Genomic DNA, 57,137 nt, shown 5'->3' on the forward strand with positions numbered 1-57,137 from the left:
CACGGAAGGCGTGGCCGCCAAAATTGAACACACCGGTATCGTTGATCACCGCGCCAGCAGAGCGGTAATTGCCTTCCAGTGCGCCCAGCGCCATGAACGGCTTGAAGGTCGAGCCTGGCGGATAGGTGCCACGTAACGCGCGGTTGTTCAGTGGTTTGTCCGGATCGGTATTGAGGTCATTCCAGCTTTGCGGATCAATCCCGTCCACAAACAAATTAGGATCAAACCCGGGCTTGGACACGAATGCCAGTACGCCGCCGTTTTGCGGGTCGATCGCCACCAGCGCGCCCTTGCGGTCACCAAAGGCATCTTCGGCAATTTGCTGAAGCTTGATGTCCACCGATAACACGAGGTTCTTGCCCGGTGTCGGTGGTGTGCGCTTGAGCGTGCGAATGGCGCGGCCGCCGGCGTCGATCTCGACTTCTTCAAAACCAGTTACGCCATGCAGGTCGCTCTCGTAGCTCTGTTCAACGCCCACCTTGCCGATGTGATCGGTGCCGCGGTAGTTGGGCAAGTCGCCGGAGTCATCCAGATCTTGCAGGTCTTTATCGTTGATCCGGCCGATATAGCCGATCAGGTGTGAGGCCACCTTGCCCAGCGGGTATTGGCGGAACAACCGGGCTTTGACTTCAACGCCAGGGAACTGGTAACTGTTGGCGGCAAAGCGCGCCACTTCTTCATCCGTCAGGCGGGTCTTGATCGGTAGCGACTCAAAATCCTTGGTGTCTTCCATCAGCTTTTTAAAGCGACGGCGATCCTTGGCTGTGATGTCGATGATGGTTGCCAGCCGGTTGATACAGTCTTCCAGCGGCCCAGCCTTGGACGGTGTGATTTCCAGCGTGTACGCAGAAAAATTGTGTGCCAGCACCACGCCATTGCGGTCATAAATGACACCACGCGGCGGTACGATGGGCACGAGGGAAATGCGGTTTTGCTCTGCCAGCGTCTGGTAGCGGCCGTGTTGGGCCACCTGTAACCAGGAAAAACGCGCGATCAGAATGCCAAACAGAACCAGGACAAACAGCGCCGCAGCGGCGAGGCGGAGCTGGAACGCATAGCGCTCCGCCAGCTGGTTCTTGATCTCGCTACGATTCATATTTCGATTCAGACTTCGGTTTGCGCTGGTACATCAGCAACAAATTGGAAAGCGGCGTCCAGATCAGCGCAGACAGGAAGCAGCCGGCAAAATAACCCCAACCCACAAACGGGCTGCCCAGCGCCAGCCGGATCAACACCATCAAGAGCTGGGAAAGCAGCAAAAAGCCCAGCGCCACAAACGCCTGCTGCCAGAACGGGAACACGTTGAGCTGACGCTGGCGGGCCAGCGTCAGGTAGGCAATCACGCTATAGGCAAACGCATGTTGCCCCAGCACGTTGCCATCTCCCACATCCATCAGAATGCCCAGCACAAACGCCCAGCCCACACCCACGCGGCGCGGCTGGTTCAGTGTCCAGTACACGATGAAGAGGGCGACAAAGTCAGGTGTGAAGTTGGCCAGCCCAACTTGCCATGGCAAGAGGTTGACCACCAGCGCCAACATGAAGGTAAAGAAAATGAGCGTACCGCGAACTGGCCGCAACAACTGGCTGGATACCGGCATTAGCGTCCCCGTTTCTTTTTGTTGGTTTCTGGCGCGGTTTGCGGCTCGGCCGGGTAGGGCGCCAACGGTCGCGGCGGCTCCAGCACCAGCAAGAAGCGGTGCTGATCCACCTGTGCGACCGGGGCACACACAATGTGGGCGAACGCGCTGCTGGAGGAGCGATCAACCCGTTGTACCCTGGCGACGGGCAAGCCAGCGGGGTAAATGCCATCGATGCCAGAGGTCACCAGGACGTCGCCATTCTGGATATCCACATTAGGTGCCATATTGCGCACTTCCAGCGGTTGATTGCGACCCATGCCATAGACCACGGCACGCAACTGATTACGCTGAACCATGACCGGCACCATTTGATCCCGATCGCTGATCAAGCGCACTTCAGACGTCAGGGGCTGTACGCGGATGACCTGACCGATGACACCGATGGTGTCGATCACGGCCTGTCCTGGCAGGATGCCTGCGGCCTGGCCGCGGTCAACGATCAGCTTGGCGGTGAATGGATCGCGCCCGTTGTACAGCACTTCAACCAGTTGGGATGGATTGCCAAAAGACGACTGGCGTTCAGTCAGTTGCCGCAGATGTGCGTTTTCGGCTTCCAGCGCATGCATCTTCATGGCCTGGGCCTGGGCGACCAACTGGGCATCGTTCAGCTTGCGGTTTTCAGCCAGCAGATCGGCCTGACGGGAGAGGAAATTGCTGGCATTGCGAGCAGCCTCAAAAGGCGTAGTCGCCAGCCATTGCAAGGGGTAGAGCACCACGGAAACCTCTTCGCGCACCTTGCCCAGCATCTGGAAGCGGGCATCAGCCACCACCAGCGAGAGCGAGAGTGCCGAAAAGATCAAAAGCCGCGTCAGCGGCTTTGGGCCTTGCTTGAAAAAGGCAGGTTGAGTTGCTTGCATCGTGTCGCCGTTGCGACGAGAACCAACAAGCAGGCCGATTGCTTATGCTACCGGCCCGCTGCTTTTCCCGGGGTGAGAAACAGTAATCCTGCGTCTGTCAGTCGTTGGTGAAAATCACCACGCCGCCCTTGTCGAGCTTTTCCAGCGCCTTGCCGGAACCGCGCACCACGCAGGTCAACGGATCTTCAGCCACGATGACCGGCAGACCGGTTTCTTCCATCAGCAAACGGTCCAGATCACGCAAAAGCGCGCCACCACCGGTCAGCACCATGCCCTTTTCGGCAATGTCGGCGCCCAGTTCCGGCGGGGTTTGTTCCAGCGCTTGCTTCACGGCGGAAACGATCTGGTTCAAAGGTTCAGTCAGGGCTTCCAGAATCTCGTTGGAAGAAATGGTGAACGAACGCGGGATACCTTCCGCGAGGTTACGACCCTTCACTTCCATTTCACGCACTTCAGCACCCGGGAAAGCGGAGCCGATGCGTTTCTTGATTTCTTCAGCGGTGGTTTCACCAATCAACATGCCGTAATTGCGACGGATGTAGTTGATGATGGCTTCGTCAAATTTGTCGCCACCTACACGCACGCTGCTGGCATAAACGATACCGCCCAGCGAGATCACGCCCACTTCGGTGGTGCCGCCACCAATATCCACCACCATCGAGCCGGTGGCTTCTTCAACTGGCAGATCAGCACCAATGGCGGCAGCCATCGGCTCTTCAATCAGCTCAACCTTGCGTGCACCGGCACCCAGGGCAGATTCACGGATGGCGCGGCGTTCCACCTGGGTAGAACCGCAGGGAACGCAGATCACGATCCGGGGTGGGCTGGAGAACAAACGGCTCGGGTTCACCTTTTTGATGAACTGCTTGAGCATTTGCTCAGTAATGGTGAAGTCGGCGATCACGCCGTCTTTCATCGGACGAATGGCAGTAATGCTGCCAGGCGTACGGCCAAGCATTTTCTTGGCTTCTGCACCAACGGCCAGAATGGTTTTCTTGCCGGACGGGCCGCCTTCTTGCTGAATGGCGACGACCGAAGGTTCATCCAGCACAATGCCTTTGCCCTGCATGTAGATCAGGGTGTTCGCGGTGCCAAGGTCGATGGCGATATCGTTGGCAAAATAGCCGGAGAGGAGGCCAAACATCGTGTGCTCTCAATCAATAATCGGGTCGGGTAAGAAAAGGGTGCCTGCCCTTGTGGCAGACAACCGCGAATTTTTATGCGTTTCCGGCATGTTTCACCGGCAAAAGTTCCGGATTTCTACGTAAAACCTGCCGTCAACATCACGTTTGCGGGCGTTTTCCATGCCGCTGTCAAGTGGCGTTTTCGCAAGGCCCGCACGCTTCGGTGAATCAAGGGCGGTATGATACCCTATCCCGTTGATGTTAATGAAGGCTAATACCATGTCCCTTTCGCTGGATGACGTAAGGCGCATCGCCCGGCTGGCGCGCGTGGCCGTGACGGATGACGAGGCGCAGGCAACGCAGACGCAGCTTAACCGTATCCTCGGGCTGATCGAAGAGATGCGCGCCATAGATACGAGCGGTATCGAACCCATGGCCCATGCCCAGGACGTTCATCTGCGCCTGAGAGAAGATGTGGTGACCGCAACGGACCGCCGGGAGGCGTTCCAGAGCGTGGCGCCCGAAAAGGAAAACGGCCTCTATCTGGTTCCAAAGGTGATTGAATGAGCGTCGATCGCGTAGCGCAGCATTTCAACGAAGCCGCGCAGGTGCTGGCCAAAGTGAGTGCAGACCAGCAATTGCTGGCCGCCATTGATGCTGCTGGCAGCTTGCTGGTCGAGACCTTCAAGGCTGGCAACAAGGTGATTTCTTGCGGCAATGGTGGCTCGCACTGCGATTCCATGCATTTCGCCGAAGAATTGTCCGGTCGTTACCGGGGTGACCGTCCTGCGCTGCCTGCCATGGCGGTGGCTGATCCGTCGCACATTACCTGCGTGGCGAATGATTACGGCTTCAATGAAATCTACTCACGTTATGTCGCGGCATTCGGCAAGGCAGGCGATGTGCTCGTTGGCATTACTACCAGCGGTAATTCGGCCAACGTTATCCGTGCCGTGGAAGAAGCCAAAGCGCGCGGGATGAAGACCATCCTCTTGATGGGTAAGGATGGCGGCAAGCTCAAAGGTGTGGCTGATGTCGAGATCATCGTGCCGCATTTCGGGTTTGCAGATCGCATCCAGGAAATCCACATCAAAGTGATCCATACACTGATCGACCTCGTTGAGGTTGGTATGGGTTACGCTGATTGAACGCAGTCCATCGGAGGGCACTGATTTTGTGGCTTCCAGAGGCTTCAATCCTGACGTTCAAGTGGTTGGATTTTCAGATTTCTCCGGGGTCGTTTGCATAAAAACGGCCATGGTTGCCGATTGATTCCAGAGTTCGTTCACAGGAACAACGACAAATGGTTGAAAAAAGTATCAAACAACTGGCTGCAGCACTGACAGCCGGTGAGTTTTCTGCGGTCGAACTGGCCAGCGAATACCTCCAGCGTGCCAAAGCACATAATGGTGTTCTGAACGCCTTCATCACCATCGATGAAGATAAAACGCTGCTTGAAGCCAGGGCTGCGGATGCGCTGCGTGCGGCAGGCAACGCCGGCCCGCTGACGGGTATCCCGCTGGCGCACAAGGACATCTTCTGTCAGGAAGGCTGGCGCACCACGTGTGGCTCGAAAATGCTCGAGAGCTTCATTGCCCCGTATTCGGCGCATGTGGTTGAGCAATGCCGCAAGGCCGGGCTGGTGACGTTGGGTCGCACCAATATGGATGAGTTCGCCATGGGCTCTTCCAACGAGAACAGTTTTTACGGTGCCGTGAAAAACCCGTGGGACAAGCTGGCTGTGCCGGGTGGCTCGTCAGGTGGCTCTGCTGCTGCAGTTGCAGCCCGTCTGGCCCCGATTGCAACCGCCACCGATACCGGCGGTTCCATTCGTCAGCCCGCAGCATTCTGCGGTGTCACCGGGATCAAGCCGACCTACGGCGTCGTCAGCCGTTTTGGCATGATCGCCTATGCCAGCTCGCTGGATCAGGGCGGCCCGATCGGCAAGAGCGCAGAAGATTGCGCCTTGTTGCTCAATGTCATGGCCGGGTTTGATGAACGCGATGCCACCAGCCTGCAGCGGGACAAAGAAGACTACACCCGTGATCTGAATCAGCCGCTCAAGGGCCTGAAGATCGGTCTGCCCAAGGAGTATTTTGCCGAAGGACTGAATGCAGAAGTGGCCAGTGCCATTGACGCCGCCATCGCTGAGTACAAAAAACTGGGCGCACAAGTGGTCGAAATCAGCCTGCCGAACACGCGCGTGGCCATTCCGTCCTACTACGTGATCGCTCCGGCCGAAGCATCCAGTAACCTGAGCCGCTTTGACGGCGTGCGTTATGGCCACCGTGCGGCCGAATACAGCGGTCTTGCCGACATGTACGAAAAGACTCGCGCGCAAGGTTTTGGCTGGGAAGTCAAACGCCGTATTTTGACCGGCACCTACGTACTGAGCCACGGTTACTACGACGCCTACTACCTGCAAGCGCAGAAAGTGCGTCGTCTGCTCGCTGAAGATTTTCAGCGTGGTCTGGCGCAATGCGACGTCATCGCCGCACCGGTCGCTCCGACCGCGGCCTGGAACATTGGCGAAAAGAACGATGACCCGGTGGCGATGTATCTGGAAGACATCTACACCCTGGGCGTGAACCTGGCCGGATTGCCGGGTCTATCCCACCCTGTAGGGTTTGCGAAGAATGGTCGCCCGATCGGCATGCAACTGATTGGCAACTACTTTGCCGAAGCAAAGCTGTTGAATGCCGCGCATCAGTTCCAGCAAGTCACTGACTGGCATACCCGCGCGCCGGAACTGTAAACGCATGACGAGCCGGATTGCCCTGTTTGAAGCCATGACGCAAAGCGCCTGGCCTGCTTTGTCGACCGAAGTGTTCGACGGCTGGCTGCTGCGCTTTGCCAACGGCTACACCAAACGGGCCAATTCGGTCACACCGCTCTACGCCGGTGCGCTGGCGGATGCCGACAAACTGGAATACTGCGAACGCCGTTTTGCCGAGGCCGGTTTGCCCGGCATCTTCAAGCTGACGCAGGAACATGCCGCACTGGATGCGACGCTGGCTCAACGCGGTTATGCCCAGATAGATATCTCCAGCGTGCAGACGTGCGATCTGACTGCGCAAACACCGGCGCACGATACCGCGGTCACTTTGCAAGCCAATGCTGACACCGCATGGATCGATGCCTTTGCCCGTTTGAGTAATCTGAGCGCATCGCAGCGACATGCCGCCGAACGCATGCTGGCGCAATACGCGGCCCCGACAACCTTTGGCGTGCTGGAGCACATGGGTGAAGTCGTCGCCTGTGGCTTTGCCGTGCGCCAGCATGACTATGTCCTGCTGTTTGATATTTGTACCGACCCGGCGTATCGCCGCCAGGGTTTTGGTCGGCGCCTGGTTACCAGTCTGCTGGCCTGGGGCAAAGAACGCGGTGCGACGCAAGGTTTGTTGCAAGTCGTGGCCAGCAATGAAGCGGCAGTCCAGCTATATGCGGGCTTTGGTTTTGTTGAGCAATATTGTTACTGGTACCGTCACCGCCACTGCGCGTGATGGTTCTGACCGGATGAACTAGAGAGACTGACCATGAAATGGGAAGTGGTAATCGGGCTGGAAGTACATACCCAGCTCACAACGCAATCCAAGATTTTCTCCCCGGCCAGCACGGCGTTTGGTGCTGCGCCAAACACGCACACGGCTGAGGTCGACATCGCCCTGCCGGGGGCGCTCCCGGTGATGAACAAGGCGGTAGTCGAAAAGGCTATCCAGTTTGGTTTGTCGATTGGCGCCAAGGTCAATCGCCGCTCGGTATTCGCGCGCAAAAACTACTTCTATCCTGATCTGCCCAAGGGCTACCAGATCAGCCAGTTTGAGCTGCCGGTTGTTGAAGGCGGTGCGATCACCATCAACGTGGATGGCGTTGAAAAAGTCATCAACCTGACCCGTGCTCACCTGGAAGAAGATGCCGGTAAATCTGTGCATGAAGACTTCCACGGCCAGAGCGGTATTGACCTGAACCGCGCCGGCACGCCGCTGCTGGAAATTGTGTCTGAGCCAGAGATGCGCTCTGCAGCAGAAGCCGTGGCCTATGCCAAGGCACTGTATAGCCTCGTGACCTGGATTGGCATCTGCGACGGCAATATGCAGGAAGGCAGCTTCCGTTGTGATGTGAACGTGTCGGTACGTCCGGAAGGTCAGAAAGAGTTTGGCACCCGCCGCGAAATCAAGAACCTGAACAGCTTCAAGTTCATTGAGCAAGCGGTGAAGGCCGAAGTGCAATGGCAGATCGAGACCATTGAAGACGGCGGCAAGATCCAGCAGGCCACTGTGCTGTTCGACCCGGATACCGGTGAGACCCGCATGATGCGCACCAAGGAAGATGCGCACGATTACCGCTATTTCCCCGATCCTGACCTGCCGCCGCTGGTGATCAGCGAGGAGTGGATCAGTCGCGTGCAGAACGAACTGCCGGAACTGCCGGCCGCCATGCGTGCACGTTTTGAGACCCAGTACGGCATTCCAGCCTATGACGCGGCCACGTTGACCGCGAGCAAGGACATGGCCGCGTTCTACGAAGCCACGGTGGCCGCTGGTGCGGATGCCAAACTGGCTTCCAACTGGATCATGGGCGACATCAGCGCCACGCTGAACCGCGAAGAAAAAGACATCGCCCAAAGCCCGGTATCCGCGCAAGCGCTGGCTGGCTTGATCAAGCGTGTGTCTGACAACACCATCAACAACAAGACCGCCAAAGACGTGCTCAAGAAGATGTGGGAATCGGGCGATGCCGCCGACACCATCATCGAACGTGAAGGCCTCAAACAAGAGACCGACACGGGCGCACTGGAAGCAATTGTGGATGAAGTAATCGCCAACAATGCCAAGTCGGTTGAAGAGTACAAAGCCGGCAAGGAAAAGGCGCTGAACGCGTTGGTGGGTCAGTGCATGAAAGCCAGCAAAGGCAAGGGCAACCCGGGTGTGCTGACGGAATTGCTCAAGCAGAAGCTGGCTTGATCAACTGATCTTGCGATTGCGATTGAAACAAAAAACGCCGGTGTTGAACCGGCGTTTTTATTTTATGGGCGTTGATTGCCAGTACCGCAGCGGTCACGCCTCCCCGCCACGCCTGCCGCTAGGCATAATATGAAACAGAAGGCCCCACCAGGGCGGAGATGCCGGGACGGGTATGGAGAGCCCTTCATGCTCGCCCCGCTCTGTGTCTCCCGCATCAAAGGCCTGGCGCCCAAAATCACCCGGCCACATTAACGGGCCGATGTCCTCATCAGACCGGGTAAACGAGTACCAATTTGCCTGTCCCAGAAAACGGCCGGTTGACTGCTCGTACAGTCGGGCATACATGACGTTGCCCACAAAAAGGTGCTGCCAGAAGACGTAGGGTGTCAAGGTCAGCGGCTCGAACATCTCTACCCGGTATTTGCCGTCCGGACTTACCACACTGCGCTCCGGGATGCGCACCCCGGACAACGCCGGCAGAATGCTCCAGAGGGTCAGGGCGAGGACAGTTGCCGCCAGAATGGCCAGCTTTTGTTCCGCCCGCTTGCCGCGCATAAGCCGGCGCAAAAGCAGGTAAGCGCCCCATAGAGACGGGAGCACGAAGAATACGACTAAAAAGCCGACCAACAGAATGTTAAAGAAGCCGGACAAGGTTCCCATGCTAGGCCAGCGGGATCACGCGAACGTTTGCAGGTGGGTCCATCCAGTACACGTTAGAGAACACACGAAAATCACCGCGGTATGGTGCTTGTCCTGTCAGCGCCAATAGCCCGGATTGAATACCGGCACAAAACCGGGATACATTCCAACCCGACCACGACGCAGCGCTACCAGTATGCGGAGGGCGAAGTGCGGCATCGGTAGGCCAGTGAAACGATGAACCTGAACTGGTTACAGGCTGATGCCGGTTGTTTGTTGCGACATCAAAAGGACGTCCCCACCACGGCGCAGTAGTCGGAACCGGAACGGTCAGCCCCTCATGGCGGCCCCGCTCTGGGTCTCCCATACTGAAAGCAGTGCTTCCGTATTCTCCCGGCCAGAATTCCGGACCAATAGCATCGCAACGGGTAAACGATAGCCAGTTGGACTGCCCCAAAAATCGGCCGGTCGAATTTGCATAGAGGCGGGCAAACATGACGCATGACTGGTCTAGTTGCTGCCACAAGGCATATGGGGCTATTCCGGTTGGAGAGTAATACACGACGCGATACTGGCCATCGGGACTAACACCTTCTCTTAGTTGGGAACCCAACAAAGCAGGCGTGAAACTCCAGATCACTATCAGCACTGCAAGGAGGGTAGCGATGCTGGTCCGCTGCCGCCAGTTGCGACCCCGGAAAAGCCGACAAAGCAAACGCCAGGACGCCCATGCCCCTAGCGGCATCAGTAGCAAGGTGAGTATTCCGGCGATCATGCCGTAGAACAACCAGCCTAAATGTGGCATAGCACTCTCCGTCCCCCGCGTCAGAGGGTCAGGATGGCCATGTGGGGAGGCGGGGCGAACCATTTCACGTCGGAATAGACCAGAAAATCCCCTCCGGAGTGGTGTTTGTCCTGCCAACGCCGAAAGTCAATATTGAACACGGGAACGAAACCTGGAAAGGCATCCCCGACCACGCTCCAGCTCTCATTCATTGCCGCCATATAAGACACCATTTCATATTTGGACAAACACCGGTCACGACTCCAGATGCCAAGGGGCTCTGGCTTATGGAACGGGGTGGCAATCTTACCGAGTACCAGCTTTGCATCTGTGAAATCATAGGTGTCCCGGATATAGACACCCAGCTTTTCCACGTAGAAAAAAGCGCCTTTCGATTGGCCCACTACCGCTAATTTCAAAATGGCCGTACCGATCGCACCATATAGATCGTCAATCGTGTCCATGCGGGCACCAAAGCCGCAATATTGAATCTGACAGGTAGCATCCAGTTCACGTGCCGAGCCCCCGATTCGACCAAGTCGGCAGTCTGCGCCAGGCTTCCATCCCATGACCTGAAGATGGCGCCGTAAAATATTCACGCTATTGGATGTAATGGCCTGCTCAATCAGCCTGGTCAGCGCTGCTTGCACCCGCGGATAAGCGAGTGCCCAATCCATTTTGACCGTTTGGTCGTCATACAACGCGGTATCCAGCTTTCGCGCGTCCAGATGCGACAGTCGGGCTTTTTCAGCTTCTGACATCACATACTGTGGGTTGGCAAACCAGCGCCGCATCATTCTGGCGGAGATTGGCCAGTCCATCTTGTCCATGGCACCAGGAATTTCATCCAGCTCCAAAGGTTTGAATGAGACGACTGTGCCCTGAGGATTGGAAATGAGAGTCAGCGTAGACGTAGCGATGGACATCAACGAACTCCAATGCGCGTTTGCACCAGCTTGAGCAGCATGCCCTGGCTGGCCACACTGTTTGTAAGCAGCGCGGTTTTGCCATCGTTACCAGTCTGGCCAGCAATGGTTTCGCCGGCATGCTGGATGACGTAGGCCATGCTTTCGACTGGTTCACCCGTTACCGCATGGTGTACACAGAAGTGGGTATCAAATTGGACCAAACTGGCAACGGACTGGGCGGTGGATGGGGCCGCGTGAGATTCCGCCGGCGCCATCTGGAACATCTCTGTCTGGCTGTTCAGGAGTACGGGTTTGCGCTCGCACTTGCATAACACGATATCGCCGGAGAGCGCTTCCATCACGCCATCAAAAATGCCGGGGATGCGTGGGCCGACGCAAAGGATGCGGCCGACAGAACCACATTTGGGACAGGTCACGCTGTCCCCTTCCCCTGCCATCATCCGGTTGCCAATGATCGCGTTGAGGCTGGCACCGATGACGTACCCGCCAGACGTGGTTAAATCGCCCTGGACGATATTGAAACGGATCATGTCTGAGGTTCCGAACGGAATGCCTGGTCAAACAGACCGGCCGGGAAAGGGTGACCGGCGCGCAGGGTCAAGCAAAGCTTTTGCTGAAGGGAGGAGATGATGGCATCACCATTGTCTGCTCGACTGCCGATGAGCGCGACCGGGCTGCCACCGAATATGAACATACTGCTGCCGGCACCTTCAATAACCCTGGCAACCCGACCGTCTGAACAGCTGATTTGATCACCGACTGCAGCCACGCGGTGACCATCAACCGTCAGGCTGCTGTTGGCGGTGGTGACTACGCCGCCAGCCCGCGTTCTCGCGCCCAACGTGGCCACGCAAATCTGCGCAATGACCGGGAGGGCATCAATACGGGCTTTTTCTACCAGGGTTGCTCTTGCCACTTCTGGCAAGTGGTCATGCTGGATGTCAGACATCATGTACCTACCATCTGGAGAAGAGGGCTTAAAAAATTACCCCTGGCTTCAGGACGGGGATACAGAAATACTGCCTTCACAAAGTCGGAGATGACCGATTGATCGCTGCGCCGATTAGCCAAAGTGCTTGTTCTCGTATACGGCACTGGCTCGTCATTCCGGCCTTTAGCCGGAATCAGGTCTGGCTACCGCACGCAGGTCTTGCTGGTCGAAGCAATGGTGTAGCGCAATGGCGTCGTCAAACGGCAATCCGGAGACGGCATGCAAGCCACCATGATGGTATGGATTGAGCGGGTGGACCAGCGCGTCACCCCGGATTCGTGCCCCGGTGGCGTCTATTCGCGTGACGGGGCTTAAATAAAAAACGCCGGTATAAACCGGCGTTTTATTGGGTACTTGCAATAAGGATCGACTGCGACTTGCGCTCCAGAGCTGCACCGCGCTTTGCAGCTCAATGCGCAATCGTTGGCACAGCCGCATATACCAGCTTGCCCTTGACCAGCGTAAACACGACCTTGCCGCGCATTTCGTAACCGGTAAATGGCGTGTTCTTGCCCTGGCTTTTGAGCGTTTCCGGGGTGACGCGCCAGGTGGCGTTGGGGTCGAAGATGGCCAGGTCAGCGCGGCTGCCCACGGCCAGGCTGGCAGAAAAGCCCAGCATGCTGGCGGGTTCGCTGGTGATCTTGGTCAGTGCCATAGAGAGCGGAATATGCGCTTTCTCGGCCCAGGCCAGGGTCAGCGGCAGCAGCAATTCCATGCCGGTCGCACCGGGTTCGGCTTCGGCAAAGGGCAACAGTTTGGCGTCGTCGTCCACCGGGCTGTGATCGGAGCAGATGGCATCGATCGTGCCGTCGACCAGCGCAGTCTGAATGGCTTCACGGTCGCGGATGCTGCGGAGCGGCGGGTTCACGCGATACAGGCTGTTGAAGAAGCCAATATCGATGTCCGCCAGATGTACGTGGTTGATCGACACATCACACGTCAGCGGCAGGCCTTCGCGGCGGGCGGTGCGGATCATCGCCAGGCCAGCGGCGCTCGATACCCGGCACAGGTGCACGCGGGCGCCGGTGGCGCGCATCAGTTCTACAATCGTGGCAATGGCGACGGTCTCGGCAATGACCGGGATACCCGTCAGGCCGAGGCGCGAGGCGTATTCGCCATCGTGCGCCACGCCGTGGCCGGCCAGTGTGGCATCTTGCGCGCGCAAACGCAGTGGAATCTCAAACGTGGCGGCGTACTGCATGGCGCGGAACAGCACCTGCAGATCGGTAACCGGATGTTCAGCTTGCGAAAACGCGACGCAACCGGCATCCCGCAATTCGGCCATTTCGGTCAGGTCTTTACCGTTCAGACCGCGCGTGAGGGCGCCGACCGGGTAGAGGCGTGCCAGATCCAGTTGCCGGGCGCGTTGGCGCAGCATGGTGACAAGGCCTGGCTCATCCAGTGCCGGGTCGGTATCGGGCGGGCAGACAATGCTGGTGACGCCGCCGGCCACTGCGGCGCTCATTTCAGAGGCGAGCGTGGCTTTGTATTCAAAGCCAGGCTCGCGCAGGCGGGCGGCCAGGTCGACAAGGCCAGGGATAATCGTCAGGCCGGTGGCATCAATGGTCTGGTCGACCTTGAAGCCTTCAGGCTCGGTGCCGACGGCGGCAATCTTGCCTTGGTCCAGAAACAGGTCGCCAACCTTGTCCGTGCCATGTGCCGGATCAATCAGACGGCCGTTGCGAATCGCGATTCTTTTCATTGTTGTGATCCCTTGTCTCAGCCGTTCAATGCCTGATTTTCTGCAACCAGTGCCATCACTGCCATACGCACGGCAATGCCGAACGTCACCTGTGGCAGGATCACGGCCTGGTTGCCGTCGGCGACGGCCGAGTCGATCTCCACGCCACGGTTCATCGGGCCCGGGTGCATGACAATGGCGTCGGGCTTGGCCAGCGCCAGTTTCTCGGGTGTCAGACCGTAGTATTTGAAGAACTCTTGCGTGGAGGGCAGGTATGCGCCAGCCATGCGTTCGTTCTGCAAGCGCAGCATGGCCACGACGTCGACGCCTTTCAGGCCTTCGGCCATATCGTGATAGACGTGGACGCCCAGTTGCTCCACGCCCACCGGCAAGAGGGTCTTGGGTGCAATTACGCGGATTTCCGGGCAACCCAGCGTTGAGAGCGCGTGAATCTGTGAGCGCGCTACGCGTGAATGCAGCACGTCGCCCACGATGGCGACCGTCAAACCGGTGAAGTCGCCTTTGAAGTGGCGAATGGTGTACATGTCCAGGAGCGCTTGCGTCGGGTGCGCGTGGCGGCCATCGCCGGCGTTGACCACGGCGATGCCCGGTTTGACGTGCTCTGCAATCAAATGAGCCGCGCCCGATTGCGCGTGACGCACCACGAACATGTCCGCACCCATTGCTTCCAGATTGTGGATGGTGTCCAGCAGCGTCTCGCCTTTGGCCGTGGACGATGCGTTGATATTCAGGTTGATCACATCTGCTGACAGCCGCTTGGCCGCGATTTCAAAGGTAGTGCGAGTGCGGGTGGAGTTCTCGAAGAAGAGATTGAACACGGACTTGCCGCTGAGCACCGGAAACTTTTTGTGGCCCGCTTCCATCTCGGCGACATACGTCGCCGCACGATCCAGAATCTGCGTGAGGATGGCGCGGGGCAAACCTTCAGTGGTCAACAGATGGATCAGCGCTTTGTTTTTGTTCAGCTGCGGATTGTGCATGCGCGTTATGTCCTGAAAATACGGGGCGAGGGCAGAGGTCTTCGGTCAGTCTGGCTGGGGTTGTCCAGCGGGATCAGACGGTGGCTCGATCACGGCGCCATCAAACCAGCCTTGCAAGATTTGCATGGCGGCGACCTGATCGAGAGCGGTTTTTTGTTTGCGGCCTCTTAGTCCGGTTTCGTTCAGCGCTTCGCTGGCGGCGGCGGAACTGAAGCGTTCATCCACATACACCACCGGCAACTTGAAACGGCCATAGAGACGCTGGCCAAACTTGCGGGCCAGGAAACTGACTTTGTGGGGTTCACCATCAAGCGAGAGCGGCATGCCTACAACCAGTACATCCGGTTGCCACTCCTTGATGATGTCTGCAATGCGGGCAAAGCGGGTGTCGTTATCAACGGCCGAAATGGTGCAAACCGGATGCGGAATGCCGAGCTCAGACGAACCCGTGGCGACGCCGATGCGGGCCTCGCCAAAGTCAAACGCCAATGCACTCGTCATTGCCGCACCATGGCGCGGTCATCAGGCATGGCCAGCTTCTTTGCTGAGCATGGCCATGTCGATACCCATCAGTGCCAATGCGGCTTCGTAGCGCTCTTCGGGCGGCAGATCAAAGATGATCTTCGGGTCGGCCTGAACGGAAATCCAGGCGTTCTGGCTGATTTCGTTTTCCAGTTGACCCGCCTCCCAGCCGGCGTAGCCCAGCGTGACAAACAGTTGTTCCGGCCCGGCACCTTCACCGACGGCCAGCAAGATGTCTTTGGACGTCGTCAGACCGATGTCATCCGTGACCGTGAGGGTGGATTGCCACTCGCCCAACGGCTGGTGCAGCACAAAACCACGGTCGGTCTGGACCGGGCCGCCAAAGTAGACGGGCAGTTCAATGACATCAGGCCGGTGCAGTTCGACGTCGATCTGTTCAAACAAGGCAGAAAGCGGCATACCCAGCGGACGGTTCACGATCACGCCCATGGCGCCACGTTCGTTGTGGTCGCAGATATAAGCCAGCGTGCGTTCAAAAACCGGATCAACCAGGTTGGGCATGGCAATCAGGAAATGGCGCGTGAGATTCATGTTCATGCTTCCAATTATCGCACAAAGCGGCGTGTTCACTTCGCCCTGGCGTTGCGGTTTTTCATGACGATGTATTAAAGCGCGGTCCCTCTCGTACAATAGCCTGCATTCGTCCCCGGAAAACGCTGATGGTTCAACGGACCTTGCTCTGGTTCCGCCGCGACCTGCGGCTCTTCGATCAGGCCGCGCTGTATCACGCGCTCAAAGACGCCCGTGAAGTGGTCCCCGTGTTTATTTTTGACCGGGATATTCTGGATGCGCTGCCCAGACATGATCGCCGGGTGGCGTTTATTCACGGCAGCATCAAAGAACTGCAGCTGGCGCTACGTCAGGCGGGCAGCGACCTGGTGGTGCGCCATGCCAGTGCGCCCGCGGCTATTGTGCAACTGGCGCGGGAATACGGCGTCGATGCGGTCTACACCAATCATGATTACGAGCCGGCGGCCACTGCACGTGACGCCATGGTCAGTCATGCATTGGAACAAACTGGCGTCATTTTCCGAACCTTCAAGGATCAGGTGATCTTTGAGCGCGATGAAATCCTGACCCAGGCAGGCGGCATGTTCAGCGTGTTCACCCCGTACAAGCGTGCCTGGCACTCAAAGCTGGATGACTTTTATCTGCGGTCCTACCCGGTGCAGCGATACATCGGCAATCTGGCGCACTTGCCGCCACAAACGCTGCCCGCGCTGACGCAACTGGGGTTTACTGAAGATACGCTGGCCGGCCTGCCCATCACACCGGGGATGACCGGCGGCGAATTCCTGTTTGAGGATTTTCGCCAGCGCATCAACCGGTACCATGAAGCGCGGGATTTTCCGGGCGTGAAAGGGCCATCTTACTTATCGGTACATCTGCGTTTTGGCACGGTGTCGATTCGGGAGCTGGCCACCTTTGCGCACGCGCAAGGCGGCATCGGGGCTGAGACGTGGTTATCTGAACTGATCTGGCGAGAGTTCTACCAGCAAATCCTCTGGCACCGGCCGGAGGTCGCTGAACACGCCTTCAAGCCCGAATACGATGCGCTGCCATTTCCCAATAACCAGGACTGGTTTGCCGCCTGGTGCGAGGGCAGAACCGGCTACCCGATTGTTGATGCGGCTATGCGCCAGTTAAACCAGACGGGGTACATGCACAATCGCCTGCGCATGATCACCGCCAGCTTTCTGGTCAAAGACTTGCTGATCGACTGGCGTTGGGGCGAGCGTTATTTCGCCGAAAAACTGATTGATTTTGATCTGGCGGCCAACAATGGCGGCTGGCAATGGGCGGCCAGTACCGGATGTGATGCACAGCCGTATTTCCGCATCTTCAATCCGGTGACTCAATCGCAGAAGTTTGATCCGCAAGGGAAGTTTATCCGTCGTTATTGCCCTGAACTTGCAGCGCTTGGCGACAAGGATATCCATGCGCCGTGGCTCGTGCGTTCGCCTGTTTTCGGGCAATTGGGCGCAGACTACCCGCCGCCACTCGTTGATCATGCGGTTCAGCGTGAGCAGGCGCTGGCACTGTTCAAGGTGGCACGGGCCTGATGTCGGCACCGTGTCATCGACGTTTTGCCGGTTGGTACAGACTGTCAAATATGGAAAAAGGCGTAGATTGTCGTCCCACGCTGGCCTAAACCGGTAGAAGTTGGCTTGCGTCGATTGATGACGTGGGCATAATTCAGCGCATACTCGCCCGGTCTATCCAACAAAAACAGGCCGCCTGATCCAGGACGGTTTCACGCAGGACAACATGCCGCAGCTGCCGGTTCGCACTTCGCTTGCCCGCCGCGCCCTCACCAGAATGGGGCTGCGCATTGCCGCCGTCATTGTGATGATCACACTGGCGGCGTATTGGCATTTTTATCACAGCCTTGAAGAAAGCATCGACGAAGGTCTGCGCAATTACGTGCAGGCGCGTGCTGATGGTGAAAGCGAGCACTTTTTGCTGGCTGAAACCCAGACCCGCATGCTGGCTGATGAGATGATCCGCCGGCTCAAGCAGGCAGGTGATCAGGACTACAGCGCACGCTTTGATAGTCTGTTTGCGCCGGGCAAGGATGGCGTGATCCGCGTGCGGCCAGAAGTGAGTGATTTTCACCATAAAGCGACGTTGTTTATCCGTAACGACGTACCGCTCACGCCGGATTTCAAACGCCGTATTGTGGTGGGTTTTGATTTGCTGACGGCCTGGGGGCCGCTGACCACCAACCGGTTTCTGGACAGTTTCATGAACATGCCAGAGCAAATGTCGCTCAATTACGCGCCATTTGTAGACTGGAGCCTGTCTGCCACGCCCAAAACCAATATCTACGAGTACGAAACAGTGTGGCGCTCTGCCCCGCAGAGCAACCCTTTACGCAAGCCATTCTGGACCACCGTTTACTTTGATGATGGTGCCCGCAAATGGATGGTGTCGCATGTCACGCCTGCCGATCTGGGCGGCCGTTGGGTGGCCACGGCGGGTCAGGATATCGTGATTGATGACCTCGTACGGCGTACGGCCAACGATCACCTTGCCGGCACCTACAACCTCATTGTGCGAGCCGATGGACAACTGATTGCTCACCCGCGGCTGAGTAAGGAAATCCAGTTGGCGGGCGGTAATCTGGATGTCTCGCACCTGCACGATCCGCAACTGGAAGCGATTGTTCACACCGCGCTGACGGTGGGGGACGTGGCAGACGTGGTCGAGACACCGGATGAAGCGTTCCATCTGGGGGTTGGCCGTATTCGTGGCCCGGATTGGCGGCTGATTGTGGTTTACCCCAGTTCCCGGATTGCTGCGGTGGCCCGTTCCAACGCCCGTTATGTGCTGATCCTGGGCGGGATATCGCTGCTGGTGGAGTTGCTGATTCTGTGGAGCGTGCTCCGAAAACTGGTCTCTGAGCCGCTGCATGAGCTGGTCGAAGCCGAGGCGCGCGTGGGCGATGGCAACTACGACGTGTTGCTGGCAAGTACGCATCGCCCCGATGAGTTGGGCCGGCTGGCGCATGGTTTTGAAATGATGGCGCGACGGGTGGGAGAGCGTGATCGCCAATTGGTGCAGGCCGCCAATGATCTGGCGCGTGAAGCCGACACTGCCCGGGTTAACGCGGCGCGGCTGGCTGCGCTGTCGCAAATCCTGCCCGATCCGGTGTTTGTGGTTGCCGCTGATAGCCGTGTGTGCGACGCCTTTGGCAATACTTCGCGTTTGTTTGAGGGCAACCCTACCGGGCATTCGATCTTTCACACCATGCCGCCTTCCGTGGTCGATGGCGGGCGCATGGCGCTGGATATCGCCGTGCAATCAGGCCTCGCGCAACGCATGGTGTACGACGCTGAATTGACCGAAGGCGTGCGCTGGTTCGAAGCACTGATCCTGCCGTTGCCGGGGTCTGCAACCGAAGGCCCGCAAGTGCTCTGGCTGGTCCGTGACATTACCGCGCTCAAACTGACAGAGGGTGAGCTCAGAGATGCCCGTGACCATTTGCAGGACATCGTCGCGGCACAAACCGCCGATTTGCGCGGCGCGAGGGATCGCGCCAACGACGCCAACCGCGCCAAGACGCAGTTTGTGTCCAATATCTCGCACGAACTGCGTACGCCCATGCACGCCATCCTGTCATTCGCCCGCATCGGTCTGGACAAGGTGGAGGGGGGGCGGCCAGAGAAACTTAAACGTTATTTCGAGAACATCATCATGTCGGGCGAGCGTCTGCTGGGCATGGTGAACGACTTGCTGGATATCGCCAAACTGGAATCAGGCAAGATGGATTACCACCTTGCGCCTCACCGGCTGGGCCGGATTGTCGATGGTGTGATTTCTGAACTGGAACCGCTAGCTGCTCGCAAACAGGTGGTGTTTGAACGCAAAATTGCGGAAGACGACGCGCTCGATTGCGATGCCACGCGGGTGGCGCAGGTCTTGCGCAACCTGATTTCCAATGCCATCCGCTTTAGCCCGGAAGCAGGCACCATTGCCGTGAGTGTCTGGCAGGAAGGCCCCATGCTGATCTCGACCGTAGAAAACGACGGCCCGCCGATCGCGCCGGAAGATCTGGAACGCATTTTTGAAAAATTTGTACAAGGTAGCGGGTTGAATCCGCCGGGTAGTTCAGGTCTGGGGCTGGCAATATGCCGGGAAATCGTCGAGGCCCATGGTGGGCAGATCAGTGCCGCTAACCGCGACCACACCGGTGCCATGTTCCGCTTTACCTTGCCGCGCCAGCAACCAACATTGCCGGAAGAAGATGCGTCCGGTGGCCGCAAGACCATCTGAAACAGCGTAGCGTTCACGGCGGATGGCGGCAGTTTGCTACAATGCAACGTTTCGCATTCTCTCTATTCCGGAATCCGCTCCATGACTTTGCTTCAGCTTCTCGCGCAGCGTGCCGCCGCCGCGTTTGCCGCCATTGGTGCGCCAGACGCGCAACCGGCAGTGCAACCGGCCTCCCGGCCGGAGTTTGGCGACTACCAGATCAACGGCGTGATGGCCGTTGCCAAGGCTCAGAAAGCCAATCCGCGAGAACTGGCCGCCCGCGTGCTGGAACACCTTGATCTGGCTGGTATTGCCAGCAAACTGGAGATCGCCGGCCCTGGTTTTATCAACGTTACCCTGTCTGATGAGTTCCTCGCCAGCCGCGTAGTCGCCGGCCAGCAAGACGTGCGTCTGGGCGCGGGCGTGTCGCATCCCGAAACCGTCGTGATTGACCTCTCCTCGCCCAACCTGGCCAAGGAAATGCACGTTGGTCACTTGCGCTCGACCATCATTGGCGACGCACTGGCGCGCGTGTTTGAGTTCATGGGCAACAAGGTCATCCGTCAGAACCACGTGGGCGACTGGGGTACGCAATTTGGCATGCTGACGGCGTACTTGTTTGAGCAAGAGTCCAGCAAACCGGCCGAAATGGCACTGCATGATCTGGAAACCTTCTACCGCGAAGCCAAGGGTCGCTTTGATGAAGACCCGGCATTTGCCGATACCGCACGGGATTACGTCGTACGGCTGCAAGCGGGTGACACGCGCGTGCTGGCGCTGTGGGAGCGTTTCCGCGAGATTTCGCTCGCGCACTGCGACGCCGTGTACAAGCAACTGGGCGTGAAGCTGACTGAGGACGACGTGATGGGCGAATCCGCCTATAACGACGACCTGGCCAATGTCATCGCCGATTTGAAGGCCAAAAACCTGCTGACGACCAGCGAAGGCGCCCAGGTGGTGTTCCTGGAAGAATTCCGCAACAAGGAAGGCGAGCCGGCGGCGTATATCGTCCAGAAGCAGGACGGCGGCTATCTGTACTCGACGACCGATCTCGCGGCCGTCCGTTACCGTAACAACGTGCTGCATGCTGACCGCGTGCTGTATGTGGTCGATGCGCGCCAGGGGTTGCATTTCCAGCAAGTGTTCACCGTTTCACGCAAGGCCGGTTTTGCCCGCCCTGAAATGCAAATGGAGCACGTGGCATTCGGCACCATGATGGGCAAAGACAACAAGCCCTTCAAAACGCGCTCTGGCGGCACTGTAAAACTGGTGGAACTACTGGACGAAGCTGAAACCCGAGCCTTTGATCTGGTGACCAGCAAGAACCCTGATCTACCTGAAGCCCAGCGCCGCACGATTGCGCATGCCGTTGGCATTGGCGCTGTCCGCTACGCCGATCTGGCCAAGCATCGCACCAGCGACTACGTATTTGACTGGGACAGCATGTTGAGCTTTGAAGGCAACACCGCGCCATACCTGCAATATGCCTATACACGGATCGCCAGCATTTTCCGCCAGGCTGGTGAGGTAGACGCTAACGCTGCGCTGCATCTGGCTGACCCGGCAGAGCACGCACTGGCGCTGACCCTGGCGCAGTTACCAGAACTGCTGCAACAAGTCGCCGCAGAAACCGCACCGCATTTCCTGTGCGCATATCTGTATACCCTGGCAACCCGTTTCAGCCGGTTTTACGATGCCTGCCCGGTGCTCAAATCCGAAGGTGCAACACGCGCCAGTCGCCTGCGTTTGTGTGCCGCCACGGCACGTACCTTGCAAACGGGCCTGTCGCTGTTGGGGATCGAAGTGCTGCAAGAAATGTAAGACTGGTGCCCCAGGTTGCAGTCAAGAAAACGGCCGGATTACCGGCCGTTTTTTATTGCGTTGATGGATTGAGATTGGTCTCGGGCCAGGTGGTTCAGGGCGTGTGAGCCGAGACCGGATCCAGTGCTTTGCCGACTTCCAGCCAGTTGGCGTGATGTTCTCGGATCAATTGCACGGCGTCTTCAATGCTGTCGACCACTACCGGAATCTGCATGTCGCGTTCTCCGGCGAGGCCTGCGCCGTTGCTGACCATATTCAGGCTGGCCCAGTCCACCAGGCCGTGCCACATATCGCCAATCAGGATCAGCGGCGTGTCGTAGAGTTTGCGCACTTGCAAGAGTTGCCAGACCATCGAGAGTTCCAGCAGCGTGCCAATACCGCCTTCGGTCACAATGAACGCGTTGGAGCGCTGAACAAAGTGATGCAAGCGCGAAAAGAACGTTTTGTGTTCATAGGCGCGGCCAACAAAGTCGTTCACATGTTGTTCGAAATCCAGATCAACGCGGATGCCTACGGATGCATCGGGGTCGTCTGGTTTGGCCTGGCGCGCGCCTTCATTGGCCGCCTGCATCAGGCCAGGACCACCGCCCGTAACAATGCGACAACCCATGGCTGCCAACTGCGAAGCCAGTTGTTTTACCGCTTCATAAGAGGGTGTGTCTTCCTGGATACGGGCAGAGCCGAAAATGGTGACGTGGTATTGGTCAGTATGGGCCGGGCGCAGGCGGGAGAGGTCATCCACCGTGTCCCACAGCTTGAGAACCGCGTCTGAAACAATACGCAGGGCTTCGGCGTCATCGACCACGCCGACGGGTTTATTGTTGGGATTGATCATGATGTCCTGTAACGATCTGCGCCGGCGTCACCCGGTCTGTTGGCTGCCGGTGTTGGCCGGCAAGGGAAGGGCCAGTCTAGCGGCATCAGGGCAGCTTTCAAAGGCCTTTCAAACGGATGGGCGTGGCATCGGGAAAATGTCACTCTCTCACGGTGGGTGAAGTTATTTCGACGCGATACAATGGCGCGGGACTCAATACCCCTTTTCGCTCAATTTGTTCTACGGGATCAAACATGAAGATGCGCCAGCTTTGCACCTTGTTCTTGTTGCTGTTGCCTGTGGCTAGCGCCTGGGCCGCCGGCACCGGCGTTCAACGCCTGCGTTGCGATGTACTCAGCTCTGACAAGGCACCTCGCACCAGTTATCTGAACGTTCAAACCGTGGACATGGGCAATTACTGGTTCTGGCGCGCTGATGGTGATTGCGCCACTTTCCTGTTCGACAGCCCGCGTTCCAACACCGTTGCGCCGACGTATTTTCCAAAGTCATTGCCAGGCGGTGACTGGAAAGACAAGCTGGTGATCGACTTCACCGGCAAGGGTGGCTACGGTATGGGTACTGGTCAGTTGCGTTATCACGCCATGCCCAAATATGTCACCAGTGGCGGGCAGGATATGGATGTTGATGTGAAAATCAATCATCAGGTGACTGGCGCACAAAGTGAAAACCAGTACGAAGAAGAATCCGCGCTGACGTATGCTCCGGCCACTGGCGCGTTGCTGCGTATGAGCGGCAAGGTGAAAGGGCTGTCCAAAGACTGGAACTCGTTCACCTTGATCAATTGTAATACCGCTGGCGTGAACTGCCCGGGCGGCGCTCCTGCGGCAGCCACCATTGCGCCGGAGTCTGCGACTTCCTCTGAACCTGCGTATGACAAAGGCGGTGGCCAGGCGGATGTACAGATCAAGCCGCTGGCGCCCTGAGTGATAAACCGGGTTAAAATCAACCATCAACGGGCGCGCCGGTGCGCCCGTTCTGGTCTGGCAGGCTCATGAATACACAAGAATTTCTGGATTACGCTGAAGATCGCTGTCGTGAACACGGCACGCGATTGACCACCATCCGCCGCCAGGTGCTGGAACACATTGTCGAGCAGCCTGGCTACAGCAAGGCATACGACGTGCTGGAGGCGCTGCGGCCTGAAACGGCCTCGCTGACGCCACCCACCATTTACCGGGCGCTGGAGTTCCTGGAGGCCGAAGGGCTGGTGCACCGGCTGGAGGTCGTGAACGGCTATGTGGCCTGCCAGCAGCATGACCATACGCATGAAACGCTGTTCATCATTTGTCCGTGTTGCGGCAAGGTGGCTGAAGCGCGGGGCGACACCTACGCGGCGTTCTTCAAGGGCATTCTGGTTGACAACGGGTTTGGGGCGGTCCCTCAACACCTTGAGGTCAAGGCCTACTGCAACGAATGCCAGGCGACTGGTGCCACCTGCGTGCATGAAAACATGGCGCCGCACCGACACCATCACGGCCACGATCACTGATCGCACATCCCGCGCGTTACGTCCCTCGTGGCGCGAAAAAAATAATGGCCATGCCGGCCAGTGACACCAGCGCCCCGATGGCATCCCAGCGATCCGGGCGCACGCCTTCTACTGCCCACATCCAGCCAATAGCCATCATCACGTACACGCCACCGTATGCCGCGTAAGTGCGTCCTGCGCCTGTCGGATGCAGGGTGAGCAAACCCGCAAAGGCAGCCAGGCTGATGATGGCGGGGATCAATAACCACGTTGGGGCACCTTTCCGCAGCCATAGCCAGGGTAAATAGCAGCCCAGGATTTCCGCCAGTGCGGTCACGACAAACAAGGTCAGTGTTTTCAGTGCGAACATGACAATATCATCCGGGTAATGGCGTAATTATCTATATATGAAGCGGTTTGACTGAGTATTTGTAGCAATTTTGTCCATATGGCTACCGGCTTGAGTCCATACGAAAACTAATTTATTAGTAATAATATCTATGCTGGTCTGGAAGGCGCTACAATGCCAGTCCGGTCATGCCCCGAGCATGGCATGATGAACGATTCTGCCGGCCCTGGCCCACGCGCTGTCGGCAACCCAAAGCTCAGGAGTATTGATGTTTGATCCCGTCGATCACCCGCATCGCCGATATAACCCGCTGACCGGGCGGTGGGTGCTGGTTTCTCCGCATCGGGCCAAGCGCCCCTGGCAAGGCCAGATGGATGCGCCGGTCATTGAAGCCCGTCCTGCACATGATCCCACGTGTTACCTGTGCGCTGGCAATCAGCGCGTTTCGGGTGAACACAACCCCGACTACAAACACACCTATGTGTTCGGCAATGACTTTGCTGCTTTGCTGAACGACACACCGGCGCCGCCGGAGAACCAGGACCCGCTGTTTCGTGCCGGCGTAGCGCGCGGTCTGGCTCGCGTGATTTGTTTTTCTCCTGATCACAGCAAGACACTACCGGAACTCTCGCTGGATGATCTGGGTTATGTGGTCAACACGTGGTGCGAGCAAGTCGCCGAGCTCTCGCAAGATTGGGAGTGGGTACAAGTCTTCGAGAACAAAGGCGCGGCGATGGGATGCTCCAATCCGCACCCGCATGGTCAGCTCTGGGCCAGTAATTTCTTGCCAACTGAAGTGGCCGCTGAGGACGAACATCAGGCGGCCTGGTTTGCCGAACACGGCACGCCCATGCTGCTTGATTACATCCGGCGTGAGCAAGCCGATGGCACCCGCACCGTGGTCGAAACCGAGCACTGGATTGCCGTTGTGCCGTACTGGGCTGCGTGGCCGTTCGAGACCCTGTTGACGCCTAAAGCACACGTTACCCATCTGGATAAACTCACCACCATCCAGAAAGAAGATCTGGCCGTGATCATCAAGAAGCTGACCACGCGCTACGACAACCTCTTCAATACGTCTTTCCCGTATTCAATGGGCTGGCACGGCGCGCCGTCCAGCGCGGCAAACGATGGCGTGCACTGGCAACTGCATGCGCATTTCTATCCGCCCTTGCTGCGTTCGGCCTCTGTGCGCAAGTTTATGGTTGGCTATGAAATGATGGCGGAAACCCAGCGGGACATAACCCCCGAACAAGCGGCTGCACGTCTGCAGCAATTATCTGAAGTGCATTATCTGCAAAACGAAAAGGGGCTGTGATGTCTGGTCCGGATATGCGCGTGAATGCGCGTTTCATTGAAACATTTGGTGTGCTGCCGCGGCACATTGTGCAAGCGCCAGGTCGGGTTAACCTGATTGGTGAACATACTGATTACAACGATGGTTTTGTACTGCCGTGCGCCATCAACCATTTCACCGCCATTGCGTGTTCTCCGCGTGACGACAATACCGTGCGCGTGGTGGCCGCTGATTATGAAAACCAGGTGGACATGTTCTCGCTGGATGGCGAGGTCGATCAGGCCAAAGACATGCTCTGGGCCACCTATGTGCGTGGCGCGATTGTTTATCTGAAAAAACGCGGCTACCAGTTTGGTGGCATGGACATGGTCATCAGTGGCGATATCCCGCAGGGGGCCGGCCTGAGTTCTTCCGCTTCCTTGATGGTCGCGGTGGGGCAGGCATTCAAAACAGCATACGAGCTGGAACTCTCACCTGCAGATAACGCGTTAAATGCCCAAAAGGCAGAGAATGAATTCGTAGGCTGCCACTGCGGCATTATGGATCAACTGATTTCTGCCAGTGGCCAGCCCGACCACGCCTTGCTGATCGATTGCCGATCGCTGGAAACGCGTTCGGTGTCCATGCCTGCCGGTTACACGGTGCTGATTCTGAACTCGCGCATCCAGCGTGGTCTGGTGGGCAGTGAATACAACACGCGTCGTCGCCAGTGTGAAGAAGCCGCAGCGTTCTTCGGCGCTAAGGCTTTGCGTGATGTGACGCTGGGCCAGTTGCAGGCGGCAGTGGGCAAGATCGATCCGGTGGTGTTCCGCCGTGCGCATCACATTATCACCGAGAACCAGCGCACGCTGGATGCCGCAGCGGCGCTGGCCAGTGGCGACATGACCCGCATGGCCGTTCTGATGGCGGAGTCGCATGTGTCCATGCGCGATGACTTTGAAATCACCGTGCCGTTGATTGATGAGCTGGTCGACATCGTCAAGCAAGTGGTTGGTCCGGCTGGCGGTGTGCGCATGACGGGTGGTGGCTTTGGCGGGTGCGTGGTGTCGCTGGTGCCAGATGCCATGGTCGAAGACGTCAAGGCGGCAGTTGCTGCGCATTACCGTAACGCACAAGGTTTACAGGCCGAGCCTTACGTCTGCCACGCCAGCGCTGGCGCCAGCGAACTGTGAGTTACGCATGAGCATTAGCCCGGACGTGTTGTTCCGGCGTTGCGGCCACAGCGGTGTCAAACTGCCGGCCGTTTCGCTGGGTTTATGGCATAACTTTGGCGATAACCGCGCCATGGTGGATATCCGGGCCATGCTGCACCGTGCCCTTGATCTGGGCGTGGTGCATATGGACCTTGCCAACAATTACGGCCCGCCTCCGGGCAGCGCCGAAACCCGGTTTGGCGAGGTCCTCTCTACCAGCTTGCGCGGCCATCGGCACGAACTCTTCATCAGTACCAAAGCTGGGTACGTGATGTGGCCAGGACCGTACGGTAACTGGGGGAGTCGTAAAAGCCTGCTGGCCAGCCTGGATCAAAGTCTCCAGCGTATGAGGCTTGATCACGTGGATCTGTTTTACTCCCATCGTCCGGACCCTGAAACGCCCGTGGAAGAAACCATGGCGGCGCTGGATGCCGCCGTACGCCAGGGCAAGGCGCGCTACGTGGGTTTATCCAACTACACGTTGCCGCAGACTATTGCGGCAGTCAGCGCACTCAAGCAATTGGGTACACCTTGCCTGATTCATCAGGCGCGGTATTCCATGTTCGAGCGCTGGGTGGAAGGTGGTCTGGTGGATTACCTGAAGACCGAAGGCATTGGATTGATTGCGTTCAGTCCGCTGGCGCAAGGTGTGCTGACTGATCGTTATCTGGACGGTTTGCCGGCGGGTTCGCGTGCTATGGACCCAGATAGCCCCTTTCTCACGCCGGAAAAAGTCCTACAACGCGTGGCCAAGGCGCGGCAGCTCAATGTATTGGCGCAAGCACGCGGCCAATCCTTGGCGCAAATGGCCCTCGCCTGGGTACTGCGCAACGCGACCTCGGCGATTATCGGTGCCAGCCGTGTGGCGCAGATCGAACACAATCTGGCCGCGCTGGCTCACACTGCGTTTACGGCGGACGAACTCAAAGAGATCGAATCCATCCTCGCGCAGGCTGATTGAGCGGGCGTAAGAATAACAGGCCAGTGAGATGGGCAGACCCTGCGGTCGGGTCGGATGAGGTCCTGTCGGCAAGCGCCGAGTCAGGCGTAAGTCGCCTTCTGATATACTGCGGCGCTCTCAAATTGCATGATTTGCTCATCACGCCGACGGCCGCGCTATGCTCTTGCTCTTACCTTTGCAGATCATTGTTGTGATTGCCGCTTGCCTTGCTGCTGGCTGGGCGGCGCGTCGCTGCGGCCAGCCACGTGTGGTGGGCGAGATGGCTGCCGGCTTGCTGCTGGGGCCATCCGTGCTGGGCGCAGTGGCCCCTTCTGTTTCGGGCTGGTTGTTTCCGCCTCAAGGCATGGCCGCGCTAAGTGCGATTAGCCAGGCGGCGATTGCCGTCTTCATGTTTTCTTTGGGACTGGAACAACAGGCAGGCGTGATCCGCCGGCAAAAGTGGACGGTCATCACCGTCAGCCTGGCCGGTATCGTGCTGCCATTTTCGTTGGGTTGCGTGCTGGCACTCTGGTTGTACCCACGCTATGCGCAAGGGCAGGTGCCACAATTGGCCTTTGTGTTGTTCACCGGTACCGCGCTTAGCATGACAGCGTTGCCGGTACTGGCCCGGATCTTGCGTGAAAAGGACCTGCTGGGCACCGAGGCTGGTGGCATTGCCATGGCCGCGGCCGTATTCAGCGACGTCTGCATGTGGCTACTGCTGGCCGTCGTGCTGATATTCTGCCAACCCGGCGCGGGTCAGTTGCCCACCATTTTGCTGGGTCTGGCCTGGGTTGGATTCATGCTTTGGCTGGTCCGTCCGGCCCTGGCAAAATGGGTGCAGTGGCAACCCTCATTGCGGGTTTATCTGATCACGAGCCTGATAGTACTGATCAGCTTTGCCTGGTTGGCTGATCACCTGGGTCTGCATATGTTGCTGGGTGCATTCCTGGCTGGTGTCGTCATGCCACGGCATCCGACTCTGGTGCCCAAAGTCTTGCGCCTTGTTGCGCGACCCATGGTCTGGGCGCTGCCGTTGTTTTTTGCCTGTACAGGGTTGCGTACGCATTTGCAGTTGGCTGGCATGACCGACGTGCTGTTGGTGGCGGCGGTGATCGGCGCGGCCTGTGTTGGCAAGGCGGGTGGCGCATTCATCGGCGCCCGCATGACGGGGTGCACTACGGGTACCTCTGCACTCGTGGCCGTGCTGATGAATGCCCGTGGCCTGATGGAGCTGGTGATTTTGAATATCGGTATGGACTTGGGGTTGATCACGGCACCCGTCTTTGCCGCGATGGTGTTGATGGCCTTTGTCACGACGTTGATGACAGGGCCACTGGCTGGCCTCTTGCAGGCGTCGCACCAGCGCAAACTGCAAGACGGGCTGCAGTATTGAGTAGAACGGCGGGCTATGGCAGCATGGGCGCGCTTTTTTCGCGGCAGCATCATGTTTTTTAATGGATTTTCCGCGTGGTATATGACCGCGGTGCGATCTTGGGCATGGATGGGTCGGTAGTGAATGCATTGCATTTTGGTCTGGAAAGCTGGGCGGCCTGGGCACCGGATCTGACCAGTGCGCAAGACTGGCAAGACTGGGCGGCACAAGGCGCGCCTGCGCGCAGCCTTGATGGTGCTGAACCAGGTGTCGCCGGGATGCCGCCCATGCTGCGTCGTCGTGCGCAGCGCCTGGGCCGGATGGCGCTGGAGGTGTTGTATCAATCTGAAGCGGATCATGCGGCCAGTATTGTGTTTGCATCGCGCTTTGGCGAAATCCAGCAATCGACCGGTTTGTTGCGTGAACTGGCGCGTAGCCATGCGGTATCACCACAGGCATTCAGTATGTCTGTGCATAACGCAGTGGCAGGTTTGTACACCATTGCCCGCAAAGACGCTGCGCGGGTGATGGCACTGGCCGCAGGAACACAAACCGCGCAAGCGGGCTTGTTTGAAGCGGCCATGCAAGTGGCTGATGGTGCACCGCGAGTGCGACTGGTATTTTGCGATGAACCACTGCCCGCGTTGTATCGCCCGTTTGCAGAACCGGAAACACCGCCGTTCGCCATCATGCTGACTCTGGTGCCCGGTGATGACTATGTGTTGTCCTGGCAAGAGGCAGAGGCTGCCCGTGACGCCAATGCACAAGACGTACTGCGCTTTGTACTGTCGGATGCGTCGCGGGTATCGCTGACGACGTCTGGCTGGGTGATGGCAAGGTGCGCATGAAGAACGCATTGGCCCGGTGGTGGCGTGCTGCACTCTTTGGTTTTTGCTTTGCCATGTTCGGGCTGGGCGGGTTACTGATCGGCCTGACGTTGTTTCCGCTCTCGCTGCTATTGCCGCGTAGCGCATGGCGTGAGAAAACCGCCAAGCATTTCATCCGTGGTGCAACGGGTTTGTTTGTGTGGTTGATGCAGGTGACAGGTGCCATGAGCCTGACCGTTCATGGCGCCGAAAAGCTGGATCGGGAAGGGTTGCTGGTCCTGGCGAATCACCCGTCGCTGATTGACGTGGTGATTTTGATGTCGCTGATTCCCCGACCAGATTGCGTGGTCAAAGCCGCGCTGTGGCGCAATCCGGTGACGGGTGGCCCGGTGCGCATGGCCGGGTATATCAGTAATGCCACCGGTCCGGAGCTGGTTGCAGATGCTGTCGGCTCCATGGAGCGTGGCAACAATTTGATTGTGTTTCCGGAAGGTACGCGCACCGTACCCGGCGATGAAATGCGATTTCAACGCGGGGCTGCCAATATTGCAGTCCGCGGCCAACGTGTGATCACTCCTGTGGTGATCACCGTATCAGAACAAACGCTGACCAAAGGCAGCAAGTGGTATCGACCTCCGGCCCATCGCCCGCACTTTTACATAGAAGTGCTCGATGACGTGGCGGTCGAGCCGTTAGTCGCGGGCACGGGAGAGCCCGCACTTCAGGCACGCTGGCTGACCACGTGGCTGGAGCAGTTTTTCAAGAGGGAGATAGCTAGATATGGACCCGCTGATCGCTGAGATCAAAGTGCTGATCATCGAGAGCCTGAATCTCGAAGAAATGACCCCGGACGACATCGACGCGGATGCCCCGCTGTTTGTGGATGGTCTGGGCCTGGATTCCATCGATGCGCTGGAACTGGGTGTCGCATTGCAAAAGAAATACGGCCTGAGTTTTGCCGCTGACTCTGAAGAGACGCGCCGTCATTTTGCGTCGGTCAGCGCACTTGCTGCGTTTGTAGGCAGCCACCGCACGAAGTAACAGATAACAAATGCAGATTGCCGGCAAAGTGCAGGCAAGACGGCGAGCAGCAGCAAGGATGAAACCATGAGCACCGTAACCACGATGACCAAAGAAGAAATCTACAACTGGATCGCCAAAGATCTGGTCGAGTCATTTGAGGCAGATCCCGCCCGCATCAGCCCTGATGCGCGGCTGTATGAAGATCTGGATATCGACAGCATTGATGCCGTCGACCTGATTGTGAAACTCAAGCAAGTGACCGGCAAACGCCTGCAGCCTGAGGCCTTCAAATCTGTGCGCACGATCAATGACGTGGTGGAAGCCGTCCACCAGTTGATCCAGCACTAAGCCTCGGCCTTGCGCCTGTAACTTGTTGCTTGTCCGCTGATATGCCTGCCTGGCTTGCCGCACTTGCCGGCCTGATCATTCCTGCGCTGTTCTGGCTGTTTCACGCCCTGGGCTGGCCACTTTGGCTGGTCGGTCTCGTGTTGCTGCCGTTTGCGTGGCGTCGGCGTGCCCTGTTGCCGGGTTTATCCTGGCTGGCACCGGCTGCCGCCGTGTTTGGCGTGCTCGCCCTGTTGTTGAGATCTGACTTGCCGGTGCGGCTGTATCCCGTGCTGGTCAACCTTGCCATGCTGATTGTTTTTGCGCTGAGCCTGAAAGCGCCGCAAACCATGATTGAACGGATTGCCCGTCTGACTGAACCTGACTTGCCGGAATCCGGCATACGTTACACCCGCCGCGTCACAGTGGCCTGGTGCGTATTTTTTGCGATGAATGGCCTGATAGCGCTTGCCACGGTGTTGTATGGCAACGTGCGCATCTGGTCGATCTACAACGGGCTGATCGCTTACGGGCTGATTGGCCTGATGCTGGGTGGCGAATGGTTGATTCGCCAACGGGTGCGCCGCCATGGCTGAGTGTTTCTCGCTGGTTTCGGGGGCACTGGCCGGCACAGATATATTGCCGCTGGCGTACGTGCGCGGTGAGTTGATCACACGCGGCCAGTGGCGGCTGGATGTCGCCCGTGCCGCCACGCGGCTCTCCGCGCTACCAGCCGGGGATATCGCGCTTTACACCACGGATTGCTATCGCGCTTGTGTCTGGCTGCTGGGTGCCTGGCACGCGGGACGCTGCGTTGTCTTGCCGGGCGACAACACGCCTCAAACCACGGCACGGGTCGAGGCACTGTCTGTGGCGCTGGTCGGCGAGTTTGCCGGCGCACAGATCACAGACTGGGGAGATGCGGTGCCGCAGACACTCGCGCCGTTGTCACCTGATCTGCGTGCGGTGGAGGTGTTTACCTCGGGCTCGACTGGAGAGCCAGGCCGTATCCCGAAAAGCCTGGCACAGCTTGATGACGAAATGCGCGCGCAGGAGGGCGTGTTCGGCACGCAGATTGATCCGCAAGCCTGCATTGTCGCGACTGTCTCCCAACAGCACTTGTATGGATTGTTGTTCCGCGTGATCTGGCCGCTGGTCAGTGGCCGGCCTTTTGCGGCACACATGTTGAGCTTTGCCGAAGAACTGGCGCAATGGCCAGGAACGGGCCCACTGGTGCTCGTCAGTAGCCCGGCGTTTCTCAAACGCTTGCCGGATCAGGTTGATCTGACTGCGTTTGCAGCCCGTTGTCAGGCTGTGTTTTCTTCTGGCGGCCCACTGCCGGCAGAAGCTTCGCACCATCTGCGTGACCGCACCGGCATAGCCACGCGTGAGATTTTTGGCAGCTCGGAAACAGGCGGCATTGCCTGGCGCAATCACCCGGATCACCCGTGGCAACCGCTGCCGGGTGTTGAAGTGGCGCAGACCCCGGATGGCCTGTTGCAATTGCGGTCAGCGTATTTGCCGGATGCCGCCTGGTATGTCACTGCAGATCGCACGCGCTTTGAAGCGGATGGTCGCTTTGTGTTGCTGGGCCGGGCTGACCGGATTGCCAAGATTGAAGAAAAACGGATTTCGCTCACCGCGCTGGAAACCGCGCTGGTGAAAAGCGGCCTTGTCAAAGAGGTGCGCGTGATTGTGCTGGAAGGTGCCCGTGTCGAACTGGGCGCGGCGATCGTGTTGAACGATGCTGGGCAAACGCAACTGGCGCAGTCAGGGCGCAAGGCACTGATCCATGTGCTGCGAGAACTGCTGGCGCAAGGCATTGAGCGGGTGGGGCTGCCGCGCCGCTGGCGTTTTGTCGATGCGTTGCCGCAAACCAGCATGGGCAAGACTACAGAACTGGATGTTCGCATGTTGTTTGAAAAACCGCGCTGGCCGCAGGTGCTGGCGACGCAAGTGCTGGAAGACGCTACCGTCCTGACCTTGGCAATTACGCCTGATCTGGCCCATTTTGAAGGGCATTTCAAAGAGGCCGCCGTCTTGCCTGGCGTGGCGCAATTGCATTGGGCAGTCCATTTTGGCCGCTCGCTGTTTGCCATGCCGCCTGCCTTCAAGGGCATGGATGCCGTCAAATTCCAGCACGTGATCCTGCCAGGCGGGGAGGTCACGTTGACGCTGCGTTACCGTACTGACAAGCAGCAACTCTCTTTTAGTTACAGCACCGGCGAGCGCACGCATTCCAGCGGCCGCATTGTATTCGGAGAGGCCACATGAAGCTCGCTGTCGTCATCCCGGTCTACAACCACGAACGCGCGATTGGCGAGGTGGTGGAAAAACTGCGTGAACTTGACCAGCCGGTCATTCTCGTCGATGACGGCAGTGATCCGCTCTGTGCCGCTGTGCTCGATGAACTGGCCGCGCGTCCTGGCATTACCCTGACACGCCATGCGCAGAATCAGGGCAAAGGCGCCGCCGTCATGACCGGCATGCGGCTGGCCGGCGAACTGGGCTATACGCATATCCTGCAGATTGATTCGGACGGCCAGCATGAGATCGCTGACTTGCCACATATCCTGGCCCTTGCGCAGGCGCACCCGGATGCAGTCATCGCTGCCTATCCGGTTTATGACGAATCCGTACCCAGATCCCGCTTGTATGGCCGCTATGCCACGCATGTATTGGTCTGGCTGGATACGCTGTCTTTACGGATCAAGGACTCCATGTGCGGGCTGCGCGTGTACCCGCTGGCACCCACACTCAAGTTGATCGGCCGCGCATACATTGGCCGACGCATGGATTTTGACACTGAAATACTGGTGCGACTGGACTGGGCCGGGGTGCCGGTAGTGAACGCACCAGTGCGGGTGTCTTACCCGATTGATGGCGTCTCTCACTACCGCATGTTGCGCGACAACCTGCGCATGTCCGCCATGCACACGCGCCTCTTCGTCGGCATGGTGCCGCGTGTGCCACGGCTGATGTGGCGGGTACTCAATGGCCGTGCCAGCATGCGGAGAGTGTGATGCATTGGGCGCGCATCAGCGAGGCAGGTTTTGTCTCGGGCATGAAATTCATGTTCATCATCTACCGGCAGCTAGGCCGCTGGCCGTTCCGGCTGATGCTGTACCCGGTGCTGGCCTGGTACGTACTGACCCGGCGTACCGCACGACTGGCGTCACGCGAATATCTGGCCAGACTGCACGATTTCAGCGGCGGGCAGACCCCGCCAGGCCGTGTACTGGATGTATTGCGCCACTTCGCGGCCTTTGCCGAAACACTGATCGACAAACTGCTGGTCTGGAGTGCGCCGGAGCGCATCGGCCCTGTCGAGGTGGAAGGCGGCGAGCCGCTGCTGCAATTGCTCGAAGAAGGCCGTGGCGGCGTGATCCTTGCCTCTCATATCGGCAATTTCGAGCTATGTCGCGCTTTGGCCAAACAACGTCGGCGCGCGCTCAAACTGACTATCTTTGTGCATACCCGCCACGCCGAGCAGTTTGGCCGGGTGATGCGGGAACTGGCCCCGGATAGCCAGGTGGATTTGCTGCAAGTGTCCGACTTGTCTTCAGCCACGGCGATCATGCTGTCTGAACGGGTTGAACGCGGCGAGTTCATTGTGATCGCGGGCGACCGCGTGCCGGTGTCTGACCAGGGTCGTGAGGTTGCTGTGCAGTTTCTGGGGCACGAAGCCCCATTGCCCGCAGGCCCTTATTTGCTGGCCGGTATTCTCAAGTGTCCGCTGTTTGCGCTGATCGCCAGCAAGCGTGGCACACAAACCCATATCACCATCCGCAAGATGTCAGATCGCGTGATGTTGCCACGCCAGAATCGTATGAGCATGGTGGTGCAACTGGCGCAGCAGTTTGCTGATTTGCTGGCGCAGGAATGCTGCCTCGCGCCCTTGCAGTGGTTCAATTTCTTTCCTTTTTGGGCACAACCTGGCGTGGTGGTGTCCCGTGCAGGATCAACCCCGTCATGAACAACATTGTGTTTGGTCCGGCCCGTTTGTCGATTGAAGACATCGTGGCTATTTCGCGCCGCAACGCGCGCGTCATGCTGGCTGAGGACCCGGAGTTTGCCGCACGTATTCGGGCAGGGGCAGATTACCTGGATCGCTTGCTGGCCGAGGAAGGGTTGATCTACGGCGTGACCACCGGTTATGGCGACTCTTGTACGGTTGGTATCCCGATGAACCTCGTCGCCGAGCTGCCGCATCATCTGTACACCTATCACGGCTGTGGGCTGGGCGAGTTGTTCACCCCGGCACAAACCCGCGCCATTCTCGCCGCACGCCTGGCGTCGCTCACCCGCGGGTATTCCGGTGTCAGTCTGACGTTATTGCAGCAACTGACTGCGTTGATTGAACACGACATCCTGCCGTGCATCCCGGCTGAAGGCTCCGTCGGCGCGAGCGGTGATCTGACGCCGTTGTCATACGTGGTTGCAGTGATGTGTGGCGAGCGCGAGGTGATTGTCGGGCAAGAGACTCAGCAAGCCGCGCAGGCCTTGGCCGCCGCCGGGCTTACCCCGTTGCAACTGCGCCCGAAAGAGGGCCTTGCGATGATGAATGGCACAGCCGTGATGACGGCACTGGCTTGCCTCGCCTGGGATAAAGCGCGTTATGTTTCTGAACTGGCCACGCGCATTACCGCATTGGCTGTGGCCGGTGCGGCCGGTAACGCCTACCACTTTGATGCTGCGCTCTTTGCCGCCAAACCGCATGCTGGCCAGCAACGTGTCGCCGAACGTATTCGTGCCGATATTGCAGACGCAGGTACGGAACAACGCCTGCAAGATCGTTACTCCTTGCGTTGCGCGCCGCACGTCATTGGCGTGCTGGAAGACGCGCTGCCCTTCCTGCGCCAGACCATTGAGAACGAGCTGAACAGTGCCAACGACAATCCGCTGATCGACCCGGACGAACAACGCCTGCTGCACGGTGGTCATTTCTATGGCGGTCACATTGCCTTTGCCATGGATAGCCTGAAGAACCTCGTCGCCAACGTCGCAGACCTGCTGGACCGGCAAATGGCGCTGTTGGTCGATGCCCGGTATAACCACGGCTTGCCGGCCAACCTGTCGGGTGCCACCGGCCCGCGTGCCGCGATCAACCACGGTTTGAAGGCCTTGCAGATTTCGGTCTCGGCCTGGACGGCGGAAGCGCTCAAGTTGACCATGCCGGCCTCTGTATTCAGCCGTTCTACCGAATGCCACAACCAGGACAAGGTCAGTATGGGGACGATTGCGGCGCGTGATTGCCTGCGTGTGCTGCAACTGACAGAACAAGTGCTGGCGGCCATGCTGATTACGGTACGCCAGGCACTGGTGCTGCGCGAACGGGAAGGGGGCGCCACCGTGACGTTGTCCAGCCAGGCACAAGCCTTTGTGAATGATCTGGCCAACGACATCGCCTTCATTGAAGAAGACGTGGCGCTAGAACCAAAGCTGCGGCAATTGCTGGCGCTGATTGGTGCACAAAACTGGAGCGTCTATGACCCGGCCCATTCGTGAAGCCACGGTCTGCCTGACCATTCCATTTCATGATCTGGACCCGCTGAACGTGGTCTGGCACGGCAATTACGCGCGGTATTTCGAACACGCCCGCACGGCGCTGTTCCAGCAATTTGATTACGACGTGCCGCAGATGACCGCCTCCGGTTATGTGTGGCCTGTAATCGAGTTGAATATTCGTTATGCGCGGCCGCTGAAGTACCAGCAACAGATCACCGTGACAGCCGGCGTGGTGGAGTGGGAAAACCGCGTCAAGGTCAATTACGAGATTCGCGATGCGCAAACCGGCGCGCGCCTCACCCGCGGCTACACCATTCAAGTGGCCGTGGATATGAATACCGAAGAGATGTGCTACGTGTCGCCAGCCATCCTTTACGAAAAACTGGGAGTACCACACCCGTGAAGAAACTGTTTATTGCTGCTTGTTTGCTCATGGCCGGGGTAGCGCATGCAGATGATGCATTGTTCAAGGACATCGAAACCAAATTGATCGATGCGCCGGTGATCCGTGGCCAGTTCACGCAATCACGCCAGTTGCAAGGCGTAAAGAAACCGCTGACGTCGACCGGTTCGTTTCTCGTCGACAAGCAACGAGGTGTGATCTGGAAAGCAGAAAAGCCTTTCCCCAGTACCTTGCGTGTTACTCGTGGTGAGATCCTGCAAAAAAACGGAGATCAGGTGATGATGAAACTGTCTGGTGATAAAGAGCCGACAGTGAAAACCGTCAGCGGTTTGTTGTTCTCTTTGTTTTCTGGCGACGTAGGCTCACTGGGCAAAGTGTTCAACGCCCAGGGGAACGTGAGTGGCAAAAGCTGGAAGCTGGCACTGACGCCCAAAGATGCGGGGCTGGCAAAACTGATTTCCGGTATCCAGTTGCAAGGCGCGGGCACGGTTGAACATATTCAATTGAACGCCGCCAGCGGCGATGTCACACAGATCGACATGCATGACGTCACGACTGGTCAGAACCTGACCGCCGCTGAGAATGCCTACTTTGAATAAACCCGGGCGTTTGCTGGCCGGCCTGTGGCTGCTGATCGTGCTGGCGCTGGGCCTTGCGTTACTCTTTAGCGGACTGGGCCAGCGCATTGATACTGACATGTTTGCGCTCTTGCCGCGTGATCAGCGCAACCCGATGGCTGAGACCGCATTACAGTCGCTGGCACAACACGGCGAGCGTCATCTGGTTTTCATGCTCGGCAGTACCGATCCGGATCGGGCTGCAGCCGCTGCGCGTGCGTTTGCGCAAGACATTGCGCCGTTGCCGCTGACCGCACAACCGCTGGGTGAAACCCTCTCGGCCATCAGCAACTTTTATGCGCCATATCGCCGCAATCTGCTGTCACCCGCTGATGCCACTGCACTGCAAGAGAAGGGCACCGACTGGACACAACGTGCACTGGCAGCGGCCTATTCACCGATGGCCGGTGCGACGCTTGCGTTCAAGGATGATCCCTTTGGCTTCTTTGGCAACTGGCTGCAAAGCCTGGCGGGTGCCAACAAGGTTCGCCCGCTTGATGGTCTGTTGCGTGCGTCCAGCCAGGGTATGAATTACGTGGTGCTGCCTTATACGCTGAATGGCAGCGCGTTCTCACTCGGGTTGCAAGAGCAGGTGCTGACCGGACTGGAAGCCGCCGCACAAAAACTCAAGGCACAGTATCCGGATGTACAACTGCGGCGGGCCGGCGTAGTCCTGCATGCGGCCACGGCAGCGCGTAGCGCCCGGTCCGAGATGTCAACCATTGGTGTGGGCTCGACACTTGGGGTGATCTTGCTGGCGCTGCTGGTGTTTCGCGGCGTGCGGCCATTGTTGCTCGCGGCCTTGTCGGTACTGGTGGGTAGCCTTGTCAGCACTGCGCTCACACTCGCCTGGTTCGGCCATATCCATATGTTGACGCTGGTGTTTGGCACTAGCCTTGTCGGCGTGGCCGTGGATTACAGCTTGCTGGCGTTGGCATCGGGTATCGATAGCGCCGAGCCGGTGGCGGCTCGCTATCGCAAACTGTTGCCCAGCATGCTGCTGGCGGTGACCACCATGTCGCTGGGTTATCTGGGGCTGGCGCTCACGCCGTTTCCGGGGCTGGCGCAGATGGCGGTATTTGCGGTGGTTGGCATCATTGGGGCGTGGCTTACGGTGATGCTGTGGTTCCCGGTGCTGGAGCAACATGGTTTGCATTCCACCGCGATGAGCCGTGCCATTGCCGGCCTGCTGGCGCGTTGGCCGCGTATCGGAGGGCGACGCTGGGCGTGGCTGTTGCCGTTGGCATTGCTGGTTGGAGCCGGGCTGACGCAACTGAAACAGAATGATGATATCCGCGCGTTGTCAGGGATCGACCCGCAACTGCTGGCAGAGCAGATCGATATCGGTCGGGTCATGGGTCTGCCCAGCCCGGCGCAGTTGTTCATTGTCAGCGGAGACACGCCCGAACAAGTGCTCGAACGAGAAGAAACCCTGCGCGACCAACTGGCGCCCTTCATGGCGAGCGGCCAGCTTGCCGGCGCAGAAATGCTGAGCCGTTGGGTGCCCTCTATTGCAATGCAAGCGCGCAATGCCGGCTTGGTCGGCCAGGCAATTACCCAGCGCCCGGGGCGGCTGGAAAACCTGGCCGATCAGATTGGTCTGCCGCCAGACTGGGTGCAGGAGCAGCGCCGTGTTACGCCGCCACTGCAGTTTGCAGACTGGATCAACTCTCCGGCAGCTCTGGCTGCCAACTACCTGTGGCTGGGCCAGCAGAACGGCGGGTATGCCAGCATGGTTCTGCTGGAAGGGCTGGGCGACAAAGCCACCACGGCACGCGTGGGTCAGATCAAATCCCCCGGCGTGGTCTGGGTTGATAAGGTGTCTGAAATTTCTGAGTTGATGGCGCGTTACCGGCAATTGCTGACGCGCGTGCTGATCGGGGCGTATGTGTTGGCGTTTGCGGTGTTGTCGTTGCGCTACGGCCGCCAGACCTGGCGTATCATGCTGCCGCCTGCACTGGCGACACTGGCTACCCTGGCCATCATGGGCGCGGTCGGCATGCCCTTGCAATTACTCAGCATGGTGACGTTTTTGCTGGTGCTGGGCATGGGGATGGACTATGGCATTTTCTTGCTGGAACACCCGGATGACGGCCGGGTGTATCTGGCGGTGACGCTGGCGGCAATGTGTACCTTGTTGTCTTTTGGTCTGTTGGCGCTCAGCCATACGCCAGCACTGCACGCTTTTGGATTTTCTACTCTGTGTGGCATCGGCCTTGTGTGGTTGCTGGCACCGTTGTTTCGTAAAACTGCATTCCAACCTGCGCCTGAATCTGGAAACTGAACATGCAAACCACGCAACACGCTGAAGTTGTCATCATTGGTGCCGGCCCCGCAGGTGCCATCGCTGCGGCGCTCTTGCGCAAACAGGGCCGCCAGGTGCTGGTACTGGAACGCGAAACCTTCCCGCGTTTTTCCATTGGCGAAAGCCTGTTGCCGCAAAGCATGGCGTACATTGAAGAAGCAGGTTTGCTGCAAGACGTCGTCGAAGCCGGATTCCAGTACAAGAACGGCGCGGTTTTCGCGCGCGGGCTGGAAGCAACCACCTTTTTTGATTTTCGCGATAAATGGTCCAAAGGTTGGGGTACCACCTATCAGGTTCAGCGCGGCACTTTCGATAAAGTGCTGGCCGACGGCGCGGCGCACGCAGGTGCTGAAATCCGCTATCAGCAAACCGTGCTGGCGGCAGATGTAGAGAGCGATACACCGTCTTTGCGCGTGAAAGATAACGCCAGCGGCGATGAGTACACCGTGAACTGCCGCTTTGTGCTGGATGCCAGTGGCTTTGGCCGCGTATTGCCGCGCTTGCTGGATCTGGAAACCCCATCCGGTTTCCCGGTGCGCGGGGCCATCTTTACGCATGTGGAAGATCGTATCCCGGTGAACAGTGGTTTTGATCGCAACAAGATCTTGATTACTACGCACCCGGAGCACGAAGACGTCTGGTACTGGACGATTCCGTTCTCCAATGGCCATTGCTCTTTGGGGGTCGTCGCAGAGTCCTCATTCCTGGCCCGGTACGAAGGCGCGGACATGGCGCGCCTGCAGGCAGTGGTTGCGGAAGCGCCCAACCTCAAAACCCTGCTGGCCGATGCGCAGTGGCATATCCCCGCGCGTCAGATCACCGGGTACGCGGCCAACGTCAAATCGCTCTATGGCAAACACTTTGCGCTGCTGGGAAACGCCGGAGAGTTTCTTGACCCGGTATTTTCATCCGGCGTGACCATCGCCATGACTTCTGCCAGCCTGGCTGCCAAAGCGCTAGGTCGTACTCTGGATGGTGAGGCGGTAGACTGGAACGCTGACTACGCCGTGCCGCTCAAGCGGGGCGTGGACGCGTTTCGTGCCTTTGTCACCGCCTGGTATGACGGACGCTTTCAAAAGCTGATCTATTACAAAGGCAAAAACGACGACATCCGCCGCATGATTTCGTCCATCCTCGCCGGTTATGCCTGGGATGAAACCAACCCGTGCGTGCGTGCGCCGACACGCTGGCTGGCCGCACTGGATTCAGCGGTGTCGATGTGATGCGACGTCTGATTGGTCTGGCCATGTTGGCGCTGCTCACAGCATGCGCTAGCCTGCTGACGCGGGACTTGCCACAACTGCAGATTGCGCCCGCTGCACTGGGGCAGCCGCGTACGGTGCAACAACAATTGCAGATCAGCTATCCGGGCGGTGGCGCGGTTATGGATGCCGTGCTGCAAATGGATCAGGACGGCGTAGAGGTCATCGCTAGTGCCATGGGCCTGCGCCTGGCAACGCTTGATTACGATGGGCACACACTCAAGGCTCAGACCCTGCCAGCCATGAAAGTGCCGCCACAACGCATCATGAATGATCTGTTGATGGTGTTTGCGCCACAGAATGTGCTGCAACAGGCCTTGCCGCAAGGCTGGACCGTGCATGACGACGGTAACAAGCGCACCATCTTGCGCGGGGCTGATCCAGCCATTGATATCTCCTGGGATAACCCGGACCACTGGCAAGGGCGTGCCGTGCTTGTGCACCACCAGCTTGCCTATACGCTGACCATTGATTCAAGCACCGTAGAATGACTTGTTATATCGCGGCAGCCGGCGCTTTGTGTGCGCTTGGCAATGACACCGACACCATCCGGCAGAACCTGTTTGCCGGTGTGAGCCCAGGCTTGCGCCCGACGGATGCCTATAGTCCCGGGCGTTCATTGGTTCTGGGCCAGATTGTTGATGCCGATCTGCCCGCACTGGATCACTTGCCGGTGATTCACCGCTCGCGCAATAACGCAGTATTGCTGGCGACCATGGCGCAAATCCGTGGCACGTTTGAACTACTGGCCAAAGGCCTGCCGCGTCAGCGGATTGCGATCATTCTGGGTACCAGCACGTCGGGCAGTTCAGAGGGTGAAAATGCCCTGGCTGCATACGAACTGGACGGCGCCTTGCCGGCGGGTTTTCATGTGCGTCAGCAGGAGCTGGGTTCGCCTGCGATGATGTTGGCTGGATTGCTGGGCACATCTGGCCCTGCCTACTGTGTTTCTACTGCGTGCACCTCCGGGGCCAAGGCCCTGGCGGCGGGGGCGCGCTTGATTGAACACGGCGTAGCAGATCTGGTGATCGCCGGCGGTGTCGATACCCTGGCGCAATTTACGGTCGCAGGTTTCAGTGCCATTGAATCGGTTTCGGCAGAGCGCTGCCAGCCGTCGTCCATCAACCGGCATGGTATTAATCTGGGCGAAGCAGCGGCGCTGTTTATCCTGAGCCGCACCCCGGCTGCCGTGCGGGTTGCCGGGTGGGGCGAAAGCTCTGACGCGCATCATATTTCTGCCCCGGCGCCAGATGGCCGTGGTGCTCGCGCCGCCATGGATGATGCGCTGGCCCGAGCGGGCATCAAGGTCGATGAGGTTGGCTATGTGAATCTGCATGGCACGGCCACACCGCAGAATGACGCCATGGAAAACACGGCGGTTGCTGCACAATTTGCGGGCGTACCGGCCAGTTCGACCAAATCGCTGACGGGCCATACGCTGGGCGCGGCCGGCGCACTGGAAGCGCTGTTTTGCTGGTTGGTACTGACCGATGATCAGCATCGCTTGCCCCCGCATATCTGGGATGGCGCGCAAGACCCGGACCTGCCGGTGCTGCCGCTGGTCCGTGTTGGCCAGACTGCGCCGGTGCAGGCCGCGATCAGTAACTCTTTCGCTTTTGGCGGTAACAATATTGCTTTGGTTCTTGCAGTATGAATGCGTTTGAATTGCCTGTTTCAGAATTGGTACCCCATGATGGACCCATGTGTTTGCTGGATGCCATCGAGTCTGTCGCGACCGACACGCTCACCACACGTGTAGTGCCGCGGGGTGACGGCATGTTTGATGAACATGGCACAATTGGTGCGTGGGTCGGGCTGGAATACATGGCACAGACCATGGCGGCTTTGGCAGGCTGGGAACGCCGCAAACAAGGTCTGCTGCCGCGCGTAGGGCTGATGTTGGGTACTCGGCGCTATCACTGCCATGTGCCCCATTTTGTGGTGGGCCAACCCTTGCTGGTGACGGCCACCCGTGAATTTGAAGCAGATAACGGCATTGGCGTGATGCAATGCCGGATCGAAACCCTGGATCGCCAGGTACTGGCTGAAGCATTGCTCTCTGCCTATCAACCTGACGACCTGCAGCATTTTTTGAAAGAACACGCATGAGTACAGTACTGGTCACCGGTTCGAGCCGCGGTATTGGCCGCGCCATCGCCTTGCGGCTGGCGCGCGATGGCTACGACCTGGTTTTGCATTGCCGCAGCCGGCGCGAGGAAGCCGAGGCTGTGGCCGCAGAGATCGCGGCTTTGGGTCGCAGTGCGCGCATTGTGCAGTTTGATGTGGCGGATCGCGCCGCCGCCCGCGCCACGCTGGAAGCCGACATTGAAGCCCATGGCGCCCCTTATGGTGTGGTCTGCAATGCCGGCATTGCGGCCGACGCTGCCTTTCCGGCCATGACCGAAGGCGAGTGGGATGGCGTGCTGCGCACGAATCTGGATGGCTTCTACAATATTCTGCATCCGCTGGTCATGCCCATGATCCAGACCCGTCAGCCAGGTCGCATCGTGACGTTGTCATCGGTCTCGGGGGTGATCGGCAACCGTGGTCAGGTGAATTACAGCGCGGCCAAGGCCGGGATTATTGGTGCAACCAAAGCGCTGGCGGTGGAGCTGGCCAAGCGCAAAATCACCGTGAACTGTGTCGCCCCTGGGTTGATTGATACGGAGATGGTCGATCCGATGGTGCTGGAAGAAGCCCTCAAGATGATCCCGGTCAAGCGGATGGGCAAGCCCGAAGAAGTGGCCGCGACGGTGAGCTTTTTGCTGTCAGCCGATGCAGGCTATATCACCCGCCAGGTGATCTCGGTGAATGGGGGGCTGGCATGACCCGGCGACGTGTGGTGGTGACGGGCGCCGCCGGTATCAGCCCGATCGGCAACGATTGGCCGACCATTCGGGACAACCTGCAGGCGCGTCGCAGTGGGGTGGTCAATCTGCCGGAGTGGGGTGAGTACGATGGATTGAACACGCGTCTTGCTGCGCCCGCCAGACCCTTTGACTTGCCGCGCGAAACCTACAACCGTAAACGTACCCGCAGCATGGGGCGCGTGGCGTTGATGTCCGTGCGTGCAACTGAGCTGGCGCTGGCTGACGCCGGTTTGCTGGGTCATCCGGTACTGCATGGTGGTCGGACCGGGGTGTCTTACGGTTCCAGCACGGGTTCGCCGGATGCTGTGGCAGATTTCGGCAAGATGCTGCACAACAAATCCACTGAAGGCGTTAACGCCAACAGCTATCTGAAAATGATGGGCCATACCACGGCGGTGAATATCGCAGTGTTTTTTGGCCTGACTGGCCGTGTATACACGACATCCAGCGCCTGTACGTCGGGCAGCCAGGGTATTGGATACGCCTTTGAGGCCATTCGCTACGGCCAGGCCACCGTGATGGTTGCGGGTGGGGCGGAAGAGCTCAACGTGACTGAAGCGGCGGTGTTCGACACCTTGTTTGCCACCAGCACCCATAACGAAACGCCCCACCTGACACCGCGCCCGTATGACGCGGCGCGCGATGGTCTGGTGATCGGTGAAGGTGCGGGTACGCTGATCCTGGAAGAATACGAACACGCAGTGGCGCGTGGTGCGCATATCTATGCCGAGATCACCGGTTACGGCAACAATTGCGATGGTAGTCATATCACCCAGCCCAGTGCCGCGACCATGGCTGTCGCCATGCAATTGGCGCTGGATGACGCGCAACTGGGCGTGAATGATATCGGTTATATCAATGGCCACGGCACTGCCACGGAGCATGGAGATATCGCCGAAACAGTTGCTACGCATCAACTCTTTGGCAAGCGTGTGCCAATCTCCAGCCTGAAAAGCTATATGGGCCACACGCTGGGCGCTTGCGGTGCGCTTGAGGCGTGGATCGCCATCCAGATGATGAATGAAAGCTGGTTTGCGCCGACCCTCAATCTGGATCAGATTGACCCGCGCTGCGGCGAACTCGATTACATCACGGGCGAGGGTCGACAGATACGTTGCGATCACGTCATGAGTAATAACTTTGCGTTTGGCGGCATCAATACATCATTGATTTTCAGCAAAATCAGACCGTGACAGGTGTGAATTGCAGCTATAACCAGAAAACCGCCAGCCAGGCGGTTTTTTCATGTGAGGTTGCCGTTCACCGGCCACGTTGGCTGTAGCGTGAACCTCGGCGCGACCTGCCCGTCCCATAATGACCAATTCCACCAGTCTGGAGAAGCATCATGCAAAAGAGCGGTTCCGCACAATGGCAAGGCGCAATCAAGGATGGTATCGGGTCGGTATCGACCCAGAGTGGCGTACTGAAGGATGCACCTTACGGCTTCAAAGCACGGTTTGAAGGAGGGCCGGGCACCAACCCGGAGGAGTTGATCGGTGCCGCGCACGCCGGGTGTTTTTCAATGGCGTTGTCGTTACAGCTGACGGAGGCGGGAACCATTGCCGAGCGCATCAACACCAAAGCGACAGTCACCCTGGAAAAAGACGACACGGGTTTCACCATTACCGCTGTGCATCTGGATGTCGTCGCCCGTATTCCTGATGCCACACCAGAAAGCTTCGCCAAAGCCGCCAATGCGGCCAAAGCGGGTTGCCCCGTCTCCAAACTGCTCAATGCCAACATCACCATGGATGCGCGGCTGGAGTCGTAAATACAACGGCTGGGCAGACGGCCGGCTCCTGTCGCCTGGGGCAGGCCGTTTGTATTGCCAGGATACACGAGCGCCATGTAAGGAAACAAAACCCGTGTTAGGATAAATGAATATAGTCGTATCCAGTCCTCATTCCCGCGCTTTATCCATAACCATAATGCGGGCCGCACAGCCATTCTTCGTCAGTGTTTGTCCCACATACGCATGGGCAAGCTGCTGACTTGATATCGTTTTTCACGTACCGATATATTGGGTAACAACCCGCAGGCCCTGTAATAACAGGCCCTGGCTGGCGGTCATCGCCGGGTGGCTCCCCCATCCAGACAGCCTGGTTCAGACACAATGGCACGCACGGTGCGGCGATCTTGTATCAACGCGCCCAAGCCCTGCCACCTTGCAGATACAAAAGAGATGAAAGAAAAAGCCCGTTCCACTGATGCAGAGGCAGCCGCGCAATCGCGCATCGCTCTGGCGGAGTTGTTTGGCGATAACGTACCGCATTCCACCGCACCGGCTGCACAGGCCACTGCGCGTGCGCAGTCCGAGCCAGACTCTGTGCTGGCGCGCAAGAAAGCCAGGGAAGACGATATCAACGCGCGTACCGATCTGCTGCGCCGCAAGCGCGAAGCACGCGAGCAAATCCTGGCGCGCGTTGCTGCGGCCGGGTTTACGCCCGAAGAAGTGATGAATATCGCCGCACAATTGCCGGATTGATCGCCGCCATTTGATCGCGATCCAAAACAAAAACCGCAGCACACTGGCTGCGGTTTTTGTTTGTGTGTTCAAACGTTTGTATCAACAATCAAGCCGGTTGATCAAAAGTTGGTGCGCATGCCCAGCGAGAAGATATTGGCCTTGTCACCAGCCGTGCCATTAGGCACGCCTGTGGATTGCTCAAACGAGGCGTTGGCATCATTTTCCAGTCGGGTGTAGGACGCAAACACTCGCGTAGCCTTGCTCAGCTTGTAGTACCCGGCCAGGTTGAATTGTTTGGCACCGCTTTGTGCAATCGGCGCATCTCCCTTAACGTCAGCCATATACAAATACGATGCGTGGACCGACCATGGGCCCGTCTTGTAGCCGACCAGAATGGCGGCATCGTCCTGATGCGTGTTGCTGCCGCTATAGCTGGATGCCACGCGTTCCCACAGGGCATTGAGCATAAAGCCGTTCCAGTTGGCACCGCCGCCGACCACGTAGCTTTCCAGATAGTCACCTGATTTGTAGGTCGTGGTCGACAGTTCGCTGGTCAGCAATGAAGAGGTATCGTTGTCGCGCTTGTACGAAGCGCCGGCAGTGTAAGTGCCATCATCGTAATAGGCGGTACCGGCATATTGCAGCGGGTTGGCGCTGCCATTGTTCAGGCCCAGATTGCCGACCGACGCGTTCACACCAAAGTTGCCGAACTTGCTTGACTCAAAACTGGCGATATTGGCATTACGCTCTTCCAGACGGAACAAAAGCTCACCGTTACCCCATGCATCTTCTGAATAGTTGTAGGTGCCATCCAGTTCCGGCACGTAGTAACCGCTGGCGGTATACAGCGCGTCTTCGTTGCGACCGAAAGTGACGTTACCAAAACCGCCTTTTACGCCAATGAAGGTATTGCGGTTGCCCCAGGTGTCACCGGAAGCACCGCCAATGTGCAATTTGTTCTGAACTTGCCAGATGGTTGACAGACCATCATCCCACTTGTCTTCACCGGCGATGGCAATACGGCTGCCCTGATCTTCTACCCGGGTCAGGTTAGCGCCCGTGCCCGGGCCGGACTGTTGCACATATTCCAGACCGGCCCGAATGCTGCCGGTAATGGTCACATCGGCCATGGCGGCCGGGGCTACACAGAGGGCGGCGAGTGCGCCCGCGATGATCTTTTGCACTGTCTTCTCCAAATTCGAACGGGTTGGTGTCGGTGCGGCAGACGACTCTGAAATGGTCGTCCACTCGGGCCTGAAATCAGGGCGGGCCGGACTATACGTATAGACGTGCGAATGTCTGTTACGGGCAGGAGAAGATTTCGTGAAACCTTCATGGCGGATTTATTGCCTGGGGATGTCACTACAGTGAGCGCCGCATCAGGCTTGGGTTTGCGCGAGAGAGACGAGGAGGGTCGGTGCAACGGCAAGGCTGTGGGGCACCCGCCAGACAAGAAAAAGGCCCCGTTAAAACGGGGCCTGGCTCACCACGAGGGGCAGTAGACCTTTTGGGTCATTTGCGCTCAGGGGAGGTCTGTATCTCTTGCCGGAGGTCCAGCTGCAACCAGGAAAAACCAGCCGGGTTACGCTGGGCAAAGGAAGGGCGCAGCCTGATCTGGTCTGCAGCCGCTTCGGGTTTAACCGCTTTTTGTTCTGGCAAGGCGTTCGTCGTCAAGGCAGTCATGATCATGCACTCACTCTGGTTACGCAAAACCTGGAAACGGCCCCGATTATGGCCTGCCTGACGAGAATTGAAATGCACAAAATTGGTGAGAGTGATCATGGATCAATAAAACCGTGCCGTAAGCTGATGAGTGGTACAGCGGTCTCGCCAATTGCAACGGGTTGAGCCCTGTCTCTTTTGAGCCTGTGTGTTTGGGGGAGTTAAAGCACACCTGGACAGCCGCATGAAGAGCAAAAGAGGGGTAGCAACGGCGCAATGAAGAAAACGAGGACATGTATTAAACAGTCAACCCTGGAGTTTTCCCTATTGTTTGTGCGACCCAGCCATTAATACGATTGTATTAATACATTTGTATTACATGGGGTTGCAATGCCAAAGCTGGAAACCGCACTCATCTCCGCGACAGGGACGCGTGAGCGACTGATCGATGCCATCTCCGCGCTCGTTGCAGAACGGGGGCTGGAAGGCACGTCAATTCGCGCCATTAACAAGGAGGCATGCGTTGCCAATCAATCTGCCGTGAATTACCACTTCGGGAACGTGTGGGGCCTGGTGGAAGCGGCAGTCGCCAGGGCAACGGACGCTTATTCTGGCGCGATCCAGTCAATGCTCGACGAGCAAAAGGCAACAGGTCTGCCAGTGACCTTGATGGACGTCGCGGAATCCATGATCCGCCCGATTGTGCGCATGGTAGCCACGCCTGCTGGCCGCAACAACGTCCAGCTCATGGCCCGCATGGCGGGGGACTGCGGTCAGCGCGGCAGAGAACTACTCGCCCGCGGGTTGGGGCCGGTATCACTGATTTTATCTGCCCATGCTTGTGAGGCCATGCCGGCCCTGAGCAAAGAGGCGGCAGGCGTCAAAATTCTTTACGCCTTCAACACTGTTCTGAACGTCATTCCCGATGCAGGTCTGGAACGCTGGTGGCCACTTGAAACCACCAGCAGGGACCGGCTGGACCGTTATCTGCGTGATTACATCGTGGGCGGGATCGCATTCTCTTCCCGGCCAGGCCCGTAATACGTTGATTCTGCTGTACGACTTTGCTTGTTCAACTCTGCACAACCACGACAACCAGTACCGGTATTACACGACCACAAATAAGGAGGAGTCCGTGTCTGCTGTCATTTTTAAATCCTGTCCGGATCTATTCAGGGGATTAACCTGCCTGGTGTCTGCGCTGTTACTGACTGCCTGCGCAGGCGGTGACTCTACCAGTACCGCGTCAGCCACCGCCGCGCCCACACCAACGCCGGCCCCGACAAATAACCTGCCTGCAGCATTCAGTACCCAGCACGCCACGCAAACCTGTTTGTGGAAGGGACCGTTGTCGCGTGAGAACCCCAACGGGAACTTTGCGTACCCGGATACAGGTGCGAGCTATTGGTCTGCGACCGTCACCATTCCGGCGGGCTCACGCTTGTTTGTGAACGGGCAGTACCCGTATGCGCGATATATCTCGTTCGTCAGCTATGACGGCAATGCCCAGCCCGTTAATGTGTTGGGGGATCACGATATCCAGCCTGCCAGCGGGAACACAAACCCGTTTATCGCGGGTAACCCGCGCTATGGGACGGCCAGGGATTATCAGGTAGAAATCGTCGCCGGTAGTGCGCCGGCTACGCCTGCAGCCAACACCCTGTATACCGGCACAACCGGCCCGACGGTCACGTTCTGGTATCGGGTCTATGTACCGGATCAAGGTGCGGACATGACCGGTGCCACGGGTCTGCCTACTGTTTCGGTATTGCATGCAGATGGCAGCACCGTGACCGAAGATGCTGCCTGTGCAGAACTCAATCCTGCTGCCAGCCTGAGCACGCCCAATTTGCTGCCACAGGCCACCTACAGCATGTTGCGCGACCAGGCCAATGCGCCCGACAGCTTTCCGGCGCAAGAGCCCGGCGTCTGGCATTTCCCGTTCAACCGTACCTGGAACCTGCAGTGTCTGTTTTTCTACAGTTGCTCAGGCACACCGGCCTATCAGCTGAACTGGTATGGCAACCCGGACAACGCATATGTTGAAAGCATGATCAGCCGGGATTATGGCAACGTGGCCATTTTGCGGGGCAAGTTACCCGTAACCCCGTCCACGTTCCTGAACAACACCGTCGCTACAGAAGGGCAGCTCAGATATTGGTCTATCTGCATGAATGAGTTTTATACGCAGAAAGTGACCGACTGCATGTATGACGCTCAGGTGCCGGTAGATGCAAATGGCAACTATGTCATTGCGATCAGCCGTGCCGCAGATCGTCCAGCCAATGCGACAAGCGCGTGCGGGTTTGGGTGGATTCAATGGTCTGAGGTGGGCGATGGCAATGGGCACCCGAATGATGGACTCTTGATCATGCGGAACATGCTGCCAGACCCGGCGTTCGCCAATGCGATCCAGAACGTACACATTCCGGGGCAAGAGCAATCCGTCATTGGCAACTATTTGCCGACGGTGACGTATGGCACAACGCAATCCTTTACTGCTTTGGGCTGCAAGGCGTCCTGAACAGGTCGTCAGACATAAAAAAGAGGCGCTCCACAAGGCGCCTCTTTTGATGAAAAAGACGGCTACCGCCTGACGATGGGGCCTTCGGGAAACGGCAAGCAATAAAAAACGGAGTCTATTGACTCCGTTTTTTATTGGTGCTGCCTGAAAACATACCGCTCAAAATGGTTGTGAGCGGGAAAAAGTGTCCATAGTGCTGGATGCTAATACTACTGCGGGTTCCAGAACACTCTCGCTTCAGAAATGTTAATAAAGTGCCGATTTTTGCTATGTTGTTTACATTTTCGTCGGTTAGTACCTTGCCAGCTGACGAGGGCTGCGAAAAAATGTCTTAGGAGTCTGCGGGAAACGGGGTAGAACCAGGAGCAAATTCACCGGTAGCCAAATAACCGAGTTTCACAGCAGACTCAGAGCCAATTTTTCCAAATATTGCGCACGTCATTCAATCAATTGCCCTCCTTCGCGCTTATTGAGCAAGGGCGTTTCATTGACATTTGCGGCGCGTTATCCTCTGCCGAGGCAAGCTTTTTGGTGGTCAGAATGACCACTACAGGCACCCGCCTTGCCAAGTATCTTCTGGAATTGATAATTGACCAACTCAGTCCTTAAACGATTCGAAGCTATGGCTGATAGCCAATTCGACTCGCAATTCTTACCTCATCCTAACGAGGCTATAGCCACTTGGTATCTACTTACCGCCTCGGAAGATATGCAGCGAATGTTATTCATATTTCCTGCTGATTCCCTGGGCAAGTGGAAAATAGATTTTTATTTAGACAGATATAAATTTTCCCTGCGGCATTGTCTTATGGCTGTACGTGCGCGAACGAAAGATAGGACTGTTACGCCATTGCCCTACAGAGCTGCACCCGCGTTTTATCAACGCTCAGGAGATTTCCTGAAAGCTGGTATTGATTACTCCACGGTAACTCAGATTTGCTCGGCAGCGCATTCAGGTAGTTTACAAGTGATAGACCGCGCTGAAGGGTACGCCTTAGAGTTCAACGAGCAGCTTGAGGATAGCCGTTACGGTGTATTGGAGCTAATGCGCCAAACCGCTGGGGCTCCAGTCATTTCTTTTGCATCGGCTTTATTGTTTTGGATACAAAATCCGAAAGAGTTACCAGATGTGGTATGCCGGATTGCAGAGCAAATTCGTGCCTCGAATGGGAGAATTCGTTATATCTACGACCTAGAGCTTGCGGTGCAACTTGCGCAGTATCTTCATCAGGCACCTTTTCTAATTCCGGAAAACTGGGTGTTCCCATGGGGTGGAAGGACTGAAACTACACTTCTTCAGAATGCTCTCTCACTCAGAATCATCTATCACCTATGTGCAGTGCACTTTGGTGCCAGTAGGTTGCGGCTCAAAGGGGTTGGAAATTCTGACCTTTGTCTCCGTATTGCACGAGAGCAGCTCGTTGAAGATATGGCGATGCTTTGTTCTCTGGAACGGCCTCTCATCGATAGCTTTGTTGATTACCTCACTTATGGGAGGGGTGTAGATTCGCCAGACCAAGCTTTGCAGCCTCTAGTGCCGCTGGGAAAGGAACGATTTGGAATAGCGGGGATTGGTTTTTTGTCCTCTAATATTGAACGCAATTTGCTCACATTACAGGCCCGACTTGAGCCCAAAATATTTGACTCGCGAAGTTCAGCTTTTGAAGTAGAAATGACAAAGCAACTTGGACCGCTCTTCGCGCAAAAATGGCAACAGGTTGCTGCGAATCGTACTTTTCAACTTGGGACGGTAAAAGAAGAACTTGACCTGCTTATTTGCGAACCTGAGACAAAGACGCTACTTGTTCTCGAACTTCGCTGGATGCTTTCACCTGCGGACCCACGAGAAGTACAAACAAAAAAAACGTATTTGTTATCAGAAAGTAGACCAGCTTGCCCGCAAAGTGACGGCCGTTTCAGGTAACCTGCCTCATTTACTTCGTGCTGCCTTTGACACCATTCTTGAGTCAACAGCCGGATGGAAGGTATACGGTGCAGTTGTAATTCAAGGCTTTGGTGGTGCCCTAAGTCAACTTGAGCAGTTTCCTGTGGTTCCTGACTGGGTTCTAGAAGCCGGGGTACACAAAGCCCAAACCCTTCTTTGCTTGGCTGAGTGGATGAAATCGCTGGACTGGCTTCCAATTGAAGGCCGTGATTTTGAGGTCAGGGAGAATCCGGAGCTGTTATCCATTCCAATTATCTATAGAGGCATCGCTCCCCTCAGGACTGGCCGCGAGTACCTTCAGGACGCCACCAGTACAATGTTAAACCTCTGAGATTAATCGCGGATTACACGGATGCGGTTGGCTGCGGTGTGCCCCTTAACCCCCGCAGCTATCGTTTGCGACTGAACAAGGCGGATCGACTCGGATTTGGCCCGACGTGGGGAGCGAGCTTGGGAGGGGAAATGATCTGTGGATAATTGTTCAACGATTCTCTGCTTGCAATATCGGACAAGATCATCAAGTTCGTTCAGTGAAAGAATGGTGTTCTGACGGAGTCTTTCGTCGAGTTCGATGTTTCGGGCGTGGAGAAATAGATGAAGATGCATGATTGATCTGAGCGTTTGATCAATCGTATTACTGGCTTTGTTGGTGGCACGGAGCTCGCTCAACGAATACACCGTGGGTTCGAACAGAGGTTCGCCCGAAGTGCGTTCAATCAGGACAGGCAGTCGTTCGCCAGAACGGAGAACAAGGGTTCGGACGGAGTAAGGGTTGACGTCCATTTGTTTACACCCTTAAGAGGTGAACACTAATACGTCATAGCAGGTCTGCAGGGAAAAACTGTAAACAAGAAAAAAGCGGAATCAAATCAATGACCCCGCCTTGTTTATTGACGCACTATAAAAAGGTGGACTTCAGAAGAGGATACTGTGCTCAGATTCCTTTGCAGACAGATTCGCTCCGGTGGTAGGGAACAACACTGAAACAATGCTCTGCCGCCGCCCGCGTCAATCTGGCAAACAGTTGGTTCTGAATTCACCAGGTGTGCAGCCATACTCCGTCCGGAAGGTCCGGTTGAAATTCGACAAGTCTGTAAAACCGCTCTCCAGTGCTACCTGGGTCACAGGTATTTCAGTGGATGCCAGTAATTGTGCAGAACGGGTCAAACGCTGCCGCAGCAACCACTGATGAGGAGACAAACCCGTTACCCGGGTGAACACGCGCAGGAAATGAAACGGGCTAAGACTGGCGGCATCCGCCATACCTGCCAGTGAGACGGGTTGATCCAGATTATCCTGAACATGCCGCACTACCGCCATGACACGTCGTTGGTCGCGAGCACTGACGGGACGACTGGGTTGTACCACCCCAGAGGACCCAAGGCGCAGGGTCTGTCCAGCCCAGGCCAGTACCAGCTCGGCAAAACCCTCATTGGCAGGCGTGCTGCGAGTGCCCAGCAGCTGCATGCTTTGCCAGCTCAGCCCTGCCAGCGCGCGCAATGGCGGTAAACGATGTGTCCTGGTCATCGACACATCTACCCCCACATCCGCCGCAATTGATGCAAACAGATCAGGCTCGAACTGAAATGACAGGCAACGGTCTCCCGTCCCGTGATGATGACTGCATTCGAACGGGCGGCCGGCATTGCCCAGTAGAACCGACCCGCTACTGAGTAAAACACCGCCGTGGACAGACCGGTAATTGAACACACCGGCCAGCACCAGTGAGACCGATTGCAGCGCGTGGTTTTCTTCAAACACGCGGTCGGTGGGTCCACAAGTACAGAGGATGTCCTGCACCTGCCAGCCCTTGCCGCGGGCCACAACCTTGCCGCGGGCGCATCCGTACTCTCCCCGTTGAGCCAGCGCGAGACGTAACGGCTCATGCCGCCAGGATGGCAATTGAGCAATTTTCTCCAGGTGGTCGTGCCGGGCGCGCATGACAATGATCCGCAGACAGGTTTCTTCACTATAAACACCTGGAGGTAGTCATGGCTCAACCGTTTCTCGACGCATTGCAGGCGACTGGCGCTCACCCAGCCCTGGCAGGGCATGCAGAGACATACGCGTGGATGATTGGTAGCTGGACGGGAGAAGTTACGGATTTTCCTGATGAGATAAACGTACTGCGCGGCCCGGTGGAAATGCATGCAAGCTGGGTATTGCAAGGCCGCGCTATCCAGGATGTCTGGATCGCACCAGCAGGTTCCGCGCCAGGCCAGATTCAGGCTGAGCGCTACGGCACAACACTTCGCATTTTTGATACAGCGCATGCGCAATGGGATGTACGCTGGTTCAATCCCGTCAGCGGGGCGCAGGTGAGCCTGAGCGGCCAGCGTGTCGGCGACCAGCTGGTGCAACTGGGTATGATCAATGGCCGGCTGGTTCGCTGGGTCTTTTCAGAGATCACCTCCCGACAGTTTCTCTGGCAGGGGTTTGTACTTGGCGAAGATGGGCAAACCTGGCGTCTGCAAACGCAATTTCGCTTTGAACGATCCAGCAGCCAGGATTAACTATAAGACAAACCACAAACAGGCCGAGTGCCTATACGGACTCGCCGGTTTGCAAATTCTGGTTTGCTACGTAGTTGATTCCAATTAAAGCTGCCCGCAGTTCACACGGTGCTGCCGAAACCCCCAGTGACTGGTGGAAAACCGGCCAGAGCGGCCAGTCGATTTGCCGAGAATTCAGGACAGTTTCCGCTCCTAGGCGGGCATTGTCAGATTGCTGGTGGACTAAATACCAACCCTTCCTATACTGACGCAGACCCAGGAAAAATCTTACACATCCATCCGCACGGACTTGTTCAAATACCCTGGAACTGGAGCCTAAGATTCCCACTTTGCTTGCCGAAGTATCACTGCAATCGTGAAGCTGAGTTAACCACACCGAGCCCTGTAACGCCTCTCCCCACGGGATGGTAGGGCGGCTTGCTACATCCACATACGACTGGAGACTTGACCCATGTTCCGCATCCGTCGTGGTTCTCTGATTGCCGCACTCGTTGTTGCTGCTTTTGCAGTACCTGCGGTCTGGGCTGCTGGTGGCCAGGTGCCACTGCCCACCAAACCCTCAGACCTCACCGTGCCCGCCAAAGGCGTATTGATGCAGCCGGAGTATGTCAAAGCCGTGGCGCGGGCCGCGTACATCTGGGGCTGGCCTTTGGTGAACCAGCAAAACCGCTTCAACGCCATCACCCAGGCCCCATATCCAGGGCATTTGAATGGCGTCTTGCCTGCTGCGCCACGTGGCCAGCTTGCCATGCTGGCGGACTACATTGAGCCGTCCCAGACGTTTGTGACGTGCCCCAATCAGGATGTGGTCTACGGGCTGGGTTTCTTCTCGCTGGATCAGGAACCGGTGGTGATTCAAGTACCCGACTTCGGGGACCGCTTCTGGGTGTACGCGCTGTATGACCAGCGTACTGACCAGTTTGCGGAACTGGGCAAGCCATACCAGACCAAGCCGGGGTTCTACCTGCTGGTGGGGCCAACCTGGCAAGGTGAGAAGCCCGCCGGCATTACCGCCGTAATCCGCAGCAGCACGCCACTGGCTAACGCCATCCCCCGTGTTTTCCAGAACGACAATGCGCAGGATCGCAAGGCGATTCAGCCAGTCATCAATCAGGTGGTGGCATACCCGCTGTCAAAGTTCGACGGCAAGATGAAGACCATTGCCTGGGCCAAGGTGCCGGACATTAAGGCCCCCGGTTCTGACGACAGCAGTGGTGGCGAAACCAAATGGGTGATTCCGGAAAAGTTCTTTGACCAGTTCCCCGGCATTTTGGATGCAGTGCCCCCACTGCCCGGTGAAGAAGCCATGTATGCCCAGTTCCGGGCGCTGCTGGATGCCGCTGCCAAAGACCCCGCCGTGAAGCAACTACTGGTGGAGACGGCCCAGGAAACGGAGAAGGATGTCATCAGCAAGTTCTTCCTGTGGCAGCACAATGGCGTGCCTGCAGGCAATGGCTGGAATCGCTCCGCCAACAATGCGCAGTGGGGTGTGGATTACTTCAATCGCACCGGCACATCCAAGTCCAATATGTTCGACAACAAGCCGACCGAAACCCAGTATTTCTACACAGACAACGATAGTGCTGGCGGCCAGCTTGCCGGGACAGGCAATTATCAGGTGACGTTTGCGGCAGGGCAGGAACCCCCTGTGAACGGGTTCTGGTCACTGACGCTGTACAACGACAAGCACCTGTTCAA

At 57.7% G+C, this 57,137-nt stretch carries 57 protein-coding genes (2 of these 57 cut by a window edge); 39 read left to right on the top strand and 18 right to left on the bottom strand.

Features of this window, described 5'->3' with window-relative positions; genetic code table 11:
• The 4 genes from mrdA to IEX44_RS12615 form a co-directional block, all read right to left on the bottom strand.
• On the bottom strand, positions 1-1,096 hold the 5' portion of the coding sequence (gene mrdA / locus IEX44_RS12600) for a penicillin-binding protein 2 (RefSeq protein ID WP_188694194.1). Its footprint begins 797 nt before the window's first position; the window shows 1,096 of its 1,893 coding nt (coding positions 1-1,096); it begins with the start codon at positions 1,094-1,096; its stop codon lies off the left edge, out of view.
• Entirely contained in the window at positions 1,086-1,601 is a 516-nt protein-coding gene (gene mreD / locus IEX44_RS12605) for a rod shape-determining protein MreD (protein ID WP_188694197.1), read from the bottom strand. The genes mrdA and mreD overlap by 11 nt, the downstream gene beginning before the upstream one ends.
• Entirely contained in the window at positions 1,601-2,500 is a 900-nt protein-coding gene (gene mreC / locus IEX44_RS12610; protein WP_188694200.1) for a rod shape-determining protein MreC, read from the bottom strand. Before mreC ends, mreD begins: the two co-directional genes overlap by 1 nt.
• A 97-nt stretch (positions 2,501-2,597) precedes the next feature.
• Positions 2,598-3,644, bottom strand: coding sequence for a rod shape-determining protein (locus tag IEX44_RS12615; RefSeq protein ID WP_188694203.1), 1,047 nt, complete (start codon positions 3,642-3,644; stop codon positions 2,598-2,600).
• A 259-nt stretch (positions 3,645-3,903) separates the two neighbouring features.
• Here IEX44_RS12615 and gatC point away from each other — a divergent pair, with 259 nt between their 5' ends.
• The 5 genes from gatC (at position 3,904) to gatB (ending at position 8,588) form a co-directional block, all read left to right on the top strand.
• Entirely contained in the window at positions 3,904-4,191 is a 288-nt protein-coding gene (gene gatC / locus IEX44_RS12620) for an Asp-tRNA(Asn)/Glu-tRNA(Gln) amidotransferase subunit GatC (RefSeq protein ID WP_188694206.1), read from the top strand.
• Positions 4,188-4,772 (top strand): D-sedoheptulose 7-phosphate isomerase, encoded by a 585-nt coding sequence (lpcA, locus tag IEX44_RS12625; RefSeq protein ID WP_188694208.1) that lies wholly within the window; start codon positions 4,188-4,190, stop codon positions 4,770-4,772. The genes gatC and lpcA overlap by 4 nt, the downstream gene beginning before the upstream one ends.
• 155 nt (positions 4,773-4,927) lie before the next feature.
• Positions 4,928-6,379, top strand: coding sequence for an Asp-tRNA(Asn)/Glu-tRNA(Gln) amidotransferase subunit GatA (gene gatA, locus IEX44_RS12630; protein WP_188694211.1), 1,452 nt, complete (start codon positions 4,928-4,930; stop codon positions 6,377-6,379).
• Between the two features lie 4 nt (positions 6,380-6,383).
• Complete coding sequence (locus tag IEX44_RS12635) at positions 6,384-7,127, top strand: GNAT family N-acetyltransferase (protein ID WP_188694215.1); 744 nt, start codon at positions 6,384-6,386, stop codon at positions 7,125-7,127.
• Between the two features lie 33 nt (positions 7,128-7,160).
• A complete protein-coding gene (gene gatB, locus IEX44_RS12640) occupies positions 7,161-8,588 on the top strand; it encodes an Asp-tRNA(Asn)/Glu-tRNA(Gln) amidotransferase subunit GatB (protein ID WP_188694216.1) in 1,428 nt (475 codons plus the stop codon).
• 93 nt (positions 8,589-8,681) lie between these two features.
• Here gatB and IEX44_RS12645 read toward each other — a convergent pair whose 3' ends face one another.
• From IEX44_RS12645 to IEX44_RS12680, 8 genes are all read right to left on the bottom strand, one after another.
• On the bottom strand, positions 8,682-9,239 hold the full coding sequence (locus IEX44_RS12645; RefSeq protein ID WP_229679046.1) for a DUF6201 family protein: 558 nt from the start codon (positions 9,237-9,239) through the stop codon (positions 8,682-8,684).
• Positions 9,240-10,052: 813 nt separating this feature from the next.
• On the bottom strand, positions 10,053-10,937 hold the full coding sequence (locus IEX44_RS12650) for a DUF6402 family protein (RefSeq protein WP_188694222.1): 885 nt from the start codon (positions 10,935-10,937) through the stop codon (positions 10,053-10,055).
• The gene (locus tag IEX44_RS12655) at positions 10,937-11,470 is read right to left on the bottom strand and encodes a PAAR domain-containing protein (protein WP_188694225.1); all 534 of its coding nucleotides are present in this window, start codon (positions 11,468-11,470) and stop codon (positions 10,937-10,939) included. The genes IEX44_RS12650 and IEX44_RS12655 overlap by 1 nt, the downstream gene beginning before the upstream one ends.
• Positions 11,467-11,889: a PAAR domain-containing protein gene (locus tag IEX44_RS12660; protein WP_229679049.1), complete on the bottom strand. Its 423-nt coding sequence runs from the start codon at positions 11,887-11,889 to the stop codon at positions 11,467-11,469. The genes IEX44_RS12655 and IEX44_RS12660 overlap by 4 nt, the downstream gene beginning before the upstream one ends.
• 451 nt (positions 11,890-12,340) lie before the next feature.
• The gene (locus IEX44_RS12665; protein ID WP_188694231.1) at positions 12,341-13,633 is read right to left on the bottom strand and encodes a dihydroorotase; all 1,293 of its coding nucleotides are present in this window, start codon (positions 13,631-13,633) and stop codon (positions 12,341-12,343) included.
• Between the two features lie 17 nt (positions 13,634-13,650).
• Positions 13,651-14,613 carry an aspartate carbamoyltransferase catalytic subunit gene (locus IEX44_RS12670; RefSeq protein WP_229679051.1) on the bottom strand — a complete coding sequence of 321 codons (963 nt, stop codon included), beginning with the start codon at positions 14,611-14,613 and terminating at the stop codon, positions 13,651-13,653.
• 45 nt (positions 14,614-14,658) lie between these two features.
• Entirely contained in the window at positions 14,659-15,114 is a 456-nt protein-coding gene (gene ruvX / locus IEX44_RS12675; protein WP_188694233.1) for a Holliday junction resolvase RuvX, read from the bottom strand.
• Between the two features lie 21 nt (positions 15,115-15,135).
• Positions 15,136-15,687, bottom strand: coding sequence for a YqgE/AlgH family protein (locus tag IEX44_RS12680; protein WP_373287787.1), 552 nt, complete (start codon positions 15,685-15,687; stop codon positions 15,136-15,138).
• A 128-nt stretch (positions 15,688-15,815) separates the two neighbouring features.
• Between IEX44_RS12680 and IEX44_RS12685 the strand changes: the two genes are divergently transcribed.
• The 3 genes from IEX44_RS12685 (at position 15,816) to argS (ending at position 21,732) form a co-directional block, all read left to right on the top strand.
• Positions 15,816-17,219, top strand: coding sequence for a cryptochrome/photolyase family protein (locus IEX44_RS12685; RefSeq protein WP_188694239.1), 1,404 nt, complete (start codon positions 15,816-15,818; stop codon positions 17,217-17,219).
• Positions 17,220-17,424: 205 nt separating this feature from the next.
• Positions 17,425-19,932, top strand: a complete 2,508-nt coding sequence (locus tag IEX44_RS12690) for an ATP-binding protein (RefSeq protein WP_188694242.1) — start codon at positions 17,425-17,427, stop codon at positions 19,930-19,932.
• A gap of 81 nt (positions 19,933-20,013) precedes the next feature.
• The gene (gene argS / locus IEX44_RS12695) at positions 20,014-21,732 is read left to right on the top strand and encodes an arginine--tRNA ligase (RefSeq protein ID WP_188694245.1); all 1,719 of its coding nucleotides are present in this window, start codon (positions 20,014-20,016) and stop codon (positions 21,730-21,732) included.
• A 94-nt stretch (positions 21,733-21,826) separates the two neighbouring features.
• On the opposite strand, the gene IEX44_RS12700 is transcribed toward argS, so the two are convergent.
• Positions 21,827-22,567 carry an LOG family protein gene (locus IEX44_RS12700; protein ID WP_188694249.1) on the bottom strand — a complete coding sequence of 247 codons (741 nt, stop codon included), beginning with the start codon at positions 22,565-22,567 and terminating at the stop codon, positions 21,827-21,829.
• A 233-nt stretch (positions 22,568-22,800) separates the two neighbouring features.
• Here IEX44_RS12700 and IEX44_RS12705 point away from each other — a divergent pair, with 233 nt between their 5' ends.
• Both IEX44_RS12705 and IEX44_RS12710 read left to right on the top strand, forming a co-directional pair.
• Positions 22,801-23,490, top strand: a complete 690-nt coding sequence (locus IEX44_RS12705; protein ID WP_188694252.1) for a hypothetical protein — start codon at positions 22,801-22,803, stop codon at positions 23,488-23,490.
• A 68-nt stretch (positions 23,491-23,558) separates the two neighbouring features.
• On the top strand, positions 23,559-24,056 hold the full coding sequence (locus tag IEX44_RS12710; protein WP_188694257.1) for a Fur family transcriptional regulator: 498 nt from the start codon (positions 23,559-23,561) through the stop codon (positions 24,054-24,056).
• A gap of 16 nt (positions 24,057-24,072) precedes the next feature.
• On the opposite strand, the gene IEX44_RS12715 is transcribed toward IEX44_RS12710, so the two are convergent.
• On the bottom strand, positions 24,073-24,405 hold the full coding sequence (locus IEX44_RS12715; RefSeq protein WP_188694261.1) for a YnfA family protein: 333 nt from the start codon (positions 24,403-24,405) through the stop codon (positions 24,073-24,075).
• 247 nt (positions 24,406-24,652) lie between these two features.
• Between IEX44_RS12715 and galT the strand changes: the two genes are divergently transcribed.
• From galT to IEX44_RS12835, 24 genes are all read left to right on the top strand, one after another.
• Positions 24,653-25,702, top strand: a complete 1,050-nt coding sequence (galT, locus tag IEX44_RS12720) for a galactose-1-phosphate uridylyltransferase (RefSeq protein WP_188694264.1) — start codon at positions 24,653-24,655, stop codon at positions 25,700-25,702.
• Positions 25,702-26,853 carry a galactokinase gene (gene galK, locus IEX44_RS12725; protein WP_229679053.1) on the top strand — a complete coding sequence of 384 codons (1,152 nt, stop codon included), beginning with the start codon at positions 25,702-25,704 and terminating at the stop codon, positions 26,851-26,853. Before galT ends, galK begins: the two co-directional genes overlap by 1 nt.
• Positions 26,854-26,860: 7 nt before the next feature.
• Positions 26,861-27,835, top strand: coding sequence for an aldo/keto reductase (locus IEX44_RS12730; protein WP_188694267.1), 975 nt, complete (start codon positions 26,861-26,863; stop codon positions 27,833-27,835).
• Positions 27,836-27,992: 157 nt separating this feature from the next.
• Positions 27,993-29,210, top strand: coding sequence for a cation:proton antiporter domain-containing protein (locus IEX44_RS12735; RefSeq protein ID WP_188694271.1), 1,218 nt, complete (start codon positions 27,993-27,995; stop codon positions 29,208-29,210).
• Positions 29,211-29,284: 74 nt separating this feature from the next.
• Positions 29,285-30,037: a beta-ketoacyl synthase chain length factor gene (locus IEX44_RS12740; protein ID WP_188694275.1), complete on the top strand. Its 753-nt coding sequence runs from the start codon at positions 29,285-29,287 to the stop codon at positions 30,035-30,037.
• A complete protein-coding gene (locus IEX44_RS12745) occupies positions 30,034-30,816 on the top strand; it encodes a lysophospholipid acyltransferase family protein (RefSeq protein ID WP_188694278.1) in 783 nt (260 codons plus the stop codon). The genes IEX44_RS12740 and IEX44_RS12745 overlap by 4 nt, the downstream gene beginning before the upstream one ends.
• Positions 30,797-31,057 carry a phosphopantetheine-binding protein gene (locus tag IEX44_RS12750; RefSeq protein WP_188694281.1) on the top strand — a complete coding sequence of 87 codons (261 nt, stop codon included), beginning with the start codon at positions 30,797-30,799 and terminating at the stop codon, positions 31,055-31,057. The genes IEX44_RS12745 and IEX44_RS12750 overlap by 20 nt, the downstream gene beginning before the upstream one ends.
• Positions 31,058-31,141: 84 nt before the next feature.
• Positions 31,142-31,387 carry an acyl carrier protein gene (locus IEX44_RS12755; protein WP_188695154.1) on the top strand — a complete coding sequence of 82 codons (246 nt, stop codon included), beginning with the start codon at positions 31,142-31,144 and terminating at the stop codon, positions 31,385-31,387.
• Between the two features lie 41 nt (positions 31,388-31,428).
• Positions 31,429-31,959: a COG4648 family protein gene (locus tag IEX44_RS12760; RefSeq protein WP_229679055.1), complete on the top strand. Its 531-nt coding sequence runs from the start codon at positions 31,429-31,431 to the stop codon at positions 31,957-31,959.
• Positions 31,952-33,637, top strand: a complete 1,686-nt coding sequence (locus IEX44_RS12765) for an ApeI family dehydratase (protein ID WP_188694283.1) — start codon at positions 31,952-31,954, stop codon at positions 33,635-33,637. The genes IEX44_RS12760 and IEX44_RS12765 overlap by 8 nt, the downstream gene beginning before the upstream one ends.
• The gene (locus tag IEX44_RS12770) at positions 33,634-34,386 is read left to right on the top strand and encodes a glycosyltransferase family 2 protein (protein WP_188694286.1); all 753 of its coding nucleotides are present in this window, start codon (positions 33,634-33,636) and stop codon (positions 34,384-34,386) included. Before IEX44_RS12765 ends, IEX44_RS12770 begins: the two co-directional genes overlap by 4 nt.
• On the top strand, positions 34,386-35,339 hold the full coding sequence (locus tag IEX44_RS12775) for a lysophospholipid acyltransferase family protein (protein WP_188694289.1): 954 nt from the start codon (positions 34,386-34,388) through the stop codon (positions 35,337-35,339). Before IEX44_RS12770 ends, IEX44_RS12775 begins: the two co-directional genes overlap by 1 nt.
• Positions 35,336-36,871, top strand: a complete 1,536-nt coding sequence (locus IEX44_RS12780; RefSeq protein WP_188694292.1) for an HAL/PAL/TAL family ammonia-lyase — start codon at positions 35,336-35,338, stop codon at positions 36,869-36,871. Before IEX44_RS12775 ends, IEX44_RS12780 begins: the two co-directional genes overlap by 4 nt.
• On the top strand, positions 36,852-37,274 hold the full coding sequence (locus IEX44_RS12785) for an acyl-CoA thioesterase (RefSeq protein ID WP_188694296.1): 423 nt from the start codon (positions 36,852-36,854) through the stop codon (positions 37,272-37,274). Before IEX44_RS12780 ends, IEX44_RS12785 begins: the two co-directional genes overlap by 20 nt.
• Entirely contained in the window at positions 37,271-37,873 is a 603-nt protein-coding gene (locus IEX44_RS12790) for a LolA family protein (RefSeq protein WP_188694298.1), read from the top strand. The genes IEX44_RS12785 and IEX44_RS12790 overlap by 4 nt, the downstream gene beginning before the upstream one ends.
• Positions 37,857-40,175, top strand: coding sequence for an MMPL family transporter (locus tag IEX44_RS12795; protein WP_188694301.1), 2,319 nt, complete (start codon positions 37,857-37,859; stop codon positions 40,173-40,175). The genes IEX44_RS12790 and IEX44_RS12795 overlap by 17 nt, the downstream gene beginning before the upstream one ends.
• 2 nt (positions 40,176-40,177) lie before the next feature.
• Positions 40,178-41,419, top strand: coding sequence for an NAD(P)/FAD-dependent oxidoreductase (locus tag IEX44_RS12800; protein ID WP_188694303.1), 1,242 nt, complete (start codon positions 40,178-40,180; stop codon positions 41,417-41,419).
• Complete coding sequence (locus IEX44_RS12805; RefSeq protein WP_188694306.1) at positions 41,419-41,949, top strand: DUF3261 domain-containing protein; 531 nt, start codon at positions 41,419-41,421, stop codon at positions 41,947-41,949. Before IEX44_RS12800 ends, IEX44_RS12805 begins: the two co-directional genes overlap by 1 nt.
• Positions 41,946-43,112: a beta-ketoacyl-ACP synthase gene (locus tag IEX44_RS12810; protein WP_188694309.1), complete on the top strand. Its 1,167-nt coding sequence runs from the start codon at positions 41,946-41,948 to the stop codon at positions 43,110-43,112. Before IEX44_RS12805 ends, IEX44_RS12810 begins: the two co-directional genes overlap by 4 nt.
• Positions 43,113-43,159: 47 nt before the next feature.
• Positions 43,160-43,567, top strand: coding sequence for a hotdog family protein (locus tag IEX44_RS12815; protein ID WP_188694312.1), 408 nt, complete (start codon positions 43,160-43,162; stop codon positions 43,565-43,567).
• On the top strand, positions 43,564-44,286 hold the full coding sequence (locus tag IEX44_RS12820) for a 3-ketoacyl-ACP reductase FabG2 (RefSeq protein ID WP_188694315.1): 723 nt from the start codon (positions 43,564-43,566) through the stop codon (positions 44,284-44,286). The genes IEX44_RS12815 and IEX44_RS12820 overlap by 4 nt, the downstream gene beginning before the upstream one ends.
• Entirely contained in the window at positions 44,283-45,521 is a 1,239-nt protein-coding gene (locus IEX44_RS12825) for a beta-ketoacyl-ACP synthase (protein ID WP_188694318.1), read from the top strand. Before IEX44_RS12820 ends, IEX44_RS12825 begins: the two co-directional genes overlap by 4 nt.
• Positions 45,522-45,673: 152 nt before the next feature.
• Positions 45,674-46,099, top strand: a complete 426-nt coding sequence (locus IEX44_RS12830; protein ID WP_188694323.1) for an OsmC family protein — start codon at positions 45,674-45,676, stop codon at positions 46,097-46,099.
• 411 nt (positions 46,100-46,510) lie between these two features.
• The gene (locus IEX44_RS12835; RefSeq protein ID WP_188694325.1) at positions 46,511-46,813 is read left to right on the top strand and encodes a hypothetical protein; all 303 of its coding nucleotides are present in this window, start codon (positions 46,511-46,513) and stop codon (positions 46,811-46,813) included.
• A 101-nt stretch (positions 46,814-46,914) separates the two neighbouring features.
• On the opposite strand, the gene IEX44_RS12840 is transcribed toward IEX44_RS12835, so the two are convergent.
• Positions 46,915-47,979, bottom strand: a complete 1,065-nt coding sequence (locus tag IEX44_RS12840; protein ID WP_188694328.1) for a porin — start codon at positions 47,977-47,979, stop codon at positions 46,915-46,917.
• 328 nt (positions 47,980-48,307) lie between these two features.
• Positions 48,308-48,484 (bottom strand): hypothetical protein, encoded by a 177-nt coding sequence (locus IEX44_RS12845; protein WP_188694331.1) that lies wholly within the window; start codon positions 48,482-48,484, stop codon positions 48,308-48,310.
• A 363-nt stretch (positions 48,485-48,847) separates the two neighbouring features.
• On the opposite strand from IEX44_RS12845, the gene IEX44_RS12850 reads away from it, so the two are divergent.
• The 3 genes from IEX44_RS12850 (at position 48,848) to IEX44_RS12860 (ending at position 52,905) form a co-directional block, all read left to right on the top strand.
• Positions 48,848-49,498, top strand: a complete 651-nt coding sequence (locus tag IEX44_RS12850; RefSeq protein WP_188694334.1) for a TetR/AcrR family transcriptional regulator — start codon at positions 48,848-48,850, stop codon at positions 49,496-49,498.
• A 94-nt stretch (positions 49,499-49,592) separates the two neighbouring features.
• Positions 49,593-50,981: a hypothetical protein gene (locus IEX44_RS12855; RefSeq protein WP_188694337.1), complete on the top strand. Its 1,389-nt coding sequence runs from the start codon at positions 49,593-49,595 to the stop codon at positions 50,979-50,981.
• Positions 50,982-51,603: 622 nt separating this feature from the next.
• The gene (locus tag IEX44_RS12860) at positions 51,604-52,905 is read left to right on the top strand and encodes a hypothetical protein (protein ID WP_229679057.1); all 1,302 of its coding nucleotides are present in this window, start codon (positions 51,604-51,606) and stop codon (positions 52,903-52,905) included.
• Positions 52,906-53,259: 354 nt separating this feature from the next.
• On the opposite strand, the gene IEX44_RS12865 is transcribed toward IEX44_RS12860, so the two are convergent.
• On the bottom strand, positions 53,260-53,709 hold the full coding sequence (locus IEX44_RS12865; protein ID WP_188694343.1) for a hypothetical protein: 450 nt from the start codon (positions 53,707-53,709) through the stop codon (positions 53,260-53,262).
• Positions 53,710-53,934: 225 nt separating this feature from the next.
• A complete protein-coding gene (locus tag IEX44_RS12870; protein WP_188694346.1) occupies positions 53,935-54,867 on the bottom strand; it encodes a helix-turn-helix domain-containing protein in 933 nt (310 codons plus the stop codon).
• 50 nt (positions 54,868-54,917) lie between these two features.
• On the opposite strand from IEX44_RS12870, the gene IEX44_RS12875 reads away from it, so the two are divergent.
• Positions 54,918-55,439, top strand: a complete 522-nt coding sequence (locus IEX44_RS12875) for a hypothetical protein (protein WP_188694349.1) — start codon at positions 54,918-54,920, stop codon at positions 55,437-55,439.
• 451 nt (positions 55,440-55,890) lie between these two features.
• Positions 55,891-57,137, top strand: the 5' portion of a protein-coding gene (locus IEX44_RS12880; protein ID WP_188694352.1) for a DUF1254 domain-containing protein. It continues 232 nt past the right edge of the window; only the first 1,247 of its 1,479 coding nucleotides appear in the window; its start codon is at positions 55,891-55,893; its stop codon lies beyond the right edge, outside the window.

Source organism: Silvimonas amylolytica, from assembly GCF_014645555.1.
Classification (GTDB): domain Bacteria; phylum Pseudomonadota; class Gammaproteobacteria; order Burkholderiales; family Chitinibacteraceae; genus Silvimonas; species Silvimonas amylolytica.

Coding starts and splice junctions, on each gene's coding strand:
- mreD (WP_188694197.1), bottom strand. CDS start 1,601: ATGCCGGTATCCAGCCAGTTGTTGCGGCCAGTTCGCGGTACGCTCATT.
- mreC (WP_188694200.1), bottom strand. CDS start 2,500: ATGCAAGCAACTCAACCTGCCTTTTTCAAGCAAGGCCCAAAGCCGCTG.
- IEX44_RS12615 (WP_188694203.1), bottom strand. CDS start 3,644: ATGTTTGGCCTCCTCTCCGGCTATTTTGCCAACGATATCGCCATCGAC.
- gatC (WP_188694206.1), top strand. CDS start 3,904: ATGTCCCTTTCGCTGGATGACGTAAGGCGCATCGCCCGGCTGGCGCGC.
- lpcA (WP_188694208.1), top strand. CDS start 4,188: ATGAGCGTCGATCGCGTAGCGCAGCATTTCAACGAAGCCGCGCAGGTG.
- gatA (WP_188694211.1), top strand. CDS start 4,928: ATGGTTGAAAAAAGTATCAAACAACTGGCTGCAGCACTGACAGCCGGT.
- IEX44_RS12635 (WP_188694215.1), top strand. CDS start 6,384: ATGACGAGCCGGATTGCCCTGTTTGAAGCCATGACGCAAAGCGCCTGG.
- gatB (WP_188694216.1), top strand. CDS start 7,161: ATGAAATGGGAAGTGGTAATCGGGCTGGAAGTACATACCCAGCTCACA.
- IEX44_RS12650 (WP_188694222.1), bottom strand. CDS start 10,937: ATGTCCATCGCTACGTCTACGCTGACTCTCATTTCCAATCCTCAGGGC.
- IEX44_RS12655 (WP_188694225.1), bottom strand. CDS start 11,470: ATGATCCGTTTCAATATCGTCCAGGGCGATTTAACCACGTCTGGCGGG.
- IEX44_RS12660 (WP_229679049.1), bottom strand. CDS start 11,889: ATGTCTGACATCCAGCATGACCACTTGCCAGAAGTGGCAAGAGCAACC.
- IEX44_RS12665 (WP_188694231.1), bottom strand. CDS start 13,633: ATGAAAAGAATCGCGATTCGCAACGGCCGTCTGATTGATCCGGCACAT.
- IEX44_RS12670 (WP_229679051.1), bottom strand. CDS start 14,613: ATGCACAATCCGCAGCTGAACAAAAACAAAGCGCTGATCCATCTGTTG.
- ruvX (WP_188694233.1), bottom strand. CDS start 15,114: ATGACGAGTGCATTGGCGTTTGACTTTGGCGAGGCCCGCATCGGCGTC.
- IEX44_RS12680 (WP_373287787.1), bottom strand. CDS start 15,687: ATGAATCTCACGCGCCATTTCCTGATTGCCATGCCCAACCTGGTTGAT.
- IEX44_RS12685 (WP_188694239.1), top strand. CDS start 15,816: ATGGTTCAACGGACCTTGCTCTGGTTCCGCCGCGACCTGCGGCTCTTC.
- IEX44_RS12690 (WP_188694242.1), top strand. CDS start 17,425: ATGCCGCAGCTGCCGGTTCGCACTTCGCTTGCCCGCCGCGCCCTCACC.
- argS (WP_188694245.1), top strand. CDS start 20,014: ATGACTTTGCTTCAGCTTCTCGCGCAGCGTGCCGCCGCCGCGTTTGCC.
- IEX44_RS12700 (WP_188694249.1), bottom strand. CDS start 22,567: ATGATCAATCCCAACAATAAACCCGTCGGCGTGGTCGATGACGCCGAA.
- IEX44_RS12705 (WP_188694252.1), top strand. CDS start 22,801: ATGAAGATGCGCCAGCTTTGCACCTTGTTCTTGTTGCTGTTGCCTGTG.
- IEX44_RS12710 (WP_188694257.1), top strand. CDS start 23,559: ATGAATACACAAGAATTTCTGGATTACGCTGAAGATCGCTGTCGTGAA.
- IEX44_RS12715 (WP_188694261.1), bottom strand. CDS start 24,405: ATGTTCGCACTGAAAACACTGACCTTGTTTGTCGTGACCGCACTGGCG.
- galT (WP_188694264.1), top strand. CDS start 24,653: ATGTTTGATCCCGTCGATCACCCGCATCGCCGATATAACCCGCTGACC.
- galK (WP_229679053.1), top strand. CDS start 25,702: ATGTCTGGTCCGGATATGCGCGTGAATGCGCGTTTCATTGAAACATTT.
- IEX44_RS12730 (WP_188694267.1), top strand. CDS start 26,861: ATGAGCATTAGCCCGGACGTGTTGTTCCGGCGTTGCGGCCACAGCGGT.
- IEX44_RS12735 (WP_188694271.1), top strand. CDS start 27,993: ATGCTCTTGCTCTTACCTTTGCAGATCATTGTTGTGATTGCCGCTTGC.
- IEX44_RS12745 (WP_188694278.1), top strand. CDS start 30,034: ATGAAGAACGCATTGGCCCGGTGGTGGCGTGCTGCACTCTTTGGTTTT.
- IEX44_RS12750 (WP_188694281.1), top strand. CDS start 30,797: ATGGACCCGCTGATCGCTGAGATCAAAGTGCTGATCATCGAGAGCCTG.
- IEX44_RS12755 (WP_188695154.1), top strand. CDS start 31,142: ATGACCAAAGAAGAAATCTACAACTGGATCGCCAAAGATCTGGTCGAG.
- IEX44_RS12760 (WP_229679055.1), top strand. CDS start 31,429: ATGCCTGCCTGGCTTGCCGCACTTGCCGGCCTGATCATTCCTGCGCTG.
- IEX44_RS12765 (WP_188694283.1), top strand. CDS start 31,952: ATGGCTGAGTGTTTCTCGCTGGTTTCGGGGGCACTGGCCGGCACAGAT.
- IEX44_RS12770 (WP_188694286.1), top strand. CDS start 33,634: ATGAAGCTCGCTGTCGTCATCCCGGTCTACAACCACGAACGCGCGATT.
- IEX44_RS12775 (WP_188694289.1), top strand. CDS start 34,386: ATGCATTGGGCGCGCATCAGCGAGGCAGGTTTTGTCTCGGGCATGAAA.
- IEX44_RS12780 (WP_188694292.1), top strand. CDS start 35,336: ATGAACAACATTGTGTTTGGTCCGGCCCGTTTGTCGATTGAAGACATC.
- IEX44_RS12785 (WP_188694296.1), top strand. CDS start 36,852: ATGACCCGGCCCATTCGTGAAGCCACGGTCTGCCTGACCATTCCATTT.
- IEX44_RS12795 (WP_188694301.1), top strand. CDS start 37,857: ATGCCTACTTTGAATAAACCCGGGCGTTTGCTGGCCGGCCTGTGGCTG.
- IEX44_RS12800 (WP_188694303.1), top strand. CDS start 40,178: ATGCAAACCACGCAACACGCTGAAGTTGTCATCATTGGTGCCGGCCCC.
- IEX44_RS12805 (WP_188694306.1), top strand. CDS start 41,419: ATGCGACGTCTGATTGGTCTGGCCATGTTGGCGCTGCTCACAGCATGC.
- IEX44_RS12810 (WP_188694309.1), top strand. CDS start 41,946: ATGACTTGTTATATCGCGGCAGCCGGCGCTTTGTGTGCGCTTGGCAAT.
- IEX44_RS12815 (WP_188694312.1), top strand. CDS start 43,160: ATGTGTTTGCTGGATGCCATCGAGTCTGTCGCGACCGACACGCTCACC.
- IEX44_RS12820 (WP_188694315.1), top strand. CDS start 43,564: ATGAGTACAGTACTGGTCACCGGTTCGAGCCGCGGTATTGGCCGCGCC.
- IEX44_RS12825 (WP_188694318.1), top strand. CDS start 44,283: ATGACCCGGCGACGTGTGGTGGTGACGGGCGCCGCCGGTATCAGCCCG.
- IEX44_RS12830 (WP_188694323.1), top strand. CDS start 45,674: ATGCAAAAGAGCGGTTCCGCACAATGGCAAGGCGCAATCAAGGATGGT.
- IEX44_RS12835 (WP_188694325.1), top strand. CDS start 46,511: ATGAAAGAAAAAGCCCGTTCCACTGATGCAGAGGCAGCCGCGCAATCG.
- IEX44_RS12845 (WP_188694331.1), bottom strand. CDS start 48,484: ATGATCATGACTGCCTTGACGACGAACGCCTTGCCAGAACAAAAAGCG.
- IEX44_RS12850 (WP_188694334.1), top strand. CDS start 48,848: ATGCCAAAGCTGGAAACCGCACTCATCTCCGCGACAGGGACGCGTGAG.
- IEX44_RS12860 (WP_229679057.1), top strand. CDS start 51,604: ATGGCTGATAGCCAATTCGACTCGCAATTCTTACCTCATCCTAACGAG.
- IEX44_RS12865 (WP_188694343.1), bottom strand. CDS start 53,709: ATGGACGTCAACCCTTACTCCGTCCGAACCCTTGTTCTCCGTTCTGGC.
- IEX44_RS12870 (WP_188694346.1), bottom strand. CDS start 54,867: ATGCGCGCCCGGCACGACCACCTGGAGAAAATTGCTCAATTGCCATCC.
- IEX44_RS12875 (WP_188694349.1), top strand. CDS start 54,918: ATGGCTCAACCGTTTCTCGACGCATTGCAGGCGACTGGCGCTCACCCA.